Source organism: Psychroserpens sp., assembly GCF_034670085.1.
Taxonomy (GTDB): domain Bacteria; phylum Bacteroidota; class Bacteroidia; order Flavobacteriales; family Flavobacteriaceae; genus Psychroserpens.
The window spans coordinates 346,029-403,699 of sequence record NZ_JAXMOD010000002.1 but is presented as its reverse complement, the minus strand read 5'-3'; the positions used below and the strand labels follow the sequence as shown (position 1 = coordinate 403,699).

Here is a 57,671-nt window from a genome sequence, read left to right as displayed (position 1 = left end):
GACTATTGTCTAGTGGCTAACCGAAAAATAGCGTTGTTTTTAACGATTAAAGTATTTCATTTATTTGGTTATAGAAAGAAGATTATCGTAGATGACAAAATTCACTTTATTAAACGTGACCGAAAAGTAATTCCATTTACTTGAAAATTATTTACGACGCATTTTACCTGTGATATCTTCAATGTGAATAACAAATACAATTGGTATATCATTCTTTGCTATTTTTGCTGAAAATTCACTTATAAAGCTCAAACCTCTGTGCTCTTTTTTCAGAATAATATCTTTGATGCCTAATGAAAAAGCGTGAAGTAACGCTTTTGCCGAACTACCTTCATATTCTTCATAACTACCATGAACAGCAATAGATTGCCAATGGTCAACCGATTCAATATCTGAAACTTCTAATGCCACTGGAGCATGCTTACGCATCGCATCAATTTTATGTCCTTCACCAGAATAACAAATAATTTTATTATTTTCAAAGAAATACGTAATTGGAATAACATAAGGTCTGTTTCTAGAGATATACGCTAAATGACCAATGTAGTTTTGTTTTAAAATCAGTTCGCAGTCCTTTCTGTCTAAACTTTTAATCATCGTATTAAGGTTTTAAATTAATTATTTCTAGTATGGAATATCATTAAAGGTGATTTTATAATCTTGCTGAGTTCTATAGTTGGTGACTCGGTAAAGAATCGTTTTATAAATGATTTATCATGTACAATTAAACCAGTCATGTCAATTGAATTAGATTTGAGATAAGCAGTAACCGCTTGATAAAAAGTAACGTCTTCTTCAACCGAATATTTACAATCAAATGTACTTAGCTTCTTTTGATCACTTGATACCGTTTGTTTTACCTCATTTTTATTGCAAACTCTCAATACATGCAATTTGAGATTAAAGTGTTTTGTGAAATCGTTGATGACGTCTAATTGTTTCTTTTTTATAGCGTCATTATCCTGTAATGGTAGTAAAAAATTAGATATTGGTTTAAATTTATAACCTTTTGGTATTACAAGTGTTTTACACATAACTTGTCGAATAACATTAAGGGTATTACTACCAAAAATAATTTCTGAAGCACCTGTAATTCCGTTAGATCCCATAACTACAAAATCGATTGCATTCGCCTTTATGTTTTGATTAACTGCGTCTGTAAACACATCAAAATCGACACTAATTTCGAAGGTGTGATTTGGGTTATTGTAGGTGTGTTTTAAATCTGTAACAAGAGCATTAAGCTTTTTCTTAGGAGCTTTAGTAAACGATTCGTATATGTTTTCAGAAGGCGAAGTCATTAAATCGTCTGAAATAAAAGTACCAGCTTTATGAATGTTCATAATATGAAAAACACAAGTTTCAGCTTGAAAAAAATGCATTGCATAATGGATGGCATTAGTTGCGCTTTTTGAAAAATCTGTAAGTAAAAGAATCGATTTCATTGCATATGTATTATAAGTATAAGTTACAAATATACACTTGCCAAAACTATGATGAAAGTCAGTTTATTTAATAGGATTGGAAATCACTAATGACAGTCAATTGCACTTGTAGAAATGTCAACAATTGGAGCAGGAGAGAGGTAAGGAATGCCTAATCCTAAACCGCGAATAATGAATAGTAAACCAATAATGATAACAAACACAGGAATGGCTTTTTGTATACGTTGTTTAACGGTTGAATTTAAAAATTTTCCCAAATAAATTGCAGTTGTCATTAAGGGAATTGTACCTAAACCAAACAGTATCATATATAGGCTGCTTTCGAAAGCACTTGACATGGTTAGTGATGCAAAAACTGCCATGTACACTAAACCGCAAGGAAGAAATCCATTTAAAAAACCAATGGTTAAAAAAGTATCTGCCGTTTTCTTTTTAAGCGCTTTACCTAGAGATGATTTTACTTTTGAAATGAGACGATATAAAGGTTTTGAGGCATTGTATTTATTAAATATGTGTGTTGGAATAAGAACTACAATAATCATTAAAATACCAATTGCAATTGAAAGTTGCTGCTGTATGCCAAAGATATAAAGGCTTTTGCCAATAATCCCAAAGCACAAACCTATTATAGCGTAGGCTAATAATCGACCTAAATGATAGGTCACTATTTGAGATATTTTTTTAAAGGAATTAGTTCGATCTACAGGTAACATAAAGGCTATAGGACCACACATTCCTACACAATGGAAACTTCCTAATAAGCCAAATATAAGTGCAGACCATAGCATTTAATACACAATTTCTTTTTTGTACAAATAGGATTCTCCTTTATATTTCCAATCTACTTTAATGTTCCAACGACCATCCAACAAACGATTGTCAGGTATGAGCAAATTGTGATCAGACAATGAAATTGAACTTTCAAAGTCTACTTGCTTGTTAGATGGTCTATATAGGAACACTTTTCCTTCAATATCTGCTACTTGTAAATCCTTTGGGAACGAAAGAACTAAGCCGTTGGCAGAACGTTTCCAGGTTATATCAGATTCTAAATTTTTTGAATTTTTCTCTTTATCAATATCGTTTTGATATTCTAATTCAGCTTTATAATAATTTTCGGTCACTAAATCATGATCATATTTATTATCTGTATTCATGCGAATAATAAAGAACATTATAAAGCTAATAAAGCCTATAAATGCTAATACAATACCTGTTCCCCAATTTAGTTTCATAACGTGTGTTTTTTAATTATAACTCCTAGGTCCTAAAAAATTTACTGTTGTTGTTTCAATGAGTTCTTCACCACTATAAACTTCAATCATTAATTTATTTTTATCACCTTTAAGTTCACTTTTATCAATTTCAATAAACAAAGTGCCTTCAGCTAATCCTTGTTCTTCAACTTCAATTAAACCTGTATTTGAGACCAATTTAATCTCACCTTTGTATTTGCGTAATTTAAAATTGACATTTTCTATCTTTTCTGTAGTCTTATTTATGAGCTTATAAGTAAATACATTACTTATTATGGTTTCGCCTTTATGCTCATAGAGTTGACCAGGCAATCGCAATACTCTTGCTTCAACATCATTTCTTAGTAAAAGCATTCCAACTAAGACACCAACTAGAATAAATAAAACTGCCGAATAGCCTTTTAGCCTTGGTGTAAATTCAAATTTCTTTCCTTTTTCAATATTATCTTCACTTGCGTATCTAATCAATCCTTTAGGAAGATTAATACTTTCCATTATATGATCACATTCGTCAATACAAGCTGTACAGTTCACACATTCTAATTGTGTACCGTTTCTAATATCGATGCCTGTTGGACAAACATTGACACACTGTAAACAATCAATACAATCTCCATGGCCAAGCGCTTCACGATCTTCATTTTTTCTGAACTTTTTTCTGCCATTTTCAGCTTCACCTCGTTTATGGTCGTAAGCGACAATTATAGATTTATTATCTAAAAGAACACCTTGTAGTCTTCCGTAAGGACAAGCAATGATACAGACTTGTTCTCTAAACCATGCAAATACAAAATAGAAAACACCAGTAAAGATAATTAATGGAAACAACGTTCCTAAATGCTCAAAAGGGCCATCTATAATGTATTTTAATAGCTTATCACTTCCAATTAAATAGGCTAAAAAAACATTTGCAATTAAAAAGGAGATCACTAAAAAGATAAACCATTTTAAAAGGCGCTTTCTGATTTTTTCAGCATTCCATTTTTGACGTTGCAATTTTCGTTGTTTATTCCTGTCACCATCAATCCAGTATTCTATTCTACGGAATACCATTTCCATAAATATGGTCTGCGGACAAATCCATCCACAGAAAATACGTCCGAAACCAACCGTGAAAAGCGTAATAAAAATGACGCCAATCAACATTGATATGACGAACAAGTGAAAATCCTGAGGCCAAAATGGAAAACCGAAAATATTAAATCGACGTTCTAATACATTGAACATCAAAAACTGGTTGCCATTAATTTTGACAAAAGGTGCAGCAAATAGAAAGGCTAATAACACATAGCTGACTAGTTTCCGCTTTTCATAATACCAGCCACTTGGCTTTTTTGGAAATACCCAAGCACGTTTGCCATCTTCACTTATTGTGCCAATGCTATCTCTAAATGTTTCGTTTTCAGGTGTCTTCACGATAATCTAATTTTGAGGCTTAGCAGATCTTACCCTGTAAAGTCAATAAAAATTTAATCCTCTTTTAGGTCTTCAGTTTCAGTTGCAACATTGTCATCTATCCAAATATCACCTTCAGGAGCTTTTGGTTCAGCTGGAGTTGTACCTTCAAATTGAAGTAAATAACTTGCAACTTGAGCCATTTCATTTGGCTTTAAACTTTGTTTCCATGCGATCATACCTTTACCGTCACGACCACCTTCAGAAATTGTTTTAAATACGTTTTTAATTCCACCACCTAAAATCCAATGTTTATCGGTCAAATTAGGACCAATTCCACCTCCACCATCAGCCTTATGACAAGCAACACAGTTCATTTCAAAGATTTTCTGACCAGCTTTTAAATCGCCAGCATCTGTTAATAATTCTACTGTATTAAAGTCGACTAAGTCCTTTGCGTGTTTCTTGTATTCTTCAATATCTATTCTTGCTTGTACTAAATCAGATTCAAGTTCTTCATATTGATTCTCTCCATTAAGTACATGGAATCTTACTAAATAAATAGCAGCAAAAATGATACTTGCATAAAATCCATATAACCACCATGGTGGAAGATTGTTATCTAATTCCTTAATACCATCATAATTATGATCTAAAATGATATCATGTTCTTCTTCTATTGGTTTAGAACCTAATAATTTAATATAGGTTTTATTAATCCATTGTATAGCTTTTGAAGGTTCTGTTTGTTTTAATTCAAATCTAGCTTTGGCTTCTTCATCTAAACTTTGGTACAACACATTTTTTATTGAAGACACTATGGCTTCAATTGCAATAATTATTAATAGTACTAATATCAAGAAAAGTAATACCATTGGTTTTTCAATAAATGCAGGTTGATCTCCTGAATCAATAGTGTATTCAACGATTCCCATTATTATAAAGAATATAACAGGCACTCTTATCCATGAAGGAATAAAATTTCTCATAATTCTGTAGTGTTTTGGTTGTCTAAAGGAAGGCTACTCACCTTATTGATATAGTCTTTTTTTGCAGTAATTACCCACCAGAAAAGGATGACGAAAAAACTGAAAAATATAAGTAAGGAGATCATAGGATAGATTTCTATTCCTGTGATACTTTCCATATGGTTTTTTACAAATTTTAGCATGATAAATTAGTTTTGAGTTGATGTTACTTCAGCATCTTTTACTTTAATGTCTGTTCCTAATCGCTGTAAGTATGCAATAATTGCAACGATTTCACGATTACGCATTTCAACAAAATCTTGTCCGCCAGCTTGTTTATCGGCTTCATAAGTTTGAGCAAAATCTGGATCTGAATACAAGTTTTTCTCGATTTGAGTACCTTGTTCCAACATAGACTGTTGCGCATTAGCAATCTCTTCTTCCGTATAAGGAACACCAAGACTAACCATTGCTTCCATTTTAGCTTCTGTTAGAGATTTGTCAAGTTCATTTCTCACTAACCATTGATATGCTGGCATGATAGAACCTGAAGATGTACTTTGCGGATCGTACATGTGGTTGAGGTGCCAGTTATCTGAATATTTACCACCAACTCGATGTAAATCTGGACCAGTACGTTTACTTCCCCAAAGGAATGGATGATCGTAAACAAATTCTCCGGCTTTTGAATATTCTCCATAGCGTTCAACTTCACTTCTAAAAGGTCGAATCATTTGCGAGTGACAACCAACACAACCTTCTCGTATATACAAATCTCTTCCTTCTAATTCTAAAGGCGAATAAGGTTGTACACTGCTAATTGTAGGGATGTTTGATTTCACCATAATGGTTGGAACAATTTGAACAATACCACCAATTAAAATGGCAACAGTTGCTAAAATTGTTAATTTAATAGGTTTACGCTCTAACCAAGTGTGCCATCCTTCTCCTGCAACACGTTTCTTAGATACGTTTTGTAAAGCTGGAGCTTCAGCTAATTCATCAGTAACTGAGCTACCTCTCATTATAGTTACAATAACATTATAAACCATAATAAGCATACCAGTAATAAATAGTGTTCCACCAATAGCACGCATCCAGTACATCGGAATAATCTCAGAAACTGTTTCTAAGAAGTTTCCATAAACTAAAGTGCCATCAGGATTAAATTGTTTCCACATACTAGCTTGAGTAAAACCAGCAACATACATTGGTAATGCATACATTATAATACCTAAAGTTCCAATCCAAAAATGAACATTGGCTAGAGCAGTAGAGTATAATTTAGTTTTTACTAATCTTGGTATTAAGTAATAAATCATACCAAAGGTTAAGAAACCATTCCAAGCTAAAGCACCAACATGAACGTGAGCAATAATCCAATCGGTAAAGTGTCCTATGGCATTTACATTTTTAAGTGATAGTAATGGACCTTCAAAAGTTGCCATACCATAACCCGTAATTGCCACAACCATAAATTTTAAAACCGGATCTGTACGTACTTTATCCCAAGCACCACGAAGGGTTAGTAATCCGTTTATCATTCCTCCCCAAGAAGGCATCAATAGCATTACTGAAAATGCAACACCTAAATTTTGTGCCCATTCTGGTAAAGCTGTGTACAGTAAATGGTGAGGTCCTGCCCAAATATATATGAATATTAATGACCAGAAGTGTACAATAGATAAGCGATAAGAGTATACTGGTCTATTGGCTGCTTTAGGTACAAAGTAATACATTAAGCCTAAGAATGGTGTTGTTAGGAAAAATGCAACTGCATTATGACCATACCACCATTGCACTAAGGCATCTTGAACACCAGCATACACCGAATAACTTTTTAATCCACTAACTGGTACTTCTAAACTATTAAAAATATGGAGTACTGCAACAGTTACAAATGTTGCTAGATAAAACCAAATGGCAACATAGAGGTGACGTTGTCTTCTTTTAAGAATAGTACCAATTAAGTTCCAGCCAAAAACCACCCAAATTAGAGCAATAGCAATATCAAATGGCCATTCTAATTCGGCATATTCTTTAGATGTTGTATACCCTAATGGAAGCGTAATTGCTGCGCCAACAATGATGAGTTGCCAACCCCAAAAATTAACCTTACTTAAAAGGTCACTAAACATTCTTGCTTTAAGCAATCGCTGTGATGAGTAGTAGACACCTGCAAAAATGGCGTTACCTACAAAGGCAAAAATAACAGCATTGGTGTGTAAAGGTCTTAATCGACCAAAACTTAACCACGAAATGCCGTCGGTTAGATTTGGGAATAAAAACATAAATGCAAGTAGTAAACCTACTAACATTCCTACAACTCCCCAAAGCATTGTAGCATAGAGAAAATTTTTGACGATTTTGTTGTCGTAATGAAACTGTTGGACTTCCATAATTTAATTAGTCTTTTTTGATTTTAACAGATGGTTTTGGTTGCTCTTTAACGAGTTCGTCTTCAAAAAGCATTCTAACGGAAGGTGTATAACTGTCATCGTATTGTCCGCTTTTTACTGCTGTAATAAACGCTACAAAAAACACGATAGCAACTATAATACTGATACTCAATAAAATATATATAACACTCATACCTATTAGAAGTTATGATTCAAAATTACGTTGGTTTGTACTCTTAGAATATGATATTTGTCATGTTTAAAAAATTAAATTGTCATTGAGAATACCTGGGTTTCTGGTCGACTTTTATGCAGCCTTAAATCAAATCCCATACATACATTTCTTATAAACGGTTTGGCCTCTTCAGGGACTTTTAGAACCTCGTTTTCAATTTGAATTAGACCATCGTTTTCAACTTCTTTTAATGCTTCTATAACCGAATTTATTTTTGAAAACTTTAATTTTTGATCGGTCCAAGAGGTTTCTAATTGACACATAATATTTAAAATATGTTGTCTAATAATCAAATCTTCATGGGTTAAAATATGGCCTTTAACTATTGGGATTTCTCCAGAATCTACAATGGTTTCATATTCCTTAACCGTTTTTACATTTTGTGCAAATCCATACCAACTATCACTAATGGAAGACATGCCTAAACCAATCATGAGTTGAGTTGTATTCGCAGTATAGCCCATGAAATTACGATGTAATGTTTTGTTAATTGTTGCCTTATATAAGTGGTCGCTTTTTAGAGCAAAATGGTCCATGCCGATTTCTTCATATCCTAAATCAATTAGGAGTTGTTTACCGGTTTCATAAAGTGCTCTTTTTTCATCTCCTTTGGGTAAGTTGTTTTCATTAAAACCACGTTGACCAACACCTTTTACCCATGGTACATGAGCGTAACTATAAAACGAAATTCGATCAGGACGTAAAAGTTTTGTTTTGTTTATGCTCTCGGTCATCGTATCTATATTTTGAAATGGTAATCCGAAAATTAAATCATGACTTATAGACGTATAACCAATGGCCCTTGACCATTCGGTTACTTTTTTTACCTGTTCAAAGGATTGTACACGATGAATTGCTTTCTGAACAGTTTCATCATAATCTTGAATTCCAAAACTAACGCGTGTAAATCCTAAACTATAAAGAGTTTGAAGTTGCTCCTTTGTTGTATTGTTGGGATGACCTTCAAAGCTAAACTCATAATCAGCGTGTAATTCTGAAGGTTCTAATAAACCATTAATAAGCTTGCTTAAGTTTTCAGAAGAGAAGAACGTAGGAGTTCCTCCACCTAAATGAATTTCTTTTATCAGTGGTGTTGAAGACATTAAATCAACATATAAAAGCCATTCCTTTAAAACCGTATCTATATAACTGTCTTCCATAGAATGGCGTTTGGTAATATGCTTATGACAAGCACAAAACGTACATAAACTTTCACAAAACGGAAGATGAATATATAGGCTTATGCCTTGTTCATTATTACTTTCGTTAAAAGAGGTTTTAAACGTTTCTAGCCATTTGTCTTTAGTAAATTGGGCTTCATCCCAAAAGGGTACCGTTGGATAACTTGTATATCTTGGACCTGGAATATTATATTTTTGTATTAATGAGTTGTTCATGATTTTGATAATTTTCTACCAACAAAAGTTGTTGCGATTGTTGTAAACACGACTATACTTATAGAACTCAACGGCATTAAAATTGCTGCTATAACTGGTGCTAACTGACCTGTAACCGCAAAATAAAGTCCGATTATATTGTAGATAAATGATAAAACGAAACTCCATTTTATAATGGTAATTGCGCTTTTTGAAGCTTTTATAAATTTGTACAGTTGATTAAATTTTGAAGCATCTAAAATGGCATCACAAGCAGGTGAGAAGACATTTACATTTTCAGAGATTGCAATGCCAACATTACTTTGAGCTAAAGCTCCAGCATCATTAAGTCCGTCACCAATCATAAGCACTTTAGCGCCTTCAGTTTGATGATATTTAATGTAGTCTAGCTTGTCGTCTGGTTTTTGATTGAATATTAATTTCGTCTTCGCCGGAAGTAATTTCTTCAGGTTTTCAAATTCACCTTCATTGTCGCCTGAAAGAATAACCAAATCAAATTGTTTTTTTAGCTTATTAAATAATTTAGATAAGCCCTTTCTATAACTATTATAAAAGGTGTATTTTCCTTTGTATTGATTATTAGTACTAACATGAACCGTTGTATTTAGTACTGCTGATTCTTCAGCGCCAACAAAACTCGCTGAACCAATTTTTATATGTTCATTATTATGTGTGGCTTCAATTCCCTTGCCTAAATGTTCTTCAAAATGATTTAAGGTTATGATATTATGTTCCTCTAAAATATTATATAATGTTCTACTTAAGGGATGATTAGAACCGCGAAGTGTGTTTTTTAGCAGCAGTTCTTCTGAAGAAGTTAAGGCGATTCCATCATAATTAGCAGTACTACTTTTGTTTGAAGTGATTGTACCTGTTTTATCAAAAATAATGGTATTTATTCCTGCAAGCTGTTCAATAACTGAAGCATTTTTTACATAGAATTTTAACTTTCCGAAGATGCGGAGCAAATTACCAAATGTAAAAGGGGCAGATAAAGCTATTGCGCATGGACAAGCAATGATTAACACTGCCGTAAACACGTTCATAGCTTTTGAAGCATCAGTGAAGAGCCAAAATGTAGTAGCCATAAAAGCTATACTTAATACAATGAATGTGAAACGTTTACTAATGGTATTGGTTAAAGTTGTAAAGCCATCTTCTTTATTCTTACTGAAAATATCATTACTCCATAATTGAGTTAGGTAACTTTGCTCAACCGATTTTATAGCTTCCATTTCAATAACTCCAGACGTTTGTTTGCCTCCTGCAAATAGTTTATCACCAGATTGCTTACTAACCGTTTCAGATTCTCCAGTAACGAAACTGTAATCAATTCTTGCTTTCCCATTAATAAGAATACCATCAACAGGAATTAATTCTTCATTTCTAATGAGTAAACGATCGCCTTTTTTAATGTCATAAACCTGAATTGGAGTTTCTTCGTTTTGCGAATTTATTTTTGTGATTGCGATTGGGAAATACGATTTGTAATCACGTTCAAAAGATAAAAAGCTATATGTTTTTTGTTGGAAGAATTTACCGAGTAATAAGAAGAATACTAAGCCTGTAAGGCTATCAAAAAAACCTGAACCTAAATCTAAAGCAATTTCAACTGTACTTCTTATAAATAAAACGGCAATTCCTAAAGCTATTGGAACATCGATATTTAATAATTTAGAACGCAATCCTTTGTAAGCCGAGACGAAATAATCACGTCCTGCATAAAATACAACTGGAATTGAAAAGGCAAACATGAGCCATCGAAATAGATGTTTGTATTGCTCCAGCCAAAATTCACCAACTTCAAAATATTCAGGAAAAGATAAGAACATTACATTTCCAAAAGCAAAACCTGCAATACCTAATTTGTAAATAAGACTGCGATTTACATTTTGTTGACCGGTTTTAAAATCATCTAATGAAATGTAGGGTTCGTATCCAATTGAACTCAATAAAAGCACAGCGTCTTTCAGTGAGCAGACTTCAGTTTTGAAAGTTATACGAACAGTTTTCTTTCCAAAATTGACTTGTGATGATGTGATATTTGGATTTAATTTATTGAGGTTTTCTAAAATCCAAATACAAGAGCTACAATGAATATGTGGAATATATAAAGTTGCAATTTGCGTATGTCCATCATCGAATTCTGTTAGTTTTTCAATTATATTCTGTTGGGAAAGAAAATCATATTTACCTTCTATTTCTTTAGGAATTGCTCCTGGTGAAGATTGTAGGTCGTAGTAACACGTTAAATCGTTTTCTGAGAATATTTCGTACACAGTTTTACAACCATTACAACAAAAATTTTTGTCATTAAAGGTTATTATTGTTGTGTTACAATCATCGCCACAGTGGAAACAATTAGTTTGTTCCATAATATTTGCTCATTTATACCTGAAGCAAAGGTTGTTAAAGAGATGGCTTTAAACTATGATTTTTGTCATGTTTTGATTAGTTTTGTGATACTTACAAAAAACTAGGTATGAGCAAGTGCGAACAATGCATAATCAAACAATTTAATTCCCTTAAAGCACTAACTAGAGAAGAGCTAGTTCGAATTTCTGGATGTAAAACATCTAGAATTATAAAAAAAGGGGAAGTTATTTTTGAAGAAGGCGATTCGATAAATGGTGTGTTTTGTGTTAAAGATGGTGTTTGTAAATTATCAAAGTTAAGTGCTAATGGTAAGGACCAAATTGTGAAATTAGTTGTAAAAGGGGATTTGTTAGGACAACGCTCTTTAGTTGGTGACGAGTCAGCAAACTTGAGTGCAATAGCTCTCAATGATATGGAAGTTTGTTTTATTCCAAAAAGTGAAATCATGAATGACCTACAAAAAAATCCTAAGTTTACATTAGACATGTTACAACAAATGGCGCATGATTTGAAAGATTCTGATAATGTCATTGTTGACATGGCTCAAAAATCTGTAAAGAATAGAATGGCTGATGTTTTACTCTATGTAAATGATCATTTTGGTGTTGATCAGAATGGGTTTTTGTCCATTACACTTGCGAGAGAAGATTATGCAAATATTGTAGGAACTGCAACAGAATCTGCGATAAGGATTCTTTCTCAATTTAAAAAAGAAGGTTTGATATCTACAAAAGGCAAACAAATAAAAATAGAAGACATCGATGGTTTAAATCGGATCGAATAAAAAAAGCTCTAAATGTTTAGAGCTTTTTTTATTTTAGATCATGTTGAAATATTTAATCTAGTTTAAATGTACTAATCTCTTTAAATGGATTAGTTTGAATAGTTTCCATTTTAGTTTGATAGGGTTTCCAAGCGTCATTAAAAAAGGTGTTTGTTTTTTCAAGCGCTTCCTTTACAGCGTCTTCAGCTTGTTTAATTAAAGTGTTTTCGGTAGCTGATAATCCATTTTGTCTTGAGCTAACATACCATCCTGCTATGCCTAATCTGTCATTTACAGTTACTACTGAGGTACTAGTAATTCCTTGTCGTTTATCTTCTTTTCCTAAGTACACGTCTATAAGTTCGTCAATCTCCTTAATTAAGTCTTTAGATGCTTTAATGTCATCTTTGTATTTTTCCTTATCCAGTTTACTTAAATCTCCTTTAAATTTATTTGCAATTTGTTTGCTTTCAACTAATTGTTTTACGGCGTTGGCAACTGTTCCTTGCATATTTTCAAGTTTTTTTGAAGCGTCATAAACTTCATTGGTATTGGCTATAGAAACCTCTAATCTAGGGTCTGAAGCTATGGTAATAGTTTCTTCAGAAGTTTGATCACCAAAATGTAAAATTGCTTTATATGTACCAGGTTTTACACTAACTCCACTTGGTTCTCTTTTCTGTTTTCTAATTGTTCTTGAAGGACCATAAACTCCAGATTCATCCATATACCAAGACCATTTATGAATTCCAGTAGAATCAGGTGCTTTTTGTTTTAATGTTCTAATTAATCGTTCACCATCATAGATTTTCATGGTTAATGAATCCCATTTTATTTTTGATTCTTCTTTGATATCATCATTTTCAGCTTCATCTTCATTATTGTCTTTGTCATCATCTTCATTATTGTCTTTGTCATCATCTTCGGTAGTTTCATCTTTTTTCATGTCCTCTATTTTTACATAATATGAAAAGATAGCACCATAATTTCTGTTCTCACCATGATACATTGCATCTGCTCCAAAACGGCTTCCTGTTGGTTGTTGATATGCTGCTTGATACGCAGTTGGTGGTGTAAATAATTCTAATTTTTGATTTATTATTTGTTTGTTTTTAGCCATTTCTCGTAGAGGTCGAATATCATCTAAAACCCAAGCTGCACGGCCAAAAGTTCCGATTATTAAATCATGCTCTCTTGGATGAATCACTAAATCTTTTACAGAAACAGTAGGAAAACCTTGAGTCCATTTCGTCCATGTGTTTCCCGCATCTATTGAAACATATAAGCCATCATCTGTTCCTAAGAACAGTAAGTTTTTTTCTATTGGATCTTCAACAATAGATAAAGCGTAGCTTTCTACATCGTTCCCATCAACAAGACGTTGCCACGTTTTACCATAATCTTTAGTTCGATATACGTAAGGCGTATAATTAAAACGTCTGTAGTCATTAGCAATTAAAAGAGCTTCACCTTTATTTTTATTAGACGCTTTTATTTGAGGAATCCAACTTCCAGCTGGTAAACCTTTAATATTGTTTGTTACATCAATATAGGTTTGTCCACCATTTTGAGTGTAATGTACTTTACCATCATCGGTTCCAACCCAAAACATATTACGTTCTATTGTAGAAGGTTCAATCACTAAAATAGAACAGTGATTTTCTGCTCCAGTGGCATCCATTGTCAATCCACCACTTTCATTTTGCTTTAATTTTTCAGGATCATTAGTTGTTAAATCTTCCGAGATAACTGTCCATGTTTCACCTTTATCTGTTGATTTATGAACAAACTGACTTCCGAAGTAAAGCGTACTATTGTTAAAAGGATCAATATTAATAGCAGAATTCCAGTTAAAACGTAATTCTATATTAGGGTCAGGATGAATTGGTCTAACTGTAAAATTGTTTCCAGTTTGCCAATCGTATCGACTTACATAACCTTGTTGACTCATTGACCAACCAAATCTTGAATCGTCTTTATCTGGAACGACATCAAAACCATCTCCAAAGCTAATTTCTTGCCAATAGCTATTTCTAATACCTTGAACTCGCCATATATATGCTGGACCTCTCCAAGAGCCATTATCTTGCATGCCTCCATAAACATTATATGGAATTTCATTATCAACATTAATATGATAAAATTGAGCTACAGGTAAGTTTCCTATAAAACGCCAACTTTTCCCACCATCTTTTGTTATATTCATTCCTCCATCATTACCATCAATCATAAAATTACCGTTAGTAGGATGAATCCACCATGCATGATGGTCTGGATGAACACCATTGCTTACACCATAAGCAGGCATCAATTGTGTGAAACTTTTTCCGCCATCTTCAGAGACATTTACATAGGTGTAAATTGAGTACACACGATTTTCATTTTGAGGGTCTACATAAATTTCAGAATAGTAGAATGGACGATTTCCAATATCACCTTTATCGTTAACTTTTTTCCAATTAAAACCACCATCTTCGCTTTTATACAAGGCATTCTTTTTAGCTTCAACTAAGGCATAAATTGTATTGGGTTTATTAGCTGCAATGGCTACTCCAATTCGTCCTAAATCACCCTTAGGAAAACCTTCCTTTTCCGTCATTTTCTTCCAAGTATTACCACCATCATGAGTGATATGTAATCCAGAACCTTCACCCCCTGATTTAAAAAACCAAGGGTCTCTTTTATGTTCCCAAAGTGCCGCAATTAACTTATTAGGATTTGATGGATCCATAACTAAGTCAGCTGCTCCAGTTTTATTATTTGCAAATAATATTTTAACCCAAGTTTTACCACCATCTGTTGTTTTATAAACTCCTCGTTCTGGATGTTCGCCCCAAGGGGAACCAATAGCTGCCGCATAAACCACATCAGGATTTGTTGGATCAATAATAACACGATGAATGTGACGTGTATTTTCTAATCCCATTAAATGCCATGTTTTACCAGCATCAAGAGATTTATAAATTCCATAACCACCATTTAAACTATTTCTAGGATTACCTTCACCAGTCCCAACCCAAATCACACTAGGATTAGATTGTTGTATAGCAACAGCACCAATTGAACCTGTTGCTTCCTTTTCAAAAACAGGATTCCATTTAATTCCACCAGATGTAGATTTCCAAAGGCCACCAGAAGCAGTACCAACATACATGATGTCTGTATTATTGTGGACAACATCAATACTTGTAACACGACCAGACATACCTCCTGGACCAATATTACGTGGTTTCATGTTTTTAACTAAATCCATAGATAGTTCTTGAGCGAAAAGAGAAAAAGATGCTAAAAGCATCACTATGTGAAATATGTTTTTCATATGTATAAAATTTGTGTTTTAGAAAAGTTGCATAAAGATAATCAAAAGTTATCGGGATGTTCTTTTCCTTAGAAATCTTTGAAAATATTTAACACAATAATTTACGAATTAGCACATGTGTTTTTAAATAAGACTATTTTATCCTAAATATGATAATTGTCATATAAATTACCTTTTTATGTCAGTAATTTTGTAGAATAAAATCAATACATAAATGAAGACAACACTAAAACTAATGACCGTTTTATTTGTAACACTACTTATAAGTTGTGGAGGCAAAGAAGAAAAGAAAAAAGAGTCTATCTCTTATGGCAAAAAAGAAGTGCCTGCAAAAACAGATACGCCTAAAGAGGCTGCATTGCCTGCATCAAAAAGAATAGACTTGACAAATAAAGGTATTGGTCCAATTACATCTGTTAAACTAGATGCAGAAATCGACCAAAAGATGGCAACTGAAGGTGAGGAGGTTTTTAAAAAAATGTGTACTGCATGTCATAGACCAGACAAGAAATTTATTGGACCTGCTCCATCAGGAATCATGGAGCGTAGATCAGCAGAATGGATTATGAATATGATTCTTAATCCAGAAGAAATGACTCAAAAAGATCCATTAGCAAAAGAATTATTGATGGAATTCAATGGTTCTCCTATGGCTAATCAAAACCTTACAGAGCAAGAAGCAAGATCTGTATTAGAATATTTTAGAACACTATAAACCATAATTATGAAAACAGCCAAAACACTCATTTTAGTTTTTGCACTAGTAGCTTTTGTTTGCTCGTGCAAAAATGACAACAAAGAAGCCTCAACGAACTCTACAGTAACCCAAGCTGATAATGAACCTAAAGAACGAACTGGTCAAGCTTTTATTGAAGATGATGGAAGCACAACTGTTTTAAGTATTGCAATTGGCTCTAAAGATCATTCGACTTTGGTTGCTGCAGTACAAGCTGCACAACTTGAAAACGCGTTGGTAAATGCAGGACCTTTAATGGTATTTGCTCCAACAAACGATGCCTTTGCTGCTTTACCAGAAGGGACAGTTGAAAATTTATTAAAACCTGAGAATAAAGATGCTTTAGCAAACATATTAAAGTATCATGTGACTCCAGGAAATTATTCAAAAGACTTTTTAAAGAAATTCAAAAAGTTAGGACAGGCTAACAATCAATATGTAAAAGTGGAAGTTGTAGATGGAGAACCTAGGATTGGAGGAGCAAAAATACTAGGCAGTGTGAAAGCAGGTAATGGTATTGTGCATGTCATAGATAAGGTATTATTACCACCAACAGAAGAATAAAACATTAATCAAATTAATTTTAAAATGAAAAACTTATTAAAATCAACTATTGCAATTGTATGTGTTCTTTTTGCGTTTACAAGTTGTAATAATTCAAAATCATCAGATAAAAAATCTGGTGCTTTAGCAAGTAATGTAGCTGAAAAAGTATACGTTGCTCCAGGAGAACATGACTCGCATTATGCTTTCATTTCAGGAGGTTACAGTGGTAACTTAACAGTTTATGGTTTACCATCAGGTAGAATGTTTAAAGAGATTCCTGTGTTTTCACAGTTTCCAACTTCTGGATATGGTTATTCGGAAGAAACCAAACCAATGCTAAATACATCTCACGGATTTATTCCTTGGGGAGATTCTCACCATCCAGATATCTCACAAACAAAAGGTGAAATAGATGGTCGTTTCATTTTTATAAATGAAAACAATACACCAAGAATAGCGAAGATTGATCTAAAAACCTTTGAAACTACTGAAATTATTGAAGTACCTAACAGTGCTGGTAATCACAGTTCTTCTTTTGTAACTGAAAACACAGAGTATGTTGTGGCAGGTACACGTTTTTCTGTTCCAATTCCTCAACGCGATATGCCAATTAAAGATTATAAAGGTAATTTCCAAGGTGCATTATCTTTTATTAGTGTAGAGCCGGAACATGGACATATGGACATAAAATTCCAAGTACTTATGCCAGGTTTTAATTACGATTTAGCACATCCAGGTCGTGGAGATTCTCATGGTTGGTTTTTCTTTTCGACCTATAATACTGAAGAAGCAAGTACGTTAATGGAGGTCAATGCCTCTCAAAATGATAAAGATTTTATTGCAGCGATAAACTGGAAGAAAATTGAAGAATATGTAAATAATGGTGGAGGGAAAATGATGCCAACTAATTATGCGCATAATGTATATGATGAAGGCACACATACAGCAACATCTACGATGATTAAAGAAGTTCGGGTTGTTAATCCGACTGAGGTTCCAGGAGCTGTATATTTATTGCCAACACCAAAATCACCTCATGGTTGTGATGTGGACCCAACAGGTAAATACATTGTTGGTAATGGTAAACTATCTGCAAATTTAACCGTGCATTCATTTACTAAAATGATAGATGCCATTAAAAATGAGAAATTTGCTGGAGACGCTTATGGTATTCCAATCTTGAATTTTGAAGATGTATTGGCAGGAGTTGTAGAACAAGCTGGATTAGGACCACTTCATACAGAATTTGATGATAAAGGAAATGCATATACTACGTTCTTTATATCATCTGAAGTTGTAAAATGGAAGGTAGGAACATGGGAAGTAATAGATAGACAACCAACGTTCTATTCAGTTGGTCACTTAACTATTCCTGGAGGGAACTCTGGTAAACCTCAAGGTAAATATATGTTCGCTATGAACAAAATTACGAAAGACCGCTACTTGCCAACGGGTCCAGAGTTAGAACATAGTGCTCAGCTTTACGATATTTCAGGAGAAAAAATGGAATTACTTTTAGATTTTCCTACTCATGGAGAACCTCATTATGCAGCTGCAATGCGTGCAGATATTATTAAAGAACGTTCTCAAAAAATATATAATTTAGAGGAGAATAAGCATCCATATGCTGCTTTTACTGATGATGACACAAAAGTAATAAGAAATGGTAATGAGGTGCACATTTATATGACCACAATTAGAAGTCACTTCTCGCCAGATAACATTGAAGGAATAAAAGTTGGCGATAAAGTATATTTCCATATTACAAATTTAGAGCAAGATTTTGATGTGCCTCATGGTTTTGCGATGATAGGTCAAAATACTTCTGAGCTATTAATTATGCCAGGGCAAACGAAAACCTCTATTTGGGAACCGAAACAAGTTGGTGTATGGCCATTCTATTGTACAGATTTTTGTTCTGCACTTCACCAAGAAATGCAAGGTTATGTTAGAGTTTCTCCAGCAAACTCAGATACACCATTGAAATGGTCTCTCGGAGAAGATATTGAATAAATGAATTAGGGAAATTTTGTTTTAGTGTTTATTTTCCTATAAAAAGGCGAGGGCCAATTTTTCGCTCTCGCCTTTCTTTTTAAAACACTATTAATACCACTAAATCTTTTATGATGAAAAAGTCAAACATCGTTATGCTGCTTGCTGCTATTTTACCTTTAGGACTATTTTTATTTCCGCTTTGGAAGATTACATTAGAAGCACCACAATATCCTACACCATTAGGAATGTACATACATATAAATGATTTTTCTGATGCCAATCCGCATGATATCAAAAATATTAACTTGATGAATCATTATGTAGGAATGAAGTATATTCCAGACGCCATTCCTGAATTTAAAATATTTCCTTTGGGAATTATCATTACTAGTGTTATTGGTCTTCTTGTTGCATTTAAAGGAAATTATAAATGGTTTTTGGGATGGTTTATTTTAATGATTATATTGAGTGCTGCAGGTATGTACGACTTTTATTTATGGGAACACGATTATGGTCATAATTTGGACCCTAAAGCTATTATGAAGTTTACCAATCCAGATGGAACTCAAATGGGATTCCAACCACCACTTTTTGGGAGTAAGGATATCTTAAATTTTAGAGCACATTCTTATCCGCAACTAGGCGCTTTGTTTTTAGCATTAGGAATTGCTGGAGGATTTGTAGCATATATAATTGGAAAGAAAACTCATAAAAAACAGTTGACTATGTAGAAACATATTAAAACACTAAAACACTAAAACACTAACATAATGCAAACACTAAAACACTATTTAAGCATTGCTTTGCTGTTCTTTTTTGTCAGTTGCAATGTGTCACCTAAACCTATAGATTATGGTAGCGATGGATGTCATTTCTGTAAAATGACTATCGTAGATAAAGTTCATGCAGCAGAAATTGTAACTACAAAAGGAAAGGTTTATAAGTTTGATGCTACAGAATGTATGATCAATTTTATAGATGAGTTTGATACTTCTGAAATAGCATTGTATTTATCAAATAACTTTACAAATCCTGAAGAGCTTATTGATGCAACCAGTGCAACCTTTTTAATAAGTAAAAATATTCCTAGTCCAATGGGTGCATATTTATCAGCTTTTAAAAACAAAGCTGATGCCAAAATTGCTCAAACAGATAAAGGAGGTGATTTATATACTTGGACCCAATTACTAGCACATTTTAAAGACTAGTAAAATGAGAAATCTAATCGTTTTATTCTTTGTCATTTTTATGACTAGCTCTTCCTATGCATTTCAAATTGAGGTGTGCAACACTTGTCCTATTTCAACGGTAAAAAAAGCAATTGCACAAGCAAAAGATTTTGATACTATTATTATTAAAAAAGGGACTTACAAAGAATATGGTATTATTGTAGATAAACCTTTAACTATAATAGGCAAAGATTACCCAGTAATAGATGGTGAGCTAAAGGGTGAAATCATAACTATTATTTCAGACAATGTCACTGTTGATGGCTTATTTATCATCAATGTTGGAACAAGTTACACCGAAGATTTTGCGGCAATTCGGGTTAGGAAAAGTAAGCATTTTGTAATCAAAAATTTAGTGCTTGAGAAGTTATTCTTTGGAATATATATCGAAAAATCAAGCTACGGAAAAGTATTTCATAATAAGGTTATTGGAGATGCCGTTGAGGAGTATAATTCTGGTAATGGCATTCAGCTGTGGTATAGTAACCATATTGAAATCGAACATAATTATGTTGAACATGTTCGAGATGGCATTTATTTAGAATTTTCTGATGATTGCATAATCAAGAATAATGTGAGTGCTTTAAATATAAGATATGGATTGCATTTTATGTTTTCAAATGATGATATCTATCAAGATAATACCTTTGAAAATAATGGAGCAGGAGTTGCAGTGATGTTTTCTAAAAAGATTAAAATGTATAATAATATATTTAAAGAAAATTGGGGAACCGCCTCTTATGGCATGTTGCTGAAAGAAATAAACGATGCCGAAATTATTGGCAATACATTTGAAGAAAATACCATAGGAATAAATATTGAGGGCTCTAACCGAATCATCTATAAGCACAACAATTTCAAGAATAATGGTTGGGCAATTAAAGTGAAAGGTGCGTGTTACTCGAATACCTATACAGAAAACAACTTTTTATATAATTCCTTCGATATTGCCTATAATAGTAAGATTAATGATAACATATTTGATAGAAATTATTGGAGCAGTTATACGGGTTATGATTTAAATAAAGATGGTGTGGGAGATGTGCCTTACAGACCTGTGAAATTGTTTTCGTATATCGTAAATCGAACACCAGAAACGATCATTTTATTGCGTAGTATGTTTATTGATATTATAGATTTTTCTGAAAAAGTCTCACCGGTATTCACGCCAGATAATCTATTAGATAATAATCCTCTAACAAAGAAAATAACATGGTAAGTGTTGAAAATTTGTATAAAAAATTCGGAAAGAACCAAGTCTTGAGTGGTTTGGATTTAACCATTAATGAAGGTGGAATATTCGCAGTACTTGGGCCAAACGGTTCTGGGAAAACAACTTTAATAAAGTCTATTTTAGGGATGGTTATTCCTGATAAAGGGCTGATACACGTACTTGGAGAAAATATAAAGCAAAACTCTGAGTATCGCCATAAAATTGACTACTTGCCTCAGATTGCAAATTTCCCTAGTAATCTAAAAGTGAAAGAGTTGATAAAGATGATTAAAGATTTGCGTCAATTTACTAATGAAGAAGATCACTTAATTAAGCTTTTTAAATTAGAACCTTTTTTAGATAAAAAATTGGGTAATCTTTCGGGAGGTACAAAACAAAAAGTCAATATTGTGTTAACCTTTATGTTTGATAGTCCCTTAATTATATTAGACGAGCCAACCACTGGATTAGATCCTATTTCATTGATACGTTTGAAGGATTTAATTCAAATTGAAAAAGCAAAGGGAAAAACCATTTTAATTACCTCACACATTATGAGTTTTGTTGAAGAAGTTTCAGATGAAATTGTCTTTTTATTAGAAGGCAAAATTTACTTTAGAGGTTCAATTTCAGAATTAAAAACTAAGACCAACCAGCCAGATTTTGAACATGCTATTGCGTCTATATTAACCGACAACCATGCTTAAAATATTAAAATATAGTTTTTACGATTTGATGCGGAGCCGTTGGAGTTACGTCTATTTCGCATTTTATTTGCTCTTAGGAATTGTGCTCTTGTTTTTAAATAATGATTTATCAAAAGCTGTAATAACCTTAATGAATGTCATCATTGTTTTAGTGCCTTTAATTGGAACCATTTTTGGTGTCATGTATTATTACAATTCTAAAGAATTTACCGAACTTCTGTTGGCACAACCTCTAAAACGGTCTTCCATATTTCTCGGACAGTATTTAGGTGTTGCTTTATCATTGTCCATTAGTTTGGTTCTAGGATTAGGAATTCCGTTCATATTCTATGGTTTATTTGAAAGTAGTGCCATTTGGGATTTCTCATTATTGCTCATTACTGGAACATTTTTGACCTTAATTTTTACAGCATTAGCCTTTAATATTGCTTTATCTAACGAAAATAGAATTAAAGGTTTTGGTTACGCAATCTTACTTTGGTTATTCTTAGCTATCATCTATGATGGTTTGTTTTTAATGACATTAATAATTTTTGAAGATTATCCTTTAGATAAGGTATCATTAATTGGTACAATGTTAAATCCCATAGATTTATCAAGAACACTGATCCTTTTAAAGCTAGATATTTCAGCATTATTAGGTTATACAGGAGCAATTTTTAAACAATTCTTCGGAACTAGTTTCGGACTAATAGTGTCTTTCGTTATGTTAACAATTTGGGTGGTTTTACCAGTGATGAGAATTGTATTTAAGTCGCAAAAGAAAGATTTTTAGAACTAATTAATATATTTAAATATGAAAAAATCATTTGTAATATTGTGCTTATTGGCTGTGCTAATTGGTTGTAAAAGTGAGACAAAAAAAATGAATTCTATTGAGGAATCAGAAGTAGAATCTATATCCATTATAGATACTTTATCACTTAAATTGAATGATGGACAAAAATGGATTGCAAATATTGAAACGAATGAAGGCATTTCAAAAATGGATTCTATTATTTCTACATTCAAAAAAAGCAAAGGAAACGATTATGAAACCTTAGGGAATAACCTTGCAAAACAAACAGGTTATGTCATTAAACATTGCAGTATGAAAGGAGAACCACATGATCAATTACATGTTGTGTTAATACCTATGTTAGATGAAATATCTGTTTTGAGAGAAGAAGATGATGAAGAAAAAAACAAGCTTGCACTTCATAATCTGGAAGCATTAATAAGTGCCTATTTTGAGTTCTTTAAAGTATAATGTTTGTGGTGTTTTTAGGTTATAATCAATTTTTTTAATCCTTGTCGATTTTTAAAAATGAGGTACCAGATTTTATGTCCAATGCTAATTGTTCTAAATTGGTATTCTCTAGCATATGTTTTAATTCTGAACGTACAAACTTAAACTTGTCATGAACCGGACAAGGATGTTCATCATCACAAACATGTAAACCTAATCCACAGCCACTGTAAATGCTATCACCATCTATAGCTTCAACAATTTGAGATAATTTAATTGTAGAAATGGCGTCCTTTTCTATTTCAAAACCACCATGAGCACCTTGAACAGATTTAATAATTTGATGTCTCACTAAATCTTGTAAAATTTTGGCAGTAAAAGCTTGAGGAGAATCAATTTCTTTTGAAATCTCTTTTGGACTTACACGTCTATTTTCATACGAATTAATCGCAATAAAAATGGATGCTTTGATACCATATTCACAAGCTTTTGAAAACATAAACGGTAATTTAATTACAAATATCTGAAATATTTTTTAAATAGGATGTAATGGTCTTATATAAATCCTTTATTTACTTACCAATTCCCTCTACTTTTAATATTCTTAGCACAAAATTTGATAATTTCTGTGATTCGTTTGTCACGAGTTGTTTCTCTTTTGGCCTGATTTAGCCAATATAAATACCCTTTTCTGTAGGAAGGAGCAAAGTTATTATAGTTCTCTAATGCTTGAGGATGGTTATCAAAGGCTTGTTGTAATTCTTTTGGAATGATGCCTTTTTCTACTTCATCTAATGCAGTCCAACTACCATTTAGTTTTCCAATTTTAATTTTAGCTATTCCACTTTCGTGCATCAATCCGGCTTTAGAGAGTTCTTTTATGTGTTTTTTATTTAAAGCACTCCAAACACTTTTTTCGTTTCTTTCGCAAAAGTATTGCCTGCGTTTTCCGTTGCCTAAACTCTTTACTGTAGAATCAATCCAGCCATAACATAATGCAACTTTGACAGCTTCCTCCCAGCGCATTGAATCATTTTCGTGATCCACTTTGTAGAAAATTAAATAAATACCTTGCGATGACTTATAATTCTCTTTTAGCCAATTTCGCCATTCTTTATCTGTTTTGAAATAGAACTCCATGAGTTAAAATTAGCAGCTATTTATTCTTTCTTGTAATTGAATTTTACAATCTCTACTTCACCAGAATCAGTCTTAATATCAACAAAGACATTCATTTCATTATCACTTACTTTTTCAAAGGTCATTCCTTCAAAGACAACTCTATTTACTGTAATTTCTTTTAATGGAAAGTCTACCGTTTCGTTTTTAGTTTCCCATCCTTTTAAATCATTATCAAAGTGTTTCAACTGAAGTACTAATGTATTTTCAACTTCTCTGATGATCTCAATTTCGTAAAATGAAACTTTTCCATTGTTGATTAATTTAAACGTTGCCATCATAGAACCACTTGAAGGTTCACTCCAGTTTTCTTCGGTTATACCTCCAAAAGCTTCCCCTTTCCAGTTCCCAGCAATCCAAGCACAGTTTTCTAGTTTGGGTTCTAAAAGTGTTTCATTTTGTGCAACCGTAGACAAGGTAAAAGCAAAACAAAGAATAAGAAAATATTTCATAAGGTGTTTATTGAATGAATGTTACTTTAACTATTTTACCATTTTCAACTTCATAAATGGCGACGGCTTCTAGGATTTTACCATTGGCTGTGACCTGTTCTTCGTCTATTACTTTATTGCCAATAACGATACGTTTTTTCACGAACGCTCTTAAATCTGGAACACGTTCAAACCAATCCTTATAGCTTTTTCGCATAGCGGTTTTACCTTCAGTTTGTAAGGTATTCGGATAGGCATATAATTTTACGTCATCAGCATAGTCACTCATAAAGGCATCAATATCTCTAGCATTATAAGCATCAAGGTTTCTTTGAACAACAGCTTCAATACTTGAAGCATCAGTTGAAGTTTCTGATTTAGTGTCTTTAGTATCAGTTGATTCGTTAGTGGTTTCTTCTGTAGTCTCTTCAGTTTCAGCAGTTGGACTTACATCTCCTGCAATAAGTAGTTTATTAGATTCAGCATTCACGGCTAATCGTGAAATTTTAGTAATTCCATTAGCTGATAAGTCGGCAATTTGTTTCCAATTATTATCTCTTTGAAGCCTTAATTTGAATAAGGTATGCTCTTTACCTGAAAGTATAGTTTTACTATCTAGCCAGCAAATGTCTTCAACTCCTTCCAAAGTATTTGCAATAACTTTTGTATCACCAGTTAAAGGATTAAGCGATTTTATTTGCCATTGGGTTTCATTTTCTTTGGAAATAAAACTCACTAGATTTGAATTGGGTATTCTATGGAATGAACGACCAACATTAGTTACATATTTTCTGTTTGTTCCATCTTGAAGATTGCTTACAAACAAGTTTAAATTGTTTTCTTCTATAACGGCTGAAACAATGGTATGTTCATCAAACCACGTATAATAAGCCACAACTAAATCTGCAATAAGCTCTTTAGATTCGCCATTACTTCCATTATAACTGTATAAGCGTTGCTTCCCGTCTGGATCTAAACGAACTGCAGTGATTTCATTGGTATTTGGATTTTTTAGAGGTGTATATTCTCCACCTTCGGTAGAATTTAACCAAGATTTAGATCCATATCGCGTGTCGTATTTTGCAATATCTGTTTGGTTACCTCTAGTTGAAGCAAAAAGAATGTATCGCTCATTGTAAAATGAAGGTTGATTGTCGTAGCCTTCATTATTAGAAATGTTTTTACCATTCTTAACTTCAATTTTGGATGCATTGGCATCTAAATCGAATAAGAAAACTTCGGTATTGGCTTGCGAAAAACCGAAAGTGTAAACGAGTAAGAAAAATAGAATAAAATAGAGTTTCATTTGTATGTATAAAATTTGTTGCCTAAAGATACCAAAAAAACAAAAGCCAATTCCGTTAGTGAATTGGCTTTCTATTGTTAAGAAAATTTTTGAATTAGCCTAAATTTTAAAAACAATATTTATTTTCTGCTTTTACTTTTTCAGCAATCTCAATACGTAAATCAACGATGTCAGGATAGTTTACATATTTTGTAAATCGCTTAAGTCCCATTAACATCATACGTTGTTCGTCACCTTCAGCAAAAGAAATAATACTTTCTTTTCCTTTTTCTTCTACGATATCTACGGCGTGATATAAGTATAATTTTGCCATTGCTATTTGTGCAGATTGCGCATCTTCACCATAACGTTTTACATTCTTTTCAGTTCTCAAAATTGCAGATTCTGCCATATAGATTTCAATTAAAATATCTGCAGCAGCAATAAGCAATTGTTGATGGTCTTCTAATTGTGGTCCATATTTTTGAACAGCACCACCAGCAACCATTAGGAATGTCTTTTTTAATTTTTTAATCATTTCCTTTTCTTCTGAAAATAATTCAGAATAATCAGGCGTATCAAATGAAGGAATTCCCATTAATTCTTCTTGAACTGCTTGTGCAGGACCCAATAGATCAACGTGACCTTTCATTGCTTTTTTAACTAGCATTCCAACCGATAACATTCGGTTGATTTCGTTTGTACCTTCATAAATACGAGCAATACGAGCATCTCTCCAAGCAGATTCCATAGGCGTTTCTTCAGAGAATCCCATGCCACCAAAAATCTGGATGCCTTCATCTGCACAATTTTGTACATCTTCAGATACAGCAACTTTCAGAATAGAACATTCAATAGCGTATTCTTCAACACCTTTTAATTCTGCTTCTTGATGTGAATTTCCAGCAGCTTCACGTAACGCTATACGATCTTCAATGTTTTTTGCAGCTCTATAGGTTGCAGATTCACCAGCATAAGCACTAGCAGCCATTTCGGCTAATTTGGTTTTAATGGCACCAAAATCTGCAATAGGAGTTTTAAATTGTTTACGTTCGTTGGCGTAATTTACGGCAATTGATAAAATACGTCTTTGTGAGTCTAAACAAGCAGCAGCCAATTTAATACGACCAACATTAAGAGCGTTCATTGCAATTTTAAATCCTTCACCACGACCAGCAAGCATGTTCTCAACAGGAACAACAGTATCATTAAAGAATACTTGACGTGTCGAACTAGCACGAATACCTAATTTGTGCTCTTCTTCTCCCATGGTAATACCATTAGCAGCATCATTTTCTACAATAAAACCAGTAATATTTTTGTCATCTTCAATACGAGCAAAAACGATCATCAAGCTACAGAAACCTGCATTTGAAATCCACATTTTTTGTCCGTTAATTTTATAAGTCTTTCCATCTGCTGAAAGCTCTGCAGTTGTTTTACCAGAATTAGCATCAGATCCGGCTCCTGGTTCAGTTAAGCAATACGCTCCAAACCATTCACCTGTAGCTAATTTTGGAACATATTTTTGTTTTTGCTCTTCTGTACCATATAATGTAATTGGCATTGTTCCAATTCCAGTATGAGCACCAAATGCAGTACTAAATGATCCAGTTCCACTAGAAATATAATCACAGGTTAAACATGTGGATACAAATCCCATTCCTAATCCACCATAAGCTTCAGGAACTGCAACACCTAAAAAACCAAGTTCTCCAGCTTTGCGCATAACTTCTTCAGTTAATGCGAAATCTTTTGCTTCAAAACGAGGCTTGTGTGGAATAATCTCACGATCATTAAATTCCATTACGGCTTCCTTCATCATTTTTTGTTCTTCCGAAAAATCTTCAGGAGTAAATACGTCTTCGCATTTTGTTTCTTTTACTAAGAATTGACCTCCACGTAGGATATCTTTTTCAGTTGCTTCCATTGTTTTCTTTTAGATTAAAGAAGATAGAAAATAGAGAATAGACTTTAAATGAGGCTATTTTGAAACCCCATAGTCATTCTTTGAAATTCCTCTATTTTTTCTTCAAGTATTTTTAAATTGTTTTCGTTTATATAATTTCTATGTTTTGCTACTAATAACTGAGTTCCTAATTCAAAAGAAGATCCTAAAGAAATGTCTAAAAAATAACTGAAAGACTTATCTGTTCTTGATGAACCTTCTGCAATATTGCTTGGCATTGAAACAGAACATCTACTAATTTGTGAGCTTAAATCAAATCTCTCATGCTTCGGAAAATCTAACAATAAGTCTGAAATATCATTTGTAATCTCTAATCCGAGTTTCCAAATTTTCAAATTTTTATAATTATGTCTTTGCTTGGCACACATTGTCTTTTTTCTCTTCTCTATATTCTTTTATTTTTTTAGTTAAGAAACTCAAAAATTCCACAGGCACCTTGACCAGTTCCTACACACATGGTTACTGCTCCATATTTACCTTTCATATCACGTTTGCGCATTTCATCAAATAACTGCACAGATAGTTTTGCTCCAGTACATCCTAATGGATGACCAAGTGCAATTGCACCACCATTCACATTAATAATGTCTGGATTTAAATCTAATTCTCTAATTACAGCTAGAGACTGAGAAGCAAAGGCTTCGTTGAGCTCAATTAATCCTAAGTCTGATTGTTGTAATCCTGCTTGTTTTAATGCTTTTGGAATTGCCTTAACTGGACCAATTCCCATGATACGAGGTTCAACACCTGCAGCAGCATAATTTACTAGTCGTGCTACGGGTTCAAGATTTAGCTCCTTCACCATGTCTTCACTCATCACCATAACAAATGCTGCACCATCACTCATTTGTGAAGAATTACCAGCAGTAACGCTTCCACCAGCAGCAAATACAGCTCTAAGTTTTGCTAATGCTTCTTTGCTAGTTCCAGCACGAGGACCTTCATCCTTAGTAACCGTATATGATTTAGTCGCTTTTTTTCCGTTAGCATCAATATAGGTTTGTTCAACTTCAATTGGAACAATTTGATCTTGAAAACGATTTTCTGCTTGGGCTCTTAAGGCTTTCATGTGAGAATTGTATGCAAACTCATCTTGATCTTCACGAGATACTTTAAATTGATTGGCAACTGCTTCAGCGGTATTTCCCATTCCCCAATAATAGTCTTCGTGACCAGCTTTTACAATCGCATCGTAATTCAATTCTGGTTTAAAACCTGTCATTGGTACACTACTCATGCTTTCTGCTCCTCCAGCAATAATACAATCTGCCATTCCAGCTTGAATTTTTGCGGTTGCAATCCCAATAGTTTCAACTCCTGAAGAGCAAAAACGGTTAACAGTTACACCAGGAACATCGATTACTTCTAATCCCATTAAAGAGATTAAACGCGCCATATTTAATCCTTGAGAACCTTCAGGCATTGCATTTCCAACAATAACATCATCAATGCGTTTAGGGTCTAAACCTGGCAATTCTTTCATCATAAATTTGATGGTTTCAGCTGCCAATTCATCTGTTCTTTTAAAACGGAACACGCCTTTTGGTGCTTTACCAACTGCTGTTCTATATGCTTTTACTATATATGCTTGTTTCATAATTTTGATTTTTAGATAATTAGATTTGTAGACGTTTTAGATTTCTAATAGTCTAGAGATCTAAGCTTCTAAGTTGTCTAATTTCTTAATGGTTTTCCTGTTTTTAACATGTGCTGAATTCTTTCTAAAGTTTTACGCTCAGTACAAAGTGATAAAAACGCTTCACGCTCTAGATCTAATAAGTATTGCTCACTGACTAAAGTTGGTTCAGATAAATCTCCACCTGCCATTACGTAGGCTAGCTTATTTGCAATCTTCTTATCATGTTCACTAATGTAATGACTTGCTTGCATAGAATCTGTTCCTACTAAGAACATACTCAGTGCTTGTTTTCCAAGTACCTTAACATCATTTCGTTTTACAGGTTGTGTGTAACCAGCATCTGCCATAAGTTTAGCATGCGCTTTTGCGGTAGCAATTTGTCTGTCTTTATTAACGACTACGATATCTTTTCCTTTTTGAAGGATTCCTAAATCGAATGCTTCATAAGCTGAAGTCGCAACTTTAGCCATACCTATAGTTAAAAAATATTCTTGTAATACATTTAACTCAACATCTCCTTTTTTGAAAATATCTTGAGCTCTTAAGGCCATTTCTTTAGAACCTCCACCACCAGGAATCACACCAACACCAAACTCTACAAGTCCGATATAAGTTTCTGCAGCAGCAACAACTTTATCTGCATGCATTGATAGCTCACAACCACCACCAAGAGCCATTCCGTGAGGAGCAGAAATTGTTGGAATTGCCGAGTAACGCATCCGCATCATTGTGTCTTGGAAATATTTGATAGCCATATTAAGCTCATCATATTCTTGCTCTGCAGCCATCATAAAAATCATTCCGATATTTGCTCCAACAGAGAAATTTGCAGCTTGATTACCTACAACTAATCCTTCAAAATCTTTTTCAGCTAAATCAATAGCTTTATTTAAACCAGCTAAAACATCACCACCAATGGTATTCATTTTAGATTGGAATTCTACATTAAGGATGCCATCACCTAAATCTTCAACAACAACGCCTGAGTTTTTAAATACTTCATTAGATTTTCTAATGTTGTCTAATATGATAAAACTGTCTTGACCAGGAATTTTTTCTTGAGATTTCTTCGGAATGTCATAGGCATAAGTTGCACCATTTTTTACAGAATAGAATGATGTACTACCAGAAGCTAACATTTCGTTAACCCAAGCATTAGGTACTAAACCTTCGGCCTTCATTATTTCGATTCCTTTTTCTACTCCAATCGCATCCCAAATTTGGAAAGGACCATGTTCCCAACCAAATCCAGCTTTCATGGCATCATCAATTTTATATAAATCGTCAGTGATTTCAGGGATTCTATTTGAAACATAAGCAAATAAAGCAGCAAAACTCTTTCGGTAGAATTCACCAGCTTTATCCTTTCCATTGACTAATATTTTGAAACGATCAACTACTTTATCTACGGTTTTAGTTAACTCTAAAGTCGCAAATCTTGCTTTTTGAGCCGATCGGTATTCTAAAGTCTTAAGGTCTAATGATAAAATTTCTTTTTTACCATCAGCTGACACATTCTTTTTATAAAACCCTTGTCCAGTTTTACTTCCTAGCCATTTGTTTTCCATCATAGTAGTGATGAAATCTGGAAGTGTGAAAAGGGAGTTGCATTCGTCTTTCGGACAATTATCTTTAATGCCGTTAGCTACATGAACCAAAGTATCTAAACCTACGACATCGACAGTTCTGAAGGTTGCAGATTTTGGACGACCGATTACAGGTCCAGATAATTTATCGACTTCTTCGATTGTAAGATCTAAATCTTTGACTGTATGAAATAAACTCATAATACTAAAGATTCCGATTCGGTTCCCTATAAAAGCAGGAGTGTCTTTTGCAATTACAGATGTTTTTCCTAGGAATTGTTCACCATAACCATTTAAGAATTCTAAAACAGAAGCATCTGTTTTTGGTCCTGGAATGATTTCAAACAATTTAAGATAACGTGCAGGATTAAAGAAGTGCGTTCCGCAGAAATGTTTCTGGAAATCGTCACTACGACCTTCACTCATGAATTTAATAGGAATACCAGAGGTGTTTGACGTAATTAAGGTGCCAGGAGTTCTGTATTTCTCTAATTTTTCAAATACTTGTTGTTTGATATCTAATCGTTCAACAACAACTTCCATGATCCAATCTACATCTTTTACTTTTGCAATATCATCTTCAAGGTTTCCTGTTGTGATTCTATTTTGAAAAGAAGCATGATATAAAGGTGCTGGCCTTGATTTTATAGACGCTGTAAGGGCATCGTTTACTAGACGATTTCTAACAACTTTATCTTCTAAGGTTAAACCTTTAGCTTTTTCTTTTTCATTTAGTTCTCTTGGAACGATGTCTAATAAAAGGACATCAACTCCAATATTGGCGAAATGACAAGCGATACCGCTTCCCATAATTCCTGAACCAACAATGGCTATTTTTTTTATTCTACGTTTACTCATCTTATTTTAAAATGTGTTCTTTTTGGTTGTATATCTGTTTATTTGAAATCATATTATTAATAATTTCTGCTACTTTATAGAAGTTTGTGAGTTCTTCTTCTGAAACATTTTTTTTAATAGTTTCGTTAAAAGTGAGCACTTTTTCTTTAGAATAGGCTCTTTTTTCTCTCCCGAATTCTGTGAGATAAATCAAGACACCTCTTCCGTCTTCTGGATTTGGTTTACGTATTATTAAACCTTTTTCTTCCATTGTTTTTAATGTTCGAGATAAACTAGTAGCTTCCATACCCATTTTAGGACCTAATGACGTAGAAGGTGTACCATTTTCTGGATCTATGCTTAGTAATGCAAAACCTGTTGCCATGGTAGTTCCAAATTGAGAAGCTTCTTCATTATACATCTTATTAACAGCTAACCAAGTAGTCCTTAAGACGTAGTCAATAGTTTTATCTTTCATATTTAAAATTTAGATGTTCAAATATACTAAAAAATACTATGCACGCATAGTATTTAATAAAAATTATGCATGCATAGTATTTTGAGAGCTTATATGAAGTGGCGTAACTAAAAAACGCTTCATTTTAATTGAAGCGTTTTTTATAAGTATTTTAAGATTAGTATTTTTTAGTTATTTGGATTTAATTTTCCATTTACGATACCTACAACTGCGCCAACAATTGCAGCTAGGATTATTGAAACTACTAAATCTATAGCAAACATTTGATAGGTAACACCCTTAACCAAAGCCATATTAAAAAGACTAGCGTTTAATCCCATAAAGAAACCAATTATTGCACCAGCTTTTGCACCAGTGGCTGCAGTAGAAATTTGAGCCCATCGGTTAAAAATGTAGGAGACAAAAAAACCAAATGTTAAACAACCTGCCAAAATACAGACCATTGTTTTTGTAGATTCTGCTGGTTGAGGGAAATAATCTGCTAGTAAAATACCGTAAAACAGCCAACCCAAAAGCCAGTCTACAATTCCGCCAATAAGACCTGAAACTAAAAATGTTTTTGTATTCATGTTATAAATATGTATTAGTTAGTGTTATAAATATACATATTTTAACATAAAAATTATGTAGTCTATAATTTATTAGATAAAAAAATGAAGATAATGTAATTTATACTCTGTAAATTTTATTATATAATTCTTGATAAATACCTTTAATTACTTCCCTTTTCATTTTCATGGTAGGCGTGAGGTGTCCACCATCAATAGTCCAAGCTTCTGAAGTAAGTTCAAATCGTTTTATTTGTTCCCATTTGCCAAATCGCTTATTATATTTATCAACTTCTTTTTGGATTCGTTGAATAACAAGATCTGAGTGTGCTATTTCTTTTTCAGAAGAGCCTATTTTATGCTTTTTGTTTTCAATCCAATCTCTAATAAATTCAAAGTTAGGTTGAATAATAGCACCTGGCATCTTTTCACCTTCACCAACAACCATAATTTGTTCAATAAAAAGTGACTGTTTGAATTCATTTTCAATAAGGGTAGGAATAATATATTTCCCTCCTGAAGTCTTAAACATTTCTTTCTTGCGTCCAGTGATTTTAAGGAAACCATCTTGATCAATTTCACCTTTATCACCAGTATGAAAATAATCACCAGTCATGACGCTTTCTGTTTTCTCAGGATCTTTGTAGTAACCCATCATTACATTTGGGCCCTTAATTAAAATCTCTCCGTCTTCAGCAATTTTAACTTCGACATTACTTATAGGTTTTCCAACGGTTCCTACTTTAAAATGTTTATCTCTATACATTCCAACGGAAACAACTGGAGACGTTTCTGTAAGTCCGTAACCTTCCATAATCTGCATACCTCCTGCAGAGAAAACTCTAGAAAGACGTTGTTGTAATGCTGCACTTCCTGAAACCATAGTTGACAGTTCACCACCAAGAGCTTCTCTCCATTTACTAAAGATTAATTTGTTGGCTATTTTTAATTTAAATTCATACCATGCTCCATTTGCACCATAAGGTTCCCATTGTTCTCCCAAAGCTACTGCCCAATAGAATAATTTTTGTTTGATACCTGATAAATCATCAGCTTTAAGCATTATTTTGTCAAATACTTTTTCTAATAGTCGAGGAACGACACTCATTAAGTGCGGTTTTACTTCTTTCGAATTTTCACCAATTTTATCAAGAGCTTCTGCAAAATAAATACTAGCACCTGCATATTGATAGATATAAATTAGAACGCGTTCAAAAATATGGCAAATAGGCAAGAAGCTTAAAACTCTTGTTTCGCCATCAATAAGTGGCAATCTTGGCACACTATCTAATGCGTTGCTAGTAATATTGTGATGGGACAACATCACACCTTTAGGAGTTCCTGTTGTTCCAGATGTATAAATTATGGTAGCGAGATCTTCAGGTTTTACTTGGTCTTTTCGTTCTTCAACTTCATTTTGGGTACTTTCATCTTTGCCAAGTTCGAATAATTCTGAATAGTGTTTACAACCTTCAATTTGATTAAAAGAGTAAACATCTTTAATCTGTGTTTTTCCTTTAATGCTATTAACTTTATCAAGAACCTCTTTATCAGAAACAAAGCAGTAAATCGATTCACTATGGTTTAAAACGTATCCATAATCTTCAGCACAAATAGTTGGATAAATAGGAATATTTTGAGCTCCAACTTGAAGTATTCCAATATCCATAATATTCCATTCTGTTCTGTTGGTTGAAGAAATGACAGCAATTTTATCATTTTTTTTAACGCCTAATTTAAGAAGCGCTCTACTAATTGCATTTGCTTTAGCTAAGTATTCTTGCGTAGATGTTGGTGTCCATTTTCCATTATATTTAGTAACTAGAGCTGTATCATTAGGTTTGTTTTCTAGTTGGTAATATGGAAAATCAAAAAGGCGTGTAACTTCTGTCATTAGTAATTTTTTATTAGGATATGCAAAATAGTTAATAAATGAAGATATCACAAATAGTAGAACGTATGGATCACAATTTTGAATCTAAGATTGCTTCCATAAAAAAGGAGCTATAATGACAATAGCTCCTTATTAATAATTTATCTATCTATAATTAATACTAACTAAAAAACTTAAATATAACCCTATAATTAAATTGATTTCAATAATAGCAGACAAATCGACTATAAAAATAAGACTAATAGCTGATGTTATGTTGTAAAAAAACGAAATTATGATTTGCCTAAGTATTCATTTAATAACGGATTGTTAGCTCCAAAATAAGACTTAGGTGATTGGTGCATAAATAATTTAAAATCTTTTGTAAAATGAGATCTATCATAATAGTCATATATTAGTATTAAATCATTCAAATCTATTTCTTGACTTTCATATCTGCGCATAAGTTTAACAAACCTATATAGACGTATATATTTTCCAGGGGTTAAACCCACTATCTTTTTAAAATGATTCTCTAAGGTTTTTTGAGAAATTTTAATTTGATCTAAAATCTCTTGAATATTTAATAGGCCATCTTTTCGCTTAATAATATCAATGGCTTGGTCAACTTCATTAGTGTTTTTGTTAGTATTTAATTTTATGTTTAGAAATAGTTCATTTAGGTTTTTAACGATAATTTCAGATGACTGAGAACTATGCATTATTGGATTCAATATATGATATAGGTTATTATTATAATTTGATAATTGAAGATGTTTATTGTAGAGCTTTGAAATATCTGAGTTTAAAATTTTAAATAAGGCTGTTGGATGAAAACTTATTCCGAATGAATGTGATGCTTTTGATGTAATAAATTGATACGATCTAAAGAATTGTCCACTAATAATTATGTCCTCTAAAGTTGTTTCAGTTTTACCACTAACAGTTTTCTGTTTTCCATAAAACACCGAAGTAATGTGAGTATTGCCTATAGGTAACACCGTAGATTCAAAAGGAACACTATCATCATTAAATTTTAACTCGTAGTATTCCTCAATAATATTTGAAACTGGTGTATGGTCAAAATAGTTGAGGGTCATTAAAAATATTATTTGTAGGTAAATTAATACATTTTATTTAAATCAACGATTTTTTAACAAGAATTCTAGTTCTTTTCAATCCAAAGACGTGCATTAACAAACGCTTCTAGCCAAGGCGAAACTTCGTCTTTTCTTCCAGCAGGATAATTTGCCCAATTCCACTGAAATGTTGACCGTTCAATATGTGGCATGGTAACCAAATGACGACCAGTTTTATCACAGAGCATGGCTGTATTAAAATCTGAACCATTCGGATTTGCTGGATAGGATTCATAACCATATTTCGCAACGATATCATATTGATTTTCACTAAGTGGTAAACTAAATTTACCTTCACCATGAGAAATCCAAACACCTAAAGTGCTTCCAGCAAGTGATGAAAGCATAATGGATTTATTATCTTGAATCTTAACCGACGTAAAACTACTTTCATGTTTTTGCGACTCATTATGAATCATTTTACCATGAGTTTCGTGTTCAGGATTGATGAGGTCTAATTCCATCCATAACTGGCAACCATTGCAGATACCAACAGATAATGTATCTTCTCTTTCAAAGAAGTTTTTGATGGCCTTATTAGCATTTTCATTATACTTGATTGCACCAGCCCAACCTTTTGCAGAGCCTAAAACATCAGAATTTGAAAATCCTCCAACTGCTCCCAAAAATTGAATATCTTCAAGCGTTTCTCGACCAGAAATTAAATCGGTCATGTGGACATCCTTGACATCAAATCCAGCCAAATACATAGCATTTGCCATTTCGCGTTCAGAATTACTTCCTTTTTCACGTAGAATAGCTGCTTTTGGTCTTTTAGAATTTAGTTTTGGTAGTTTTCCAGTAAAATGTTTTGGTAACGTATAAGTTAAGGGTTGATTTTTATAGTTGTCGTAACGCTCTTTTGCAAGCCCGTTAGCCGTTTGTTTTTGATCGAGTAGAAACGAGGTTTTGTACCACATATCTCTCATATCTGACACTATAAAAGCAAAAGAATCTTTATTGTTTTTGATCGTAATTTTTCCAGAATTATTAGCTGTTCCAATTTGGAAAAATTCAATATTTTGTTCTGATAAAATTGGTTCTACCGAAGCATCAGCCTGAAAAACAAGTCCTGAGTTTTCAGCAAATAAGACTTTAATTGAATCATCTTCATTTAAAGGAGAGATGTTAAAATCGGCACCTAAATTCACATCCGCAAAACAAAGTTCTAAAAGCGTAGTAATTAATCCACCAGAAGCTACATCATGTCCAGCAACAATTTTATCGGCTTTTATTAAATCTTGAATAGTGTTAAACGTATCTTTTACAAAGGCAGAATTTTTCACATCTGGAGCATCATTACCTATGGTGTTTAAAACTTGATTAAAAGAACTTCCACCTAATTTGAACTCGTCTTGAGACATATTAATGTAATAGATGTTACCACCATTAAGTTGTAAAACGGGTTCTACAACTTTAGAAATTTCATTGCAATTTCCCGCTGCAGAAATAATAACAGTTCCTGGAGAAATCACTTCGTCATCTGGATATTTTTGCTTCATAGACAGCGAATCTTTTCCTGTTGGAACATTGATTCCTAAATCGATAGCGAACTCCGAAATAGCTTTTACAGCATTGTACAATCGTGCATCTTCACCTTCGTTTTTACAAGGCCACATCCAATTTGCAGATAACGAAATTGAAGCTAGATTATCTTTTAAAGGTGCCCAAATAATATTTGTTAAAGCTTCTGTAATAGAATTTCTACTTCCAGCTTCAGGATGAATTAAACCAGAAATAGGAGAGTGCCCAATTGAAGTTGCAATACCTTCTTTTCCATTATAGTCTAAAGCCATCACACCAACATTATTTAATGGTATTTGTAATGGTCCAACACATTGTTGTTTTGCAACTTTTCCGCCAACACAACGATCAACTTTATTTGTCAGCCAGTCTTTACAAGCTACAGCTTCAAGCTGCAATACTTGCTCTAAGTAGATGCTTAAATTTTTAGTTTTATAACGCGGATTCTTATAGTTTCTTTCGACTGTAATATCAGTTAAAATAGTTTTAGGCGACGAACCAAACATATCTTCTAAAGCCAAATCCATTGGTTTGTCACCTTTGGTATTAGATTCAAAAGTAAATCTGTCATCTCCAGTAACATCACCAACAGTATACATAGGAGATCGTTCACGCTCTGCTATTTTTTGTAGTGTATCTAAATGTTTTTCTGAAATAACTAATCCCATTCGTTCTTGAGATTCATTGCCAATAATTTCTTTAGCTGATAACGTTGGATCTCCAACTGGTAACTTGTCTAAATCAATTTTCCCACCTGTGTCTTCTACTAATTCGCTCAAACAATTTAAATGACCTCCAGCGCCATGATCGTGAATAGAAACAATAAAATTTTCATCACTTTCTACCATGCCACGAACTGCATTTGCAGCACGTTTTTGCATTTCCGGATTAGAACGTTGAACTGCATTTAACTCGATTCCTGATGCAAATTCTCCTGTATCTGCTGAAGAAACAGCGGCTCCACCCATTCCAATTCTGTAGTTTTCTCCTCCAAGAATTACAATTTTATCACCTGTTTTAGGCGTATCCTTTAGTGCTTGATCTGCTTTTCCGTATCCAATTCCTCCAGCTTGCATGATTACTTTATCGTAACCTAATTTTCTAGCTTTTGATGTACTTGAAGATGAATTTTCATCATGTTCAAAAGTCAAAACAGAGCCGCATATTAATGGTTGTCCGAATTTGTTTCCAAAGTCAGAAGCACCATTTGAGGCCTTTATTAAAATATCAATTGGAGTTTGGTAAAGCCATTTGCGAGCTTTAAATTTTTGCTCCCAATGTCTATTCTCTTCTAAACGAGAATACGACGTCATATAAACGGCTGTTCCAGCTAATGGAAGCGAACCTTTTCCTCCTGCTAATCTATCGCGAATTTCGCCTCCAGAACCTGTTGCGGCTCCATTAAAAGGTTCAACAGTTGTTGGGAAATTATGTGTTTCAGCTTTAAGTGAGATTACAGATTCAAAATCTGTTGTTGTGTAATACTCAGGGATGTCAGCACGTTTAGGAGCAAATTGTTCCACTTTTGGACCTTTTATAAAAGCGACATTATCCTTGTATGCTGATACGATATCATTCGGATTTTGCTTCGAAGTTTCTTTAATCATTTTAAAAAGCGACACTGGCTTTTCTTCGCCATCTATAACAAAAGTTCCGTTGAAAATTTTATGGCGACAATGTTCAGAATTCACTTGAGAAAAACCAAACACTTCAGAATCAGTTAATGGTCGACCAATTTTTTTTGAAACACCTTCTAAGTATTCAATTTCTTCATCATTTAAAGCTAAACCTTCCTGCTGATTATAAGCTGAGATATCTTCAATATTTAGAATGGCTTCAGGTTTGATTTCAATGGTAAAAGTATCCTGATGTAATCTATTGTATTTTTCTGAAATCATAGGATCGTAATCCTTGAAATCCTCAGAAGCAGCTTCAAATTCTTCAATTCTTATGATGCCTTCAATACCCATGTTTTGGGTGATTTCGACAGCATTTGTACTCCAAGGTGTTATCATTGCAGCTCTTGGACCAACAAAAAAAGCATCGAGAGATGCTTGTTCAATTTTTGGTTGGTTACCAAATAGCCATACCAATTTTGAGATGGTTTCAGTTGATAATTCTTTTGTGACTTGAACAGCAAATACTTTACTGTTTTGGTTTCCGAAGAAATGAATCATTATGTCTTAGTTTGTGTTGAGTTTTGTAAAGGACAAATTTACTTTTTTTCAATGTATTTAAGGCAGATTATGTCCTTGAATATTTTGAGTTATTCACGTTGTTATTAACGAAAAAAGACCAATATAAAATCATATTATATTGGTCTTTTGTATTCAGGGGTTTAATCCCTAATTCTTTATCAATTTTTTACTTAATGTACGATTACCTTGTGTTACACGCAAAATGTAAATACCTCTAGATAACTGATCTGTTTGTAGGGTTTCTGAATTATAAATTGTTTTTGAAATAACACGTTTTCCTAAAACATTATAAATCTCTATTTGTGTTTGTAACGCTGAGTAAAGCTCAATGTGTAATACGTTGTTTACTGGATTAGGATATATTTTAAATTGATCTAAAACCACATCCTCAAGACTTAAGGTTTGAGTATGTTCACCTAAGTCATCACAATTGTTAGATGCAAAAGCATTCCATTCATTAAGGTTAAAAGTTGTTGTTGGTCTATCAATTGTAGCTTTTCTTACTAAGGTAGTGTTTTCTGCATAGGTTGCGCTACTTTGAAACACTCCAATAATATCTAAAAGAACATCATTTTTGAATAATCCAATAGCATCATTTCCATTAAAAGAGGTCATGTCATTGTTTAGATAATCGTATTCACCTGTACAAACAGTTGATCCACCATTACCAATTACGTAAACATCTTCGTTTGTTATAGAAGCATTATTTGGAAAAGGTATTGCTGCTCCCCAAGATGCTGCACCATTAGCATTAAGTTTTATGGTATAAGCTGATAAATTAACATCAGCTCCTGTAAAATTAGCAATCTCTAGTACTTTATTACTCCCGCTTCCTTCAATATATTCAGAAAAGAATAAGTCAATATCACCTCCAGAAGTACCATTGTCTGTAGTTGTTTCACAAGCTTGGTTACTAAAACCAGATTCATTACCTGAATTATCTTTAGCTTTTACCGTAAAACAGTAATTAGTGTCAGCTGTTAATCCTGTTGCAGTAAATGATGTGCTAGTAGAATTGAACATATTCATGCCGTCTACATATACATCGTAAGAAGCGACGGCAATATTATCGGTTGAAGCCGTCCAAGTTAAATCGATACTATTATCTGTTGGGTTAGACGCTACTAAATTTGTAGGATCTGTAGGAGCTTCAGTATCTGGAGTGGTATCCCAAACTAAAGCTACATATTCTGGATGGTCAACAAATGGATTTCTATTATTTTGGTGGTTGTAATAAATATTGTTGTTACGATCTATTTCCTTTTGAGAAACAGGATCCATTTGATGCCAAGTAACTAAGATGTTCAAAAATGGATCTGCTAAAGCTTTATCAGAACTTCCATCAAACATATCATAAGATGACCAAGATGTAATTTGATCTTCATAACGCGTCACAAAGTAAAAGTAGATTCGTGCTATATCGCCTTTAAACTCATCAATAGGTTCAAAAACTGTATTAGAATAACCAGCTGAATAACCACTATTCAAATTGTCACCTGCTTTAGATCCATTTTGTGTTGGATTAGTGATGCCAGATTGAGAAAGTAACTGATTATCATCAACTCGACCAAAAGGGAAATTACCTCTAAAGCCATTCACACGACCGTCGGCAGGAATTAAATGATGTGCATCACTATACATTGGAGTTTGAGAGCTAAAAACAGACTGAGGTATGACATGTTCTTTATTATAACAATCACCTTCACCATTATAGTTACCACATTCATCTGAGCCAGGTGAATATGTATATGGATCTGTACCTGTAGGGTTTTCAGAATACATATCTAAAATCGTATTACTCCCATTAGTTTCGTAGTAAAAATCCCTTTCGTAATTTGAATTGAAATTATCTAGTGAGTTATAACTCTGTGGTTGATGTTGTTCTTCAATAGTATTGCTAATTTGAGGATCATCAACATTATTAATAATTCTTTTAAGTTGTGTTTTTAGTGTATAGCCAGTTCCGGTTGCATGGTCGTAATAACCTGAAGGAATTTGTGCCGAAGCCGTTATTGTAATTAAAGTAATTAATAAAGTGTAAAAATGCTTCATCATAATAGGTATTATTTTTTCTTTTCTAGCAACGCCATATAAAATCCGTCAAATCCAGATTTGTGGGCATAAACATTATTTTCTTTTATAAAGGTAAACTCTTTTCCCAATTCAGATGTTAAAAAAATGTCAACTTGTTTTCTATTTTCTGATGGTAATACAGAACAAGTTGCATAAACTAATTTTCCTCCTGCTTTAACAATGCGAGAATATTGTTGTAAAATTTCTTGTTGTGTTTTTTTGATATCTTCAATAAACTCAGGTTGAAGTTTCCATTTTGCATCAGGATTTCGTCTTAAAACACCTAAGCCTGAACAAGGCGCATCAATTAAAACTCGATCTGCTTTATCATATAGTTTCTTAACCACTTTAGTAGATTCAATAGCTCTAGTTTCAATATTAAAAGCACCATTACGTTTAGCTCTGCGTTTTAATTCATTGAGTTTATTGCCATAAATATCTAATGCGATTACTTGACCTTTGTTCTCCATTAGTGCAGCTATGTGTAACGCTTTTCCTCCAGCTCCAGCACAAGCATCTACAACTCGCATTCCTGGCTTAACATCTAAAAACTCAGCAACTAATTGAGAAGATGCATCTTGAACTTCAAAGTGTCCATTTTTAAAGGCTTCAGTTTGAAACACATTAGCACGTTCAATTAAACGTAATGCATTTGGATGATCTTTAATAGCTTCAGTTTCTAAACCAAGATCAAAGAGTTCAGATTGTAATTTTTCTTTTGTTGTATTTAAAGTATTCACCCTTAAAACCACATCGGCTTGAACATTTAAAGCTGCAATTTCTTTAGACCAAAGCGCTTCTCCGAGTTCTTTAACTCCAAGTTCATCCATCCAGTCTTCTATAGATTCTTTAAATACTCTAGTCTTAGATAACTCATCAAAACGACCTTTGATTTTCCGAGAAGGTGTCGATTCAAAATATTTCCAATCTGGTAATTTGATGCCTCTTAAAGTTGCCCAAACTGCAAAAATTCGCCAGAGATTTTCTCTATCATAAGGCGCTTTGACTTCTGCAATTTCAGCATAAAGACGTTTCCATCTAACAATGTCGTAAGTGGTTTCAGCAACAAATGCACGATCGCGACTTCCCCAGCGTTTATCACGTTTAAGGAGTTGTTGAATAACTTTGTCTGCATATTTGCCTTCATTGAAAATTAAGGTTAATCCATCAATAACTGCAAAGCATAAATTTCTGTGTAAGCGCATTATAAAAAATTAAGCATGCAAAGGTACATTAAAAGTTGAGATATTGAAGGGTTTAATGGAAAGTGTTATCTTTTGAAAATAAATATATTGGGACGCAAGTTTTTATTTTAAAACACATCTAAATTTAACGTCGTAAAATTTAGCTAGTATTTGACAGAAAGTGAATTTATAGAGGAATTGAAAAGTAAGAGCAGAGCTTCGTATAGCAAATTGCTTGATGACTTTCAGAATAAAGTATTTGGGACTTGCTTGTCATTTGTGCCTAATAGAGAAGATGCTGAGGATATTGCTCAAGAGGTTTTTGTCGAAGTATTTAATTCCATATCTAAATTTAAAGGCGAATCTAAGCTCTCGACTTGGATTTATAAAATTACAACTAATAAGTGTTTAGAATTTATAAGAAAACGCAACACCAAAAAGCGTTTTGCCTTTTTACAATCACTTACAGGTGATGGGTTTGAGATTGATAGAACTCATTATTTTACAGAAATGAATCATCCTGGTATAATTCTAGAAAATAAAGAAAAGAGTGACACACTATTCCTTGCGATTAATGGATTGCCTGAAGCACAACGACTTGTATTTACATTGCATAAGATTGATGGTAAAAGTTATCAAGAAGTAAGTGATATTACAGAAAAGAGCTTGTCCTCGATTGAATCTTTAATGTTTAGAGCAAAGAAAAATTTACAAAAGAGCTTAGAGAATTTTTATAAAAATGATAATTAACGCAAGTTTTTTAAATAATACACATCTAAAGAGATGAATATGAAAACAAATAATAACATACAAAATGATATAGATGCTATTTTTGATAGTGTTAATTCAATTAAGGATGTACATGTTTCTCCTTTTTTTAAGGATAGAGCAATGCAACGTTTGTTTGCTGAAAAACAAGTGAATCAATCAAGAGTTTGGTCATGGTTTTCACCACAATTTCAATTGGCAACCTTGATGGTTTTTTTGATTTTAAATGTATTTGCTATTACAAAATTAGATTCAAATGCAACTAGCGATGAAATTGATGAGTTTGCTGAAACTTATAGTTTGATTGCTTCTGAATATGAATCAATATTTAATTAAAATGAGTAATATGAAGAAAAATATTCCCTTATATATTCTATTGGTTTTCTTAATTATAGTTAATGGTTTTTTCTTAATCAATTACTTAGGAAAATCAGATCATAAAAGACCAAAAGGAGAGCAGGAGAATTTTATTGTTAGAGAATTAAAATTTGATGCTGGACAAAAAGAAAAATTCGAAGAATTAGATATTGCACATCATAAAAGAATGAAACATATTTCAGAGAGTGAAAGAAAACTCAAGGGAGGTTTGTTTGGAAGCGTTTCAAATGAAACTATTACTGCGTCCCAAATTGATTCCATTGCTAGTCAAATAGGTGACTTAGCAAAAGAAAAAGAACTCGAGATTTTTCAACATTTTAGTGCTGTTCGAAATTTATGTGACAACGAACAGAAAGATAAATTTGAACAAATTCTGAGACATGCATTGCATGGAAAAAGACATGATGGTCCTGGAGCTCCACCTCCAGATAGAAGAAGAGATGGAAATGGTCCACCACCAAGACATGAATAAATCATTCAAAAGGCTCTTAATTTTAAAGAGCTTTTTTTTGTGCTTTTTTTAACAACCTATTGCACAAGTTTTGGAGGTGAATTGAATCTAAAACTATATAACAAACAAATAAATTAAAATGAAAAATAACATGTTTAAAACCGTATTAGTATTTGTAATGACAGTTTGTATCTCATTCACTTCATTTGGACAACCTGATAAAAGAGAACAACGTAAAAAACCACCAACGTTTAAACAACTGTTGAAAGACATGGATGCTAACGAAGATGGTAAATTATCAAAAGAGGAAGTCAAAGGCCCATTAAAAGAAGTGTTCGAAAACGTGGACGCAGATGAGGATGGATTTATTACAGAAAAAGAATTTGAAAAAGCTCCTAAGCCTAAAAGAAAAAAAGAAGGTAAATAGGAGTACAACTTTAAAAAATGATCTAAGATGAAAAAAAACAGTAAAAAATTAAACCTATTACTTGTAGTGTCAATCTTTAGCGTTTTGTCTGTAACGCTTAATGCTTGCAGTAATGATGATGATGTTACAATATTTGAAGAAGAGGAAGAAGTCGTTGACGACACTGATTTTGAAGCTACTGATTGGACGACAGCAACGCATAGTAATGATGCAGATCCTAATTTTGATGAAGTATTTCAAGATAATACTGTAAAACGAATCGATATAGTGATTACCGAAGCACGTTGGCAAAGTATGTTAGATGATATGACTGAAACTTATGGTGCCTTTGGTGTTGGTGGTGCTGGGCCAGGATTAATTGAAACCGATGAAGACCCAATATTTGTTCCTTCAGAAGTTTTTTACAATGGAATTGAATGGTACAGAGTTGGTGTACGTTTTAAAGGCAATTCGAGTTTACAATCGAGTTGGCGAAATGGTATTTTGAAATTGTCACTTAAATTAGATTTTGATGAATTTGAAGATGATTATCCTCAGATAGACAATCAACGTTTTTATGGCTTTAAAAAATTACACCTTAAAAATAATTTTGATGATTTATCAATGTTAAGAGAGAAAGTTGCAGGAGATGTGTTTAGAAACGCAGGTTTGCCAGGTTCTCACACAGCTTTTTATACTGTATACGTTGATCATGGAGATGGTCCGATATATTTTGGGGTCTATACAATGGTTGAAGATATAGAAGATACGGTTTTAGATGATTATTTTTCAGATGATGATGGGAATTTATACAAGCCAGATGGTGATGCAGCAAGTTTTTCTAGTGGAACATATGATGAAGATGAATATGTAAAGAAAACGAATGAAGACGAGGCTGATTTTTCAGATGTTTCAAGTCTTTTATCAATTTTGCATGATGATTCCAGAACAACAGATGCTGTAACTTGGAGAACTAATCTTGAAAGTGTTTTTGATACCGATATTTTTCTAAAATATTTGGCAGCAAATACGGTTATCCAGAATTGGGATACCTACGGGAAAATGACTCATAATTATTATCTATATAATAATCCAAATACAAATGCATTGACTTGGATACCGTGGGATAATAACGAAGCATTGCAATTAGGGAAAATGGGAGGTTCTTTGCCTCTTGATTTTGCAGGTTTGAACGCATCAGATTGGCCATTAATTGGATACTTATATGCAGATGAAACCTACAAAGCACAATATGATGCATATGTTCAGGACATAGTTGATGATGCTTTTAGCGTAGGTAATATTCAGACTCAATATGCAACTTATTCTGCATTAGTTGAGCCTTATGCGACTTCTGAAATTTCTGGTTATACATTTTTAAATAATAGTTCAGAGTTTCAAATTGCGGTAAATGAATTAAACTCGCATGTTATAGCACGTGCAACAGCAGTTAGTAATTATTTAGATTAAAATTTAGTAACTGAAAATTAGCTTTAAAGACTTCTTTAGAAATTGTGGAGTCTTTTTAGTTTAAAGGTTCTTTTATGTTTTATTTAACAGAAGAAAGCACAAGGTTAAATGAACAAGTACATCTAAAAGTATATAACTTTAAATTTAAAGTATGAAAAACAACATCTTTAAAATAGCAGTATTAGGATTCGGAATACTGATTAATTCAAATATATCTTTTGGGCAACCAAAAGGGAAACAAGAAAGAAAAGAACCTCCTACATTTAGTGAGTTATTAAAAGAAATGGATAAAAATGAAGATGGCAAGCTTTCTAAAGATGAAATTAAAGGACCTTTAAAAGAAAATTTTTCTAAAGTAGATACAGATGAGGATGGATTTATAACAGAAAAAGAATTTGAAAAAGCTCCTAAACCTAAAAAAGGAGAACGAAAAGGTAAGAGATAAAAAACAATTTGATTGATTGGTTAGTTAATAGTTAGTTATTAAGAGCTTCGTGAGCAATTACGAAGCTTTTTCTTTTATTTTCCTATAAATTCTATTTGGTATTGTTATTTTAGTAGTGAATTTGAGAAGAACATTAGGAAAATCAGAAATTAAAAAACAGCAATGAAAACATATAAGGTAAAATTGAAGAATCTAAAAGCACTTGGATTCATGATTATATTAAGTTTGTTATCACTAACGGCTTGCAGTAGTAAAGACGATAATACCACAAATGACGATGACGATATTATAAATGAAGACTTAATTCGAGAAGCTTTTTTTAATGCAACATCATTAATGTCTTTTGAAAAAGTAAATTGTACGCTCGAAGATGGTTCAACAGGAGAATGTTATCAATTAGTTTTTTCTAGTAACCCAATTAATAATGGTCCATATTGCCCTGAAACCATAAATGATATCGGTGGTTTAGGTATTTACGATGGAGCAACAAATCCAGGTTTTCAAGTCTTGAAAGCAACCTTGTTTAATGCAATGGAAGCAGATGGTTACGATATAATAGGTAATAATGGAGAGATTAATATAGATGATTTTACCAATCCACCAGATCCAGGTGGTTATTCTTTTTGTCTAGAACCAGTACCAGATAATACCTTACAGTTAACCTTTTTAATTCCGGCAGAACCAATATTAGCGATAACTAATAATACTATAGATACTGTAGAGTTGATTGGTGTTTCAAGAGATGGAGTGCCTATAAATGGTGATCCACCATCTGTTGTTAATGGTCCAATGCTGGGAGTTGGTAATATACCTGCTTTAGATCCTTGTGGTGGTCACCATGATCCTGCTGGTTATTATCATTTGCACTTTGTTTCTGAAACAATGAACCAAGTTTTAGAATCTAGCAGTATTACTGAGGTGTCTTGTACTTTAGTTAATCAAGTTTCTACTAGTAAATTAATTGGTTTCGCTAAAGATGGGTTTCCAATTTATGCCTATGCAGTTGAACCTTCAGGTTTGGATGAGTGTAGAGGAATTACAGCTAATACAACAGAGTTTCCAAACGGAGTTTACCATTATGTTGCAAGTAACACAGAAGCGCCAAACGTACCAAAATGTTTAAAAGGCGTTGCCGCAACCAATAGTTTTACATTTCAGTAAAGATGAAGAGGGTAATTATTCTCTTATTAATTCTTATTGTTTCAATTCAAACAATACATGCACACAACCCATTATCAGCAATGTATTATCTTGAAGTCAAGGAGAATATTAATATCCTAAACATCAATTTAAGTCAAACTGGTTTCCATGAGGCATTAAAAAAGCAGTATTCTAAAACAAATTTTGAAGAATTACCTCTTACTGAATACAAACAATTAGCAGTAAATTATTTAAAAGAAAACTTTCATTTAGTTGTAAATGGGACCAGAATACAACTTTTAGATGGCGGATTAAAGCTTGGTAGTCATCAGACTGATGCAAAATTTATTACCTCAGAATTGCCAAAAACATTTGAAAGTTTAGAGATTAAAATACAAGCGTTTACTGAAAATGAACAACATCAAACTGTTTTTTCCTTGCTATTAAGTGGAAAGACCAGTAAAGTGATTTTAAATAAAAAAAACGATTATTCAGCTTCAGTAATCTTTAAAGATGGTTTGATGATAGATAACCATAAAGCATTTAATTCAAACTATTTATGGTGTTTAGTTTTAATCCCAATTTTTCTAGTTGGCAAAAAGCTAATGGCTAAGCCAAATTAAAATTGCCCTTACCATTTCTAAAAGCTTCAGTGTTTAGCTCACTTTCACAAAAAATAAATTTCTACCGCAAGTTTTTTTTTAAAAGCACATCTAATAGTATAACTATAATAAATCTATATATAAATCAATGAAAAATTACTTAAAAATTCTAGTATTGCTAATTTCAGTAACGACGGCATTTTATGCCTGTAGTAGTGATGATAATTCAGGTGGTAATGATGGAGATGGAGGTACAACAAACCAGGCACCTTCTAGTTTTACAGCAAGTGTAAATTCAATTACAGAAACAACTGCTACTTTAAATTGGACCACTGCTACAGATCCTGATGGAGATGCGGTTACATATTCTGTGAACTTACAAGGAACAGAAATGGCAGTTGGATTAACGGTTCTAACTTTTGATTTAACAGGATTAACATCTTCTACTAACTATTCTGGAACAGTTGTAGCTAACGACGGGAATGAAGGCATTACTTCATCTTCGTTTAGTTTTTCTACTCAAGGAACTCCTCCATCTTTACATTTAGCTTTTGCAGAATTTGATACAGACAATACCAGTATTACATTGAGTGGTAATAATGTAATTATTGAAACTAATGGACGTCCAAATCATACCTCACCTTATTGGTCAAATACAACAGAGCGATGTGCAACACCTCCAATGGGACCAGAGATTTGTACTAATACAAATACAACTGTTAATCATCCCTTATTTGTCGAGCCAACAGCAACTAGTTATCAATTTATGGCTCCAGGAAATATCGATGATTTCAATGGTTCATATTCATTGACAGTTTCAGCAACACCAACTTTAGCTGCAAATTCGGTTGCAACAGGATTAGGTGCTATAGGTTTTGCTGTTTCAGGCGCAAATATCTATAATGATCAAGAAGGTCCTAACATGCCTTTAGATAATAATACGATTGGATCTTTCGATTATACAGCTGCTCATACTGGTCCACAAAGTTATCACTACCATTTAGAACCAAAAGCTTGGTCTAATGATGATGATGCTTTAATCGGAATTATAGCTGACGGATTTTTTATCTATGGAAGACAGTGTAATTCAACTAATGATTATCCAACAGATTTAGATGCATCTGGAGGTCATACAAGTACAACACAACATAGTCAAGGTGCTTCTGAATATCATTACCATATTCAAAATGAAACTTATTTAAACCAGTATTATATCATATTCCCAGGCGATTATCAAGGAACTCCAAGTAATATTCAGTAATACAGTTGTACTTATAAGTCTGCTGTGTATCTCTTCTTGTCAAAAGGAAGAACAGAAAGCTATGGCTTATGCTGAAGTGATAACAAGTACCATAAACACAAATATAGTTAACAAGAGTGCGTTAGAGTTAAAATCCAATTTAGGGTTGATGTATTATCAAAATCAACCCTTTAATGGAACTTCTGTAACTCATTATAATGGAATTGTTAAGGCTGAATCTATCCAATATAGCCATGGAAAACGTCATGGGTTATATCAAAAATGGTTTCCAAATGGAGCGCTAAGTTTTGAAGCACATTATGTAAACGGACTTCAAGAGGGTAAAGCTAAATCGTGGTGGAAAAACGGCAACTTACGTTCTGAAGCTAATTATAAAGGAGGCATTGTTAATGGTATTCAGAAACAGTGGTATAAATCTGGAGCCAAGTTTAAAGAGATGTCTATCGTAAACGGTCAAGAAGAAGGTTTACAAAAGGCCTGGAGAGAAAACGGAAAAATTTATAATAACTACGAAGCAAAAAACGGACGAATTTTCGGATTAAAACGTGCCAGTTTATGCTATGAATTAGAAGATGAAAAAGTTAAATATTAAATATATAAGGATCCTTGGTTTAGTGTTATGTTTTCTAAGTTGTAAAGAATCTTCAACTTCAGAAAAATCGAGTAGAGTTGCAGCATTGCCTTTTTATAAGGAAGCTACATTTACACCCTATTGGCTAGATGCAGATAGCGAGGAAGCTGATATTTTTCATAGAATACCAAAGTTCAGTTTAGTCAACCAATTAGGTGTCGAAGTAACTGAAAATGCATTTAAAGATAAAATATATATAGCTGATTTTTTCTTTACTACGTGTCCTGGTATTTGTCCGAAAATGACAGCTAATATGATGGTTTTACAAGAAGAGTTTCTTCAAGATAATGACATTTTATTACTATCACATTCGGTAACGCCTGAAACAGATTCTATTCCAATTTTAAAACTCTATGCCGAAACCAAAGGCATCAATGATACTAAATGGCATCTGGTAACAGGTGACAGAAAACAAATTTACGATTTAGGAAGGCAAGCTTATTTTGCTGAAGAAGATTTAGGCGTTGATAAAACAGAAGATGATTTTCTGCATACCGAAAACTTTGTACTAATAGATAAGGAAAGGCATATAAGAGGTATTTATAACGGATTAAATAAAACCTCTGTTCAACAATTAATAGCAGATGTGAAAACGCTGCAAAAAGAAAAATAACAAGGATTATTGATTGATAGTTTTATGTTAATTTGAATAGCTTCATGATGTTGTCATGGAGCTATTCTTTTATTAGAGATAATGAGGTTAATTTCGATTGCCCTGTTTTCCTCTGAATTCTTTAAGTCGTTCTAAGAGTCTTTTATTAAAGGCATTTTCAGATGCTTTAAGTTTAATAATTTTATAAGAAGGCAATATTTTTTTCAAATCCTCAATAAGCTTAATTTTCGCATCATGTGTATCGTTTTCAGCCTTTGTGAATTTTTCTAAAAGGACATCTGCTTCAGCATCTGACATGCCTGGATTTGTCATCATTTGTGTTCTAATAGTATTAAGATCTTCACTTCTAATTTTTTCTAAGGATTCTTCATATGCATTGTAAATAGGCCAAAATTTTTGGGCCTCCTCTGGAGTAAGTTTTATCCATTCAGTAATAAAAGCAATTTTTTGAGCTTTGATGCGCTCTTTCATTTTTTCATTTGGTTGAGAAAATGCTGAAATACTTATAAGGAATATCATTAGTGTTAGTAATCGTTTCATATATAATGTTCTTTTTATTGTAATAGTTGCTCAATATCTGTATTGTCAAGAAGATAATCTTCTAAATTATCTTCACTGTATTCGGTTTCTGTAATTATAAAATCTTCTTCTAATAGTTCAGCATCTGATAATAACTGAGCCAATTCATAACTGTCTAATTCACTGTCTTGAAAATAGGTTTTTACCATTTCTGCTGAGATGTCATCGGTAGACTCATAATTAATATAAATGGCAAATAATAATAGTAACGATGCTGCTATTCCGGCAAAGTAATAAAAGCTTTGCCTTGACTTAAGCGTAATCACAGCTTTGTCATTTTTTAACTTACGTATGATCTTATCATCAATAGACTCAAAGTAATGCTCAGGAACTTCAAAACCAGAAGTATCAATATCATTGATTAATTCCTTTTCTGCTAGTCGATGTTTTAGTTTGGCATCAAAAGACTCAAAGTATTGGTTTGGTGTTTTAAAACCAGTAGATTTTATACTATGTAATTTCTTGTTTTCCATTTGTTTTATTCCGAATGCACTGAACGTCGCTTTTAATTTAAGACTATTATTTTTTGTAAACGTTTAATCTGAGGTTAAAAAGGCTTCGATTTTTTTTACTGCTATATGATAAGATGCTTTTAAAGCGCCTTCACTAGTTTCTAAAATTTCAGACATGTCTTTATATTTTATATGTTCAAAGTACTTCATATTAAACACTAATTGTTGCTTATCAGGTAAGGTAGCAATAGCTTTCTGTAATTGTATTTGAATATCCTCTCCTTCAAAATACACATCTGCCTTTAAGTTATTTATGGCTTGGTTTTGATACTCTTCCGAAGATAACTGCCTACGTTTAGAATTCTTATTAATGTGAGTTATCGATTCGTTTGTAGCTATGCGATACATCCAAGAATACAATTTACTATCACCTTTAAAGTTATGAATACTTTTATAAACTTTAATAAATGTATTTTGAAGGACATCGTCAGCATCATCATGAGACTTTACTATATGACGAATGTGCCAATACAATCGCTCTTTATAAAGTTGTAATAACTCATTAAAAGCCGATTCTTTAGATTCTTCGGACATTAATCGTTGAATAAAGTCTTGTTCTTCTTTCAAAAACTGGTTTTTTCTTTAGACTTATGAAAATAGTAAAAGTTTAATGAAAAATAATTTTATTATTAAAATGTTGATATACAGTATATTAAGTATAATATTACCGATAAAGTGTTAAAAAAATACGATGAAATGCATTTTTTTCTTGCATGTAACATTTATTTATTATATGTTTGCTTCAGCTTAACCTACTTATGTTACATATTACCAGTGTCCCCAAATCTGGTAATAGAACTGAAAAGGACGAAACTTATGTTTCGTCCTTTTCTAATTTATATAATTTAATAGGTATTAATCGAAGCTTTGCATGTCTACCAATTTCTTATAAACACCATCTTTAATCATGAGTTCATTGTGGGTGCCCTGTTCTGCAATTTCTCCTTTTTGCATGACAATAATTTCGTCTGCATTTTGAATTGTTGAAAGCCTATGGGCGATAACAATAGATGTTCTATTCTTCATCATATTTTCAAGGGCAACTTGAACTAATCGCTCACTTTCAGTATCTAAAGCAGAAGTAGCTTCATCAAGAATCATAATTGGAGGATTTTTTAAGACAGCTCTTGCTATACTCAAACGTTGCTTCTGACCACCAGATAATTTCCCTCCAGCATCACCAATATTAGTTTCTATCCCTTTAGGAAGATCTTTAACAAACTCCCATGCGTTCGCAATTTTTAATGCCTCAATGATTTCCTCATCTGAAGCCCCTTCTTTTCCTAAAAGAATATTATTTTTTACAGTATCATTAAACAATATCGAATCTTGTGTGACTAATCCTATAAGACCACGCAGAGAATGTTTAGTGAGCGTTCTGATGTCGGTACCATCAATAGAAATATTGCCATTAGTAACATCATAAAATCGTGTAACTAAATTGGCAATCGTAGATTTTCCACTACCAGATTGACCAACTAAGGCTATACTTTTTCCTTTTGAAACTTGAATAGAAAAATTCTTGAGTACTAAATCGTCTTCATATTTGAAGGATATATTATTAATGGCTATTGAAGAATTTAGTTCTGTTTTTGAAACCGCATTTGGTATATCTTCTAAAGGGTTTACTGTTTCTATGATTTCCAGGACACGTTCGGCTGCAGCATTTCCTCTTTTTACACTGTTATTTGCTTTGCTTAGAGCTTTTATTGGTGTTAAAATATTATATGCTAATCCCATAAATGCGATAAAAGAAGAGGCTAATAATGTTTTATCAATGATTACCATTCTACCACCAAACCACAATAAAAATGCAATGGTAACAATACCTAGGAATTCACTTAAAGGTGTTGCAATATTTTGACGATTCATCATTTTATTTGAAAACAAAAAGAAACGATGTGTAGACTCTGTGAATTTTGAATTAAATAGTTTTTGTGAATTAAATCCTTTAATAATTTTTAAACCATTTAGGGTTTCTTCCAAAATAGACAAAAAAGTTCCTTGTTCTTTTTGAACATCGGCAGATTGTTGTCTTAAACGTTTCGCTATTATCGAAATAATAAATCCAGCTGTAGGAATAAAAACGAAAACGAAAAGGGTTAATTTTAAGCTTATGGTAAGCATGATCACAATAGAAAAAATTACACTAAGCGGTTCTCTTATTATAATTTGTAAAACTGATAAAAAGGAATTTTGCACTTCATTTACATCATTAGATACACGTGCTATTAAATCTCCTTTTCGTTTTTCTGAGAAAAAACTCAGAGGTAAGTCTATAGTCTTTCTGTATAATGTATCTCTTAAATCTTTTAGGATACCATTTCTTAAAAATGTACCAAAGTATAAAGCTAAATAGTTAAATATGTTTTTAAGTAAAAAGACGACAATGACTAAAATAATAACAAAAGTAAGAGCTCTTAGTTGGTCTTCATTAGCATATTCTTGAACACTGTATGTTAGTGAATCCTTAAGATAAGAGCCAAGATTATCAAAATCCTCATATTTTGGTTTAGTTTCAATACGCTCTTGGTCCTCTCCAAACAAAATATTTAGCATAGGCATTAACACAACAAAGGATAATGCACCAAACGCAGCATATAAAATGTTAAAAAAGATATTTAAAAAAGCGTATCGTTTATATGGTAAAGCAAATACGAGTATTTTTTTTAGGTAGTTCATTTATGCAAGTTTCATGTCTTTTAATATCGCATCAATTTTAGCTTCCAATTTTTGTTCCGTAGCTTTAAATGCTGACACATTGTCTAATGTTGTATTAACACTAATATAAAACTTAATTTTAGGTTCTGTACCACTAGGACGCAAAGCTATTTTGCTTCCATCTTCAGTATAATAAATTAAAACATTAGATTTAGGTATATCAATAGTTGTTTCTTTTCCAGTATTAAAATCCTTCATAATTGAAAGTTGATAATCTTCAATTCTAACAACTTTAGAACCGTCTACACTTTGCAATGGGTTTTCACGTGCATCAATCATCATTTGTTTGATTTCTTGCGCACCTTCAATTCCTTTTTTAGTAAGTGAGACTAAACGTTCTTTATAAAATCCATGTTCTTGATAGAGTTCAATTAATTCTTTGTACACAGAAATTCCTTTTTCTTTTGCTTGAGCTGCTATTTCACAAGCGAGTAGTGTAGAGGTTACTGCATCTTTATCTCTTACAAAATCACCAACCATAAAACCAAAACTTTCTTCTCCACCACCAATAAAATCCATGGAAGGAAAATCTTCAATCATTTTGGCAATCCATTTAAAACCGGTTAAACCAATTTTACATTCTACATCGTAAGCATTTGTTAGTACAGACATCATTGGCGTCGATACTATTGTAGAGCCTACGAATTGATTTCCGTTAATTTTATTTTTGTTTTTCCATTGTTTTAATAGAAAATTGGTCATTAGGATCATGGTTTGGTTTCCATTAAGAATAACCAATTCACCTTCTAAATTTCTAACAACAACTCCTAATCGGTCACAATCAGGATCTGTACCAATGACAATATCGCCTTCCAACTTTGTTGCGAGTTCAACGGCCATTTTTAGAGCTTCAGGTTCTTCTGGATTTGGTGACTTTACCGTTGGAAAATCACCATTAGGTTCGCGTTGCTCTTCAACTATATGAACATTTGTATAACCAGCTCGTTTTAAAGTTTCTGGAATTGCCGTTATTGAAGTTCCGTGTAAAGACGTAAATACAATTTTTAAATTTTCTTTGGCTTCAGACGATGTATTAAAACTTCCATTTTTTACAGATTCATTAATAAAAACATCATCAACATCTTTTCCTATATATTGAATTAGGTTATGGTTCGCTTCAAATTTAATTTCAGAATAATCTAAGCGATTAATTTCTGCAATAATCTCGGCATCTTGAGGAGGAACTAATTGTCCGCCATCTTGCCAATACACCTTATAACCGTTATATTCTGGAGGATTATGCGAAGCTGTTAATACGATTCCACAATGGCAATTTAAATGTTTTAAAGCGAATGATAATTCTGGTGTTGGACGTAAGTCTTCAAACAGATACACTTTAATTCCGTTGGCAGAAAACACATCTGCAACAACTTTAGCTAATGTTTTACTATTGTGTCTACAATCAAAAGCAATGGCTACTTTAAGATCTTCATTAGGGAATGATTGCTTAATATAATTACTTAAACCTTGTGTGTTTTTACCAAGTGTAAATTTATTAATACGATTAGTACCAATTCCCATTACACCTCGCATTCCACCAGTTCCAAACTCGAGATCTTTATAAAAACTTTCTTTAAGTTCGTTAGTATCGTTTGCTATTAAATTTTTTATATAATCTTTGGTCTCAGTGTCAAAAGTAGGCGTTAACCAAGTATTTACACGTTCTAAAAGTTGAGGTTCAATATATTTCATAATTTAAAAAGTCTGCTGTAAAAGTAAGTAATTCAATATGTGTTGTTTGTAAACTTGTCATTAATTTTGATTCCATGTTTAAAGATTTAATTCTTGCTTAATGAGGTAACGTTGTTTGTTTTCTTTAGTTCTTAAAATGATCTCTCCTAAAAATCCAGCAACAAAAAATTGTGTACCTATAATCATAGTAGCTAGTGCAAGATAAAACTGTGGACGTTGCGTGATCAAGCGTCCAGTTGGATTTAAAAACAATTTATCAATGCCAAGATAAAGAGAAAAGGCAAAACCTATTGCAAGCATCAAAACGCCTAAAGCACCAAAGAGATGCATAGGTCGTTTTCCAAAACGTGAAATAAACCAAATGGTTAATAAATCTAAAAAGCCATTAATGAAACGGTCCATACCAAATTTTGTTTCACCATATTTTCTGGCCTGGTGTTTTACGATTTTTTCTCCAATTTTTGAAAAACCTGCATTTTTAGCAAGTACAGGAATATAGCGATGCATTTCACCACTAACTTCTATGTTTTTCACCACTTTATTGTCGTAAGCCTTTAAACCACAATTAAAATCATGTAGTTTAACACCTGACGTTCTTCTGGCTGCCCAATTAAAAAGTTTTGAAGGTATGTTTTTTGATATTATGGAGTCATATCGTTTCTTTTTCCATCCAGAAATCAAATCGTATTTTTCAATAATAATCATGTTGTAAAGCTCAGGGATTTCATCAGGATTGTCTTGTAAGTCTGCATCCATGGTAATGACTACATCTCCTTGTGCTTTTGCAAAACCTGCATGTAAGGCTTGAGATTTTCCAAAGTTTTTTAGAAAACGAATCCCTTTAACATTCTC

Annotated in this window: 55 protein-coding genes (2 of these 55 cut by a window edge); 22 read left to right on the top strand and 33 right to left on the bottom strand. The window is 32.9% G+C overall.

From position 1 onward, the window contains the following. A protein-coding gene (locus tag VOI25_RS05635) for a succinylglutamate desuccinylase/aspartoacylase domain-containing protein (protein WP_323788034.1) crosses the window boundary here: on the top strand, nucleotides 1–144 show its final stretch. It extends 1,026 nt beyond the left edge of the window; the window shows 144 of its 1,170 coding nt (coding positions 1,027–1,170); the start codon falls outside the window, past its left edge; its stop codon occupies nucleotides 142–144. Between the two features lie 3 nt (nucleotides 145–147). Here VOI25_RS05635 and VOI25_RS05630 read toward each other — a convergent pair whose 3' ends face one another. The 11 genes from VOI25_RS05630 to VOI25_RS05580 all read right to left on the bottom strand — a co-directional run bounded on the left by VOI25_RS05630 (nucleotide 148) and on the right by VOI25_RS05580 (nucleotide 11,470). Beyond that, on the bottom strand, nucleotides 148–597 hold the full coding sequence (locus VOI25_RS05630) for a pyridoxamine 5'-phosphate oxidase family protein (protein ID WP_323788033.1): 450 nt from the start codon (nucleotides 595–597) through the stop codon (nucleotides 148–150). A 17-nt stretch (nucleotides 598–614) separates the two neighbouring features. Next, nucleotides 615–1,445, bottom strand: a complete 831-nt coding sequence (locus VOI25_RS05625; RefSeq protein ID WP_323788032.1) for a universal stress protein — start codon at nucleotides 1,443–1,445, stop codon at nucleotides 615–617. Between the two features lie 86 nt (nucleotides 1,446–1,531). Next, entirely contained in the window at nucleotides 1,532–2,233 is a 702-nt protein-coding gene (locus VOI25_RS05620) for a sulfite exporter TauE/SafE family protein (RefSeq protein ID WP_323788031.1), read from the bottom strand. Beyond that, nucleotides 2,234–2,680, bottom strand: coding sequence for a FixH family protein (locus VOI25_RS05615; RefSeq protein WP_323788030.1), 447 nt, complete (start codon nucleotides 2,678–2,680; stop codon nucleotides 2,234–2,236). 12 nt (nucleotides 2,681–2,692) lie between these two features. After that, nucleotides 2,693–4,117 (bottom strand): cytochrome c oxidase accessory protein CcoG, encoded by a 1,425-nt coding sequence (gene ccoG, locus VOI25_RS05610; RefSeq protein WP_323788029.1) that lies wholly within the window; start codon nucleotides 4,115–4,117, stop codon nucleotides 2,693–2,695. Between the two features lie 53 nt (nucleotides 4,118–4,170). Continuing rightward, complete coding sequence (locus VOI25_RS05605) at nucleotides 4,171–5,085, bottom strand: cbb3-type cytochrome c oxidase N-terminal domain-containing protein (RefSeq protein ID WP_323788028.1); 915 nt, start codon at nucleotides 5,083–5,085, stop codon at nucleotides 4,171–4,173. After that, nucleotides 5,082–5,267 carry a CcoQ/FixQ family Cbb3-type cytochrome c oxidase assembly chaperone gene (locus VOI25_RS05600; RefSeq protein ID WP_323788027.1) on the bottom strand — a complete coding sequence of 62 codons (186 nt, stop codon included), beginning with the start codon at nucleotides 5,265–5,267 and terminating at the stop codon, nucleotides 5,082–5,084. The genes VOI25_RS05605 and VOI25_RS05600 overlap by 4 nt, the downstream gene beginning before the upstream one ends. A 6-nt stretch (nucleotides 5,268–5,273) precedes the next feature. Beyond that, nucleotides 5,274–7,463 (bottom strand): cytochrome-c oxidase, cbb3-type subunit I, encoded by a 2,190-nt coding sequence (gene ccoN / locus VOI25_RS05595; RefSeq protein ID WP_323788026.1) that lies wholly within the window; start codon nucleotides 7,461–7,463, stop codon nucleotides 5,274–5,276. A 7-nt stretch (nucleotides 7,464–7,470) separates the two neighbouring features. After that, complete coding sequence (gene ccoS, locus VOI25_RS05590; protein ID WP_323788025.1) at nucleotides 7,471–7,656, bottom strand: cbb3-type cytochrome oxidase assembly protein CcoS; 186 nt, start codon at nucleotides 7,654–7,656, stop codon at nucleotides 7,471–7,473. Nucleotides 7,657–7,730: 74 nt separating this feature from the next. Further along, a complete protein-coding gene (hemN, locus tag VOI25_RS05585; protein ID WP_323788024.1) occupies nucleotides 7,731–9,095 on the bottom strand; it encodes an oxygen-independent coproporphyrinogen III oxidase in 1,365 nt (454 codons plus the stop codon). Then, entirely contained in the window at nucleotides 9,092–11,470 is a 2,379-nt protein-coding gene (locus VOI25_RS05580) for a heavy metal translocating P-type ATPase (RefSeq protein WP_323788023.1), read from the bottom strand. Before VOI25_RS05580 ends, hemN begins: the two co-directional genes overlap by 4 nt. Before the next feature lie 107 nt (nucleotides 11,471–11,577). Between VOI25_RS05580 and VOI25_RS05575 the strand changes: the two genes are divergently transcribed. Next, a complete protein-coding gene (locus VOI25_RS05575; protein ID WP_323788022.1) occupies nucleotides 11,578–12,255 on the top strand; it encodes a Crp/Fnr family transcriptional regulator in 678 nt (225 codons plus the stop codon). 52 nt (nucleotides 12,256–12,307) lie between these two features. Here the strand turns inward: VOI25_RS05575 and VOI25_RS05570 are convergent, their stop codons facing one another. After that, the gene (locus VOI25_RS05570) at nucleotides 12,308–15,553 is read right to left on the bottom strand and encodes a WD40/YVTN/BNR-like repeat-containing protein (RefSeq protein ID WP_323788021.1); all 3,246 of its coding nucleotides are present in this window, start codon (nucleotides 15,551–15,553) and stop codon (nucleotides 12,308–12,310) included. A 214-nt stretch (nucleotides 15,554–15,767) separates the two neighbouring features. Between VOI25_RS05570 and VOI25_RS05565 the strand changes: the two genes are divergently transcribed. From VOI25_RS05565 to VOI25_RS05525, 9 genes are all read left to right on the top strand, one after another. After that, nucleotides 15,768–16,268 carry a cytochrome c gene (locus tag VOI25_RS05565; RefSeq protein WP_323788020.1) on the top strand — a complete coding sequence of 167 codons (501 nt, stop codon included), beginning with the start codon at nucleotides 15,768–15,770 and terminating at the stop codon, nucleotides 16,266–16,268. Nucleotides 16,269–16,277: 9 nt separating this feature from the next. After that, nucleotides 16,278–16,853 (top strand): fasciclin domain-containing protein, encoded by a 576-nt coding sequence (locus VOI25_RS05560; protein ID WP_323788019.1) that lies wholly within the window; start codon nucleotides 16,278–16,280, stop codon nucleotides 16,851–16,853. A 24-nt stretch (nucleotides 16,854–16,877) separates the two neighbouring features. Further along, nucleotides 16,878–18,848 carry a Sec-dependent nitrous-oxide reductase gene (gene nosZ, locus VOI25_RS05555; protein ID WP_323788017.1) on the top strand — a complete coding sequence of 657 codons (1,971 nt, stop codon included), beginning with the start codon at nucleotides 16,878–16,880 and terminating at the stop codon, nucleotides 18,846–18,848. 113 nt (nucleotides 18,849–18,961) lie between these two features. Continuing rightward, nucleotides 18,962–19,561 (top strand): hypothetical protein, encoded by a 600-nt coding sequence (locus tag VOI25_RS05550; protein ID WP_323788016.1) that lies wholly within the window; start codon nucleotides 18,962–18,964, stop codon nucleotides 19,559–19,561. 39 nt (nucleotides 19,562–19,600) lie between these two features. Further along, complete coding sequence (locus VOI25_RS05545) at nucleotides 19,601–20,038, top strand: nitrous oxide reductase accessory protein NosL (protein ID WP_323788015.1); 438 nt, start codon at nucleotides 19,601–19,603, stop codon at nucleotides 20,036–20,038. Nucleotides 20,039–20,042: 4 nt separating this feature from the next. Then, nucleotides 20,043–21,278, top strand: coding sequence for a nitrous oxide reductase family maturation protein NosD (locus tag VOI25_RS05540; protein ID WP_323788014.1), 1,236 nt, complete (start codon nucleotides 20,043–20,045; stop codon nucleotides 21,276–21,278). Continuing rightward, nucleotides 21,272–21,979: an ABC transporter ATP-binding protein gene (locus tag VOI25_RS05535; RefSeq protein ID WP_323788012.1), complete on the top strand. Its 708-nt coding sequence runs from the start codon at nucleotides 21,272–21,274 to the stop codon at nucleotides 21,977–21,979. Before VOI25_RS05540 ends, VOI25_RS05535 begins: the two co-directional genes overlap by 7 nt. Then, nucleotides 21,972–22,754, top strand: coding sequence for an ABC transporter permease (locus VOI25_RS05530; RefSeq protein ID WP_323788011.1), 783 nt, complete (start codon nucleotides 21,972–21,974; stop codon nucleotides 22,752–22,754). The genes VOI25_RS05535 and VOI25_RS05530 overlap by 8 nt, the downstream gene beginning before the upstream one ends. 21 nt (nucleotides 22,755–22,775) lie before the next feature. Beyond that, nucleotides 22,776–23,228: a hypothetical protein gene (locus tag VOI25_RS05525; protein ID WP_323788010.1), complete on the top strand. Its 453-nt coding sequence runs from the start codon at nucleotides 22,776–22,778 to the stop codon at nucleotides 23,226–23,228. 34 nt (nucleotides 23,229–23,262) lie between these two features. Here VOI25_RS05525 and VOI25_RS05520 read toward each other — a convergent pair whose 3' ends face one another. From VOI25_RS05520 to VOI25_RS05450, 15 genes are all read right to left on the bottom strand, one after another. Then, on the bottom strand, nucleotides 23,263–23,706 hold the full coding sequence (locus VOI25_RS05520; protein ID WP_323788009.1) for an Rrf2 family transcriptional regulator: 444 nt from the start codon (nucleotides 23,704–23,706) through the stop codon (nucleotides 23,263–23,265). 77 nt (nucleotides 23,707–23,783) lie between these two features. Further along, nucleotides 23,784–24,347, bottom strand: a complete 564-nt coding sequence (locus VOI25_RS05515) for a YdeI/OmpD-associated family protein (RefSeq protein ID WP_323788008.1) — start codon at nucleotides 24,345–24,347, stop codon at nucleotides 23,784–23,786. Between the two features lie 20 nt (nucleotides 24,348–24,367). Beyond that, nucleotides 24,368–24,838: a DUF6265 family protein gene (locus tag VOI25_RS05510; protein ID WP_323788007.1), complete on the bottom strand. Its 471-nt coding sequence runs from the start codon at nucleotides 24,836–24,838 to the stop codon at nucleotides 24,368–24,370. A 7-nt stretch (nucleotides 24,839–24,845) separates the two neighbouring features. Further along, nucleotides 24,846–26,123 (bottom strand): nuclear transport factor 2 family protein, encoded by a 1,278-nt coding sequence (locus VOI25_RS05505; protein WP_323788006.1) that lies wholly within the window; start codon nucleotides 26,121–26,123, stop codon nucleotides 24,846–24,848. Between the two features lie 106 nt (nucleotides 26,124–26,229). Beyond that, on the bottom strand, nucleotides 26,230–28,032 hold the full coding sequence (locus tag VOI25_RS05500) for an acyl-CoA dehydrogenase family protein (protein ID WP_323788005.1): 1,803 nt from the start codon (nucleotides 28,030–28,032) through the stop codon (nucleotides 26,230–26,232). Between the two features lie 44 nt (nucleotides 28,033–28,076). Continuing rightward, nucleotides 28,077–28,439, bottom strand: a complete 363-nt coding sequence (locus tag VOI25_RS05495; RefSeq protein ID WP_323788004.1) for a four helix bundle protein — start codon at nucleotides 28,437–28,439, stop codon at nucleotides 28,077–28,079. A gap of 35 nt (nucleotides 28,440–28,474) precedes the next feature. Next, nucleotides 28,475–29,668 carry an acetyl-CoA C-acyltransferase gene (locus VOI25_RS05490; protein WP_323788003.1) on the bottom strand — a complete coding sequence of 398 codons (1,194 nt, stop codon included), beginning with the start codon at nucleotides 29,666–29,668 and terminating at the stop codon, nucleotides 28,475–28,477. Between the two features lie 77 nt (nucleotides 29,669–29,745). After that, nucleotides 29,746–32,154, bottom strand: a complete 2,409-nt coding sequence (locus VOI25_RS05485; RefSeq protein WP_323788002.1) for a 3-hydroxyacyl-CoA dehydrogenase/enoyl-CoA hydratase family protein — start codon at nucleotides 32,152–32,154, stop codon at nucleotides 29,746–29,748. Nucleotide 32,155: 1 nt separating this feature from the next. Further along, a complete protein-coding gene (locus VOI25_RS05480; RefSeq protein WP_323788001.1) occupies nucleotides 32,156–32,611 on the bottom strand; it encodes a MarR family winged helix-turn-helix transcriptional regulator in 456 nt (151 codons plus the stop codon). A gap of 167 nt (nucleotides 32,612–32,778) precedes the next feature. After that, entirely contained in the window at nucleotides 32,779–33,180 is a 402-nt protein-coding gene (locus tag VOI25_RS05475; RefSeq protein ID WP_323788000.1) for a hypothetical protein, read from the bottom strand. A 100-nt stretch (nucleotides 33,181–33,280) separates the two neighbouring features. Beyond that, nucleotides 33,281–35,053, bottom strand: a complete 1,773-nt coding sequence (locus VOI25_RS05470) for a long-chain fatty acid--CoA ligase (protein ID WP_323787999.1) — start codon at nucleotides 35,051–35,053, stop codon at nucleotides 33,281–33,283. 272 nt (nucleotides 35,054–35,325) lie between these two features. After that, nucleotides 35,326–36,132 (bottom strand): helix-turn-helix domain-containing protein, encoded by an 807-nt coding sequence (locus tag VOI25_RS05465; protein WP_323787998.1) that lies wholly within the window; start codon nucleotides 36,130–36,132, stop codon nucleotides 35,326–35,328. Nucleotides 36,133–36,197: 65 nt separating this feature from the next. Further along, nucleotides 36,198–39,872: a phosphoribosylformylglycinamidine synthase gene (gene purL, locus VOI25_RS05460; protein ID WP_323787997.1), complete on the bottom strand. Its 3,675-nt coding sequence runs from the start codon at nucleotides 39,870–39,872 to the stop codon at nucleotides 36,198–36,200. A 168-nt stretch (nucleotides 39,873–40,040) separates the two neighbouring features. Beyond that, nucleotides 40,041–41,948: an endonuclease gene (locus VOI25_RS05455; protein WP_323787996.1), complete on the bottom strand. Its 1,908-nt coding sequence runs from the start codon at nucleotides 41,946–41,948 to the stop codon at nucleotides 40,041–40,043. Nucleotides 41,949–41,956: 8 nt separating this feature from the next. Then, nucleotides 41,957–43,171, bottom strand: coding sequence for an RsmB/NOP family class I SAM-dependent RNA methyltransferase (locus tag VOI25_RS05450; protein ID WP_323787994.1), 1,215 nt, complete (start codon nucleotides 43,169–43,171; stop codon nucleotides 41,957–41,959). 150 nt (nucleotides 43,172–43,321) lie between these two features. On the opposite strand from VOI25_RS05450, the gene VOI25_RS05445 reads away from it, so the two are divergent. The 11 genes from VOI25_RS05445 to VOI25_RS05395 all read left to right on the top strand — a co-directional run bounded on the left by VOI25_RS05445 (nucleotide 43,322) and on the right by VOI25_RS05395 (nucleotide 51,315). Continuing rightward, nucleotides 43,322–43,900 (top strand): RNA polymerase sigma factor, encoded by a 579-nt coding sequence (locus tag VOI25_RS05445; RefSeq protein WP_323787993.1) that lies wholly within the window; start codon nucleotides 43,322–43,324, stop codon nucleotides 43,898–43,900. A gap of 39 nt (nucleotides 43,901–43,939) precedes the next feature. Further along, nucleotides 43,940–44,254 carry a hypothetical protein gene (locus VOI25_RS05440; RefSeq protein WP_323787992.1) on the top strand — a complete coding sequence of 105 codons (315 nt, stop codon included), beginning with the start codon at nucleotides 43,940–43,942 and terminating at the stop codon, nucleotides 44,252–44,254. A gap of 10 nt (nucleotides 44,255–44,264) precedes the next feature. After that, nucleotides 44,265–44,768 carry a hypothetical protein gene (locus VOI25_RS05435; RefSeq protein WP_323787991.1) on the top strand — a complete coding sequence of 168 codons (504 nt, stop codon included), beginning with the start codon at nucleotides 44,265–44,267 and terminating at the stop codon, nucleotides 44,766–44,768. Between the two features lie 118 nt (nucleotides 44,769–44,886). Further along, the gene (locus VOI25_RS05430) at nucleotides 44,887–45,174 is read left to right on the top strand and encodes an EF-hand domain-containing protein (protein ID WP_323787990.1); all 288 of its coding nucleotides are present in this window, start codon (nucleotides 44,887–44,889) and stop codon (nucleotides 45,172–45,174) included. 27 nt (nucleotides 45,175–45,201) lie between these two features. Beyond that, the gene (locus VOI25_RS05425) at nucleotides 45,202–46,623 is read left to right on the top strand and encodes a CotH kinase family protein (RefSeq protein WP_323787989.1); all 1,422 of its coding nucleotides are present in this window, start codon (nucleotides 45,202–45,204) and stop codon (nucleotides 46,621–46,623) included. 151 nt (nucleotides 46,624–46,774) lie between these two features. After that, nucleotides 46,775–47,068, top strand: coding sequence for an EF-hand domain-containing protein (locus tag VOI25_RS05420; RefSeq protein ID WP_323787988.1), 294 nt, complete (start codon nucleotides 46,775–46,777; stop codon nucleotides 47,066–47,068). A 162-nt stretch (nucleotides 47,069–47,230) separates the two neighbouring features. Next, complete coding sequence (locus VOI25_RS05415) at nucleotides 47,231–48,229, top strand: YHYH protein (RefSeq protein ID WP_323787987.1); 999 nt, start codon at nucleotides 47,231–47,233, stop codon at nucleotides 48,227–48,229. A gap of 2 nt (nucleotides 48,230–48,231) precedes the next feature. After that, nucleotides 48,232–48,831, top strand: coding sequence for a hypothetical protein (locus VOI25_RS05410; protein ID WP_323787986.1), 600 nt, complete (start codon nucleotides 48,232–48,234; stop codon nucleotides 48,829–48,831). A gap of 127 nt (nucleotides 48,832–48,958) precedes the next feature. Continuing rightward, complete coding sequence (locus VOI25_RS05405) at nucleotides 48,959–50,071, top strand: YHYH protein (RefSeq protein WP_323787985.1); 1,113 nt, start codon at nucleotides 48,959–48,961, stop codon at nucleotides 50,069–50,071. A gap of 61 nt (nucleotides 50,072–50,132) precedes the next feature. Next, on the top strand, nucleotides 50,133–50,663 hold the full coding sequence (locus VOI25_RS05400; RefSeq protein WP_323787984.1) for a toxin-antitoxin system YwqK family antitoxin: 531 nt from the start codon (nucleotides 50,133–50,135) through the stop codon (nucleotides 50,661–50,663). Beyond that, entirely contained in the window at nucleotides 50,644–51,315 is a 672-nt protein-coding gene (locus VOI25_RS05395) for an SCO family protein (protein ID WP_323787983.1), read from the top strand. The genes VOI25_RS05400 and VOI25_RS05395 overlap by 20 nt, the downstream gene beginning before the upstream one ends. A gap of 87 nt (nucleotides 51,316–51,402) precedes the next feature. Here the strand turns inward: VOI25_RS05395 and VOI25_RS05390 are convergent, their stop codons facing one another. The 6 genes from VOI25_RS05390 to VOI25_RS05365 form a co-directional block, all read right to left on the bottom strand. Continuing rightward, nucleotides 51,403–51,855, bottom strand: coding sequence for a hypothetical protein (locus VOI25_RS05390; RefSeq protein ID WP_323787982.1), 453 nt, complete (start codon nucleotides 51,853–51,855; stop codon nucleotides 51,403–51,405). Between the two features lie 14 nt (nucleotides 51,856–51,869). Beyond that, nucleotides 51,870–52,367 carry a hypothetical protein gene (locus VOI25_RS05385; protein WP_323787981.1) on the bottom strand — a complete coding sequence of 166 codons (498 nt, stop codon included), beginning with the start codon at nucleotides 52,365–52,367 and terminating at the stop codon, nucleotides 51,870–51,872. A 63-nt stretch (nucleotides 52,368–52,430) separates the two neighbouring features. Further along, nucleotides 52,431–52,940, bottom strand: coding sequence for an RNA polymerase sigma factor (locus VOI25_RS05380; RefSeq protein WP_416376063.1), 510 nt, complete (start codon nucleotides 52,938–52,940; stop codon nucleotides 52,431–52,433). 321 nt (nucleotides 52,941–53,261) lie between these two features. Then, nucleotides 53,262–55,088 carry an ABC transporter ATP-binding protein gene (locus VOI25_RS05375; protein WP_323787979.1) on the bottom strand — a complete coding sequence of 609 codons (1,827 nt, stop codon included), beginning with the start codon at nucleotides 55,086–55,088 and terminating at the stop codon, nucleotides 53,262–53,264. Continuing rightward, complete coding sequence (locus VOI25_RS05370) at nucleotides 55,089–56,819, bottom strand: phospho-sugar mutase (RefSeq protein ID WP_323787978.1); 1,731 nt, start codon at nucleotides 56,817–56,819, stop codon at nucleotides 55,089–55,091. It abuts the gene before it with no gap. Nucleotides 56,820–56,897: 78 nt separating this feature from the next. Further along, nucleotides 56,898–57,671: the 3' portion of a glycosyltransferase family 2 protein gene (locus VOI25_RS05365; RefSeq protein WP_323787977.1), read on the bottom strand. It continues 174 nt past the right edge of the window; only the last 774 of its 948 coding nucleotides appear in the window; its start codon lies off the right edge, out of view; the stop codon is at nucleotides 56,898–56,900.

Bases quoted from the DNA above. Each gene is read 5' to 3' on its own strand.
- VOI25_RS05630 (WP_323788033.1), bottom strand. From the start codon at position 597: ATGATTAAAAGTTTAGACAGAAAGGACTGCGAACTGATTTTAAAACAA.
- VOI25_RS05625 (WP_323788032.1), bottom strand. From the start codon at position 1,445: ATGAAATCGATTCTTTTACTTACAGATTTTTCAAAAAGCGCAACTAAT.
- VOI25_RS05620 (WP_323788031.1), bottom strand. From the start codon at position 2,233: ATGCTATGGTCTGCACTTATATTTGGCTTATTAGGAAGTTTCCATTGT.
- VOI25_RS05615 (WP_323788030.1), bottom strand. From the start codon at position 2,680: ATGAAACTAAATTGGGGAACAGGTATTGTATTAGCATTTATAGGCTTT.
- VOI25_RS05605 (WP_323788028.1), bottom strand. From the start codon at position 5,085: ATGAGAAATTTTATTCCTTCATGGATAAGAGTGCCTGTTATATTCTTT.
- VOI25_RS05600 (WP_323788027.1), bottom strand. From the start codon at position 5,267: ATGCTAAAATTTGTAAAAAACCATATGGAAAGTATCACAGGAATAGAA.
- ccoN (WP_323788026.1), bottom strand. From the start codon at position 7,463: ATGGAAGTCCAACAGTTTCATTACGACAACAAAATCGTCAAAAATTTT.
- ccoS (WP_323788025.1), bottom strand. From the start codon at position 7,656: ATGAGTGTTATATATATTTTATTGAGTATCAGTATTATAGTTGCTATC.
- hemN (WP_323788024.1), bottom strand. From the start codon at position 9,095: ATGAACAACTCATTAATACAAAAATATAATATTCCAGGTCCAAGATAT.
- VOI25_RS05580 (WP_323788023.1), bottom strand. From the start codon at position 11,470: ATGGAACAAACTAATTGTTTCCACTGTGGCGATGATTGTAACACAACA.
- VOI25_RS05575 (WP_323788022.1), top strand. From the start codon at position 11,578: ATGAGCAAGTGCGAACAATGCATAATCAAACAATTTAATTCCCTTAAA.
- VOI25_RS05570 (WP_323788021.1), bottom strand. From the start codon at position 15,553: ATGAAAAACATATTTCACATAGTGATGCTTTTAGCATCTTTTTCTCTT.
- VOI25_RS05565 (WP_323788020.1), top strand. From the start codon at position 15,768: ATGAAGACAACACTAAAACTAATGACCGTTTTATTTGTAACACTACTT.
- VOI25_RS05560 (WP_323788019.1), top strand. From the start codon at position 16,278: ATGAAAACAGCCAAAACACTCATTTTAGTTTTTGCACTAGTAGCTTTT.
- nosZ (WP_323788017.1), top strand. From the start codon at position 16,878: ATGAAAAACTTATTAAAATCAACTATTGCAATTGTATGTGTTCTTTTT.
- VOI25_RS05550 (WP_323788016.1), top strand. From the start codon at position 18,962: ATGAAAAAGTCAAACATCGTTATGCTGCTTGCTGCTATTTTACCTTTA.
- VOI25_RS05545 (WP_323788015.1), top strand. From the start codon at position 19,601: ATGCAAACACTAAAACACTATTTAAGCATTGCTTTGCTGTTCTTTTTT.
- VOI25_RS05540 (WP_323788014.1), top strand. From the start codon at position 20,043: ATGAGAAATCTAATCGTTTTATTCTTTGTCATTTTTATGACTAGCTCT.
- VOI25_RS05535 (WP_323788012.1), top strand. From the start codon at position 21,272: ATGGTAAGTGTTGAAAATTTGTATAAAAAATTCGGAAAGAACCAAGTC.
- VOI25_RS05530 (WP_323788011.1), top strand. From the start codon at position 21,972: ATGCTTAAAATATTAAAATATAGTTTTTACGATTTGATGCGGAGCCGT.
- VOI25_RS05525 (WP_323788010.1), top strand. From the start codon at position 22,776: ATGAAAAAATCATTTGTAATATTGTGCTTATTGGCTGTGCTAATTGGT.
- VOI25_RS05520 (WP_323788009.1), bottom strand. From the start codon at position 23,706: ATGTTTTCAAAAGCTTGTGAATATGGTATCAAAGCATCCATTTTTATT.
- VOI25_RS05515 (WP_323788008.1), bottom strand. From the start codon at position 24,347: ATGGAGTTCTATTTCAAAACAGATAAAGAATGGCGAAATTGGCTAAAA.
- VOI25_RS05510 (WP_323788007.1), bottom strand. From the start codon at position 24,838: ATGAAATATTTTCTTATTCTTTGTTTTGCTTTTACCTTGTCTACGGTT.
- VOI25_RS05505 (WP_323788006.1), bottom strand. From the start codon at position 26,123: ATGAAACTCTATTTTATTCTATTTTTCTTACTCGTTTACACTTTCGGT.
- VOI25_RS05500 (WP_323788005.1), bottom strand. From the start codon at position 28,032: ATGGAAGCAACTGAAAAAGATATCCTACGTGGAGGTCAATTCTTAGTA.
- VOI25_RS05495 (WP_323788004.1), bottom strand. From the start codon at position 28,439: ATGTGTGCCAAGCAAAGACATAATTATAAAAATTTGAAAATTTGGAAA.
- VOI25_RS05490 (WP_323788003.1), bottom strand. From the start codon at position 29,668: ATGAAACAAGCATATATAGTAAAAGCATATAGAACAGCAGTTGGTAAA.
- VOI25_RS05485 (WP_323788002.1), bottom strand. From the start codon at position 32,154: ATGAGTAAACGTAGAATAAAAAAAATAGCCATTGTTGGTTCAGGAATT.
- VOI25_RS05480 (WP_323788001.1), bottom strand. From the start codon at position 32,611: ATGAAAGATAAAACTATTGACTACGTCTTAAGGACTACTTGGTTAGCT.
- VOI25_RS05475 (WP_323788000.1), bottom strand. From the start codon at position 33,180: ATGAATACAAAAACATTTTTAGTTTCAGGTCTTATTGGCGGAATTGTA.
- VOI25_RS05470 (WP_323787999.1), bottom strand. From the start codon at position 35,053: ATGACAGAAGTTACACGCCTTTTTGATTTTCCATATTACCAACTAGAA.
- VOI25_RS05465 (WP_323787998.1), bottom strand. From the start codon at position 36,132: ATGACCCTCAACTATTTTGACCATACACCAGTTTCAAATATTATTGAG.
- purL (WP_323787997.1), bottom strand. From the start codon at position 39,872: ATGATTCATTTCTTCGGAAACCAAAACAGTAAAGTATTTGCTGTTCAA.
- VOI25_RS05455 (WP_323787996.1), bottom strand. From the start codon at position 41,948: ATGATGAAGCATTTTTACACTTTATTAATTACTTTAATTACAATAACG.
- VOI25_RS05450 (WP_323787994.1), bottom strand. From the start codon at position 43,171: ATGCGCTTACACAGAAATTTATGCTTTGCAGTTATTGATGGATTAACC.
- VOI25_RS05440 (WP_323787992.1), top strand. From the start codon at position 43,940: ATGAAAACAAATAATAACATACAAAATGATATAGATGCTATTTTTGAT.
- VOI25_RS05435 (WP_323787991.1), top strand. From the start codon at position 44,265: ATGAAGAAAAATATTCCCTTATATATTCTATTGGTTTTCTTAATTATA.
- VOI25_RS05430 (WP_323787990.1), top strand. From the start codon at position 44,887: ATGAAAAATAACATGTTTAAAACCGTATTAGTATTTGTAATGACAGTT.
- VOI25_RS05425 (WP_323787989.1), top strand. From the start codon at position 45,202: ATGAAAAAAAACAGTAAAAAATTAAACCTATTACTTGTAGTGTCAATC.
- VOI25_RS05420 (WP_323787988.1), top strand. From the start codon at position 46,775: ATGAAAAACAACATCTTTAAAATAGCAGTATTAGGATTCGGAATACTG.
- VOI25_RS05415 (WP_323787987.1), top strand. From the start codon at position 47,231: ATGAAAACATATAAGGTAAAATTGAAGAATCTAAAAGCACTTGGATTC.
- VOI25_RS05410 (WP_323787986.1), top strand. From the start codon at position 48,232: ATGAAGAGGGTAATTATTCTCTTATTAATTCTTATTGTTTCAATTCAA.
- VOI25_RS05405 (WP_323787985.1), top strand. From the start codon at position 48,959: ATGAAAAATTACTTAAAAATTCTAGTATTGCTAATTTCAGTAACGACG.
- VOI25_RS05400 (WP_323787984.1), top strand. From the start codon at position 50,133: ATGGCTTATGCTGAAGTGATAACAAGTACCATAAACACAAATATAGTT.
- VOI25_RS05395 (WP_323787983.1), top strand. From the start codon at position 50,644: ATGAAAAAGTTAAATATTAAATATATAAGGATCCTTGGTTTAGTGTTA.
- VOI25_RS05390 (WP_323787982.1), bottom strand. From the start codon at position 51,855: ATGAAACGATTACTAACACTAATGATATTCCTTATAAGTATTTCAGCA.
- VOI25_RS05385 (WP_323787981.1), bottom strand. From the start codon at position 52,367: ATGGAAAACAAGAAATTACATAGTATAAAATCTACTGGTTTTAAAACA.
- VOI25_RS05380 (WP_416376063.1), bottom strand. From the start codon at position 52,940: ATGTCCGAAGAATCTAAAGAATCGGCTTTTAATGAGTTATTACAACTT.
- VOI25_RS05375 (WP_323787979.1), bottom strand. From the start codon at position 55,088: ATGAACTACCTAAAAAAAATACTCGTATTTGCTTTACCATATAAACGA.
- VOI25_RS05370 (WP_323787978.1), bottom strand. From the start codon at position 56,819: ATGAAATATATTGAACCTCAACTTTTAGAACGTGTAAATACTTGGTTA.